This is a genomic window from Acidicapsa ligni (assembly GCF_025685655.1).
Lineage (GTDB): Bacteria > Acidobacteriota > Terriglobia > Terriglobales > Acidobacteriaceae > Acidicapsa > Acidicapsa ligni.
This window is the reverse complement of sequence record NZ_JAGSYG010000005.1, coordinates 173,014-230,684: the sequence shown is the minus strand read 5'-3', so window position 1 is coordinate 230,684 and position 57,671 is coordinate 173,014. Positions and strand designations below refer to the sequence as shown.

General features: G+C 56.6%; 43 protein-coding genes and 2 tRNA genes (1 of these 45 running past the window's edge). 15 read left to right on the top strand and 30 right to left on the bottom strand.

Features of this window, described 5'->3' with window-relative positions; genetic code table 11:
* The 3 genes in view from OHL19_RS17830 to OHL19_RS17820 are tightly spaced (at most 48 nt apart) and all read left to right on the top strand, a layout consistent with a single transcriptional unit that may run on beyond the window.
* On the top strand, positions 1–817 hold the 3' portion of the coding sequence (locus OHL19_RS17830) for an NfeD family protein (protein ID WP_263359154.1). Its footprint begins 548 nt before the window's first position; the window shows 817 of its 1,365 coding nt (coding positions 549–1,365); its start codon lies off the left edge, out of view; its stop codon occupies positions 815–817.
* Positions 818–865: 48 nt separating this feature from the next.
* Positions 866–1,684, top strand: coding sequence for a slipin family protein (locus OHL19_RS17825; protein ID WP_263359153.1), 819 nt, complete (start codon positions 866–868; stop codon positions 1,682–1,684).
* 34 nt (positions 1,685–1,718) lie between these two features.
* The gene (locus OHL19_RS17820; RefSeq protein WP_263359152.1) at positions 1,719–2,480 is read left to right on the top strand and encodes an SPOR domain-containing protein; all 762 of its coding nucleotides are present in this window, start codon (positions 1,719–1,721) and stop codon (positions 2,478–2,480) included.
* 9 nt (positions 2,481–2,489) lie between these two features.
* Here OHL19_RS17820 and OHL19_RS17815 read toward each other — a convergent pair whose 3' ends face one another.
* The 8 genes from OHL19_RS17815 to mtnP are packed head-to-tail and all read right to left on the bottom strand — an operon-like array spanning position 2,490 to position 10,830.
* A complete protein-coding gene (locus tag OHL19_RS17815; RefSeq protein ID WP_263359151.1) occupies positions 2,490–3,215 on the bottom strand; it encodes a lysophospholipid acyltransferase family protein in 726 nt (241 codons plus the stop codon).
* Positions 3,212–4,672 (bottom strand): UDP-N-acetylmuramate:L-alanyl-gamma-D-glutamyl-meso-diaminopimelate ligase, encoded by a 1,461-nt coding sequence (mpl, locus tag OHL19_RS17810; RefSeq protein ID WP_263359150.1) that lies wholly within the window; start codon positions 4,670–4,672, stop codon positions 3,212–3,214. The genes OHL19_RS17815 and mpl overlap by 4 nt, the downstream gene beginning before the upstream one ends.
* 8 nt (positions 4,673–4,680) lie before the next feature.
* Positions 4,681–5,625, bottom strand: a complete 945-nt coding sequence (locus OHL19_RS17805) for a S66 peptidase family protein (protein WP_263359149.1) — start codon at positions 5,623–5,625, stop codon at positions 4,681–4,683.
* Entirely contained in the window at positions 5,626–6,486 is an 861-nt protein-coding gene (dapF, locus tag OHL19_RS17800) for a diaminopimelate epimerase (RefSeq protein ID WP_263359148.1), read from the bottom strand.
* A 4-nt stretch (positions 6,487–6,490) separates the two neighbouring features.
* Positions 6,491–7,225 carry an MgtC/SapB family protein gene (locus OHL19_RS17795; RefSeq protein ID WP_263359147.1) on the bottom strand — a complete coding sequence of 245 codons (735 nt, stop codon included), beginning with the start codon at positions 7,223–7,225 and terminating at the stop codon, positions 6,491–6,493.
* A 34-nt stretch (positions 7,226–7,259) separates the two neighbouring features.
* Positions 7,260–8,993: a glycosyltransferase family 39 protein gene (locus OHL19_RS17790; RefSeq protein ID WP_263359146.1), complete on the bottom strand. Its 1,734-nt coding sequence runs from the start codon at positions 8,991–8,993 to the stop codon at positions 7,260–7,262.
* 36 nt (positions 8,994–9,029) lie between these two features.
* Positions 9,030–9,965 carry a PfkB family carbohydrate kinase gene (locus OHL19_RS17785; protein WP_263359145.1) on the bottom strand — a complete coding sequence of 312 codons (936 nt, stop codon included), beginning with the start codon at positions 9,963–9,965 and terminating at the stop codon, positions 9,030–9,032.
* A 1-nt stretch (position 9,966) separates the two neighbouring features.
* Positions 9,967–10,830, bottom strand: a complete 864-nt coding sequence (mtnP, locus tag OHL19_RS17780) for an S-methyl-5'-thioadenosine phosphorylase (RefSeq protein WP_263359144.1) — start codon at positions 10,828–10,830, stop codon at positions 9,967–9,969.
* Positions 10,831–11,149: 319 nt separating this feature from the next.
* On the opposite strand from mtnP, the gene OHL19_RS17775 reads away from it, so the two are divergent.
* Both OHL19_RS17775 and OHL19_RS17770 read left to right on the top strand, forming a co-directional pair.
* Positions 11,150–12,718, top strand: a complete 1,569-nt coding sequence (locus OHL19_RS17775) for an EAL domain-containing protein (RefSeq protein ID WP_263359143.1) — start codon at positions 11,150–11,152, stop codon at positions 12,716–12,718.
* Positions 12,715–14,295 carry an EAL domain-containing protein gene (locus OHL19_RS17770; RefSeq protein WP_263359141.1) on the top strand — a complete coding sequence of 527 codons (1,581 nt, stop codon included), beginning with the start codon at positions 12,715–12,717 and terminating at the stop codon, positions 14,293–14,295. The genes OHL19_RS17775 and OHL19_RS17770 overlap by 4 nt, the downstream gene beginning before the upstream one ends.
* A 28-nt stretch (positions 14,296–14,323) precedes the next feature.
* Here OHL19_RS17770 and OHL19_RS17765 read toward each other — a convergent pair whose 3' ends face one another.
* Positions 14,324–15,958, bottom strand: coding sequence for a hypothetical protein (locus OHL19_RS17765; protein ID WP_263359140.1), 1,635 nt, complete (start codon positions 15,956–15,958; stop codon positions 14,324–14,326).
* A gap of 162 nt (positions 15,959–16,120) precedes the next feature.
* Between OHL19_RS17765 and ygfZ the strand changes: the two genes are divergently transcribed.
* From ygfZ to OHL19_RS17745, 4 genes are read left to right on the top strand one after another with little or no spacing between them, the layout of a single operon-like run.
* Positions 16,121–17,266 carry a CAF17-like 4Fe-4S cluster assembly/insertion protein YgfZ gene (gene ygfZ / locus OHL19_RS17760; RefSeq protein ID WP_263359139.1) on the top strand — a complete coding sequence of 382 codons (1,146 nt, stop codon included), beginning with the start codon at positions 16,121–16,123 and terminating at the stop codon, positions 17,264–17,266.
* Between the two features lie 20 nt (positions 17,267–17,286).
* On the top strand, positions 17,287–17,946 hold the full coding sequence (locus OHL19_RS17755) for a DUF1844 domain-containing protein (RefSeq protein WP_263359137.1): 660 nt from the start codon (positions 17,287–17,289) through the stop codon (positions 17,944–17,946).
* Between the two features lie 3 nt (positions 17,947–17,949).
* Complete coding sequence (locus OHL19_RS17750) at positions 17,950–18,816, top strand: MBL fold metallo-hydrolase (RefSeq protein WP_263359135.1); 867 nt, start codon at positions 17,950–17,952, stop codon at positions 18,814–18,816.
* Entirely contained in the window at positions 18,813–19,805 is a 993-nt protein-coding gene (locus OHL19_RS17745) for a bifunctional riboflavin kinase/FAD synthetase (RefSeq protein ID WP_263359134.1), read from the top strand. Before OHL19_RS17750 ends, OHL19_RS17745 begins: the two co-directional genes overlap by 4 nt.
* Positions 19,806–20,201: 396 nt before the next feature.
* On the opposite strand, the gene OHL19_RS17740 is transcribed toward OHL19_RS17745, so the two are convergent.
* The 4 genes from OHL19_RS17740 to OHL19_RS17725 form a co-directional block, all read right to left on the bottom strand.
* On the bottom strand, positions 20,202–21,617 hold the full coding sequence (locus OHL19_RS17740; protein ID WP_263359132.1) for a DUF3863 domain-containing protein: 1,416 nt from the start codon (positions 21,615–21,617) through the stop codon (positions 20,202–20,204).
* A gap of 97 nt (positions 21,618–21,714) precedes the next feature.
* Positions 21,715–24,165, bottom strand: coding sequence for a penicillin-binding protein 1A (locus tag OHL19_RS17735; protein ID WP_263359131.1), 2,451 nt, complete (start codon positions 24,163–24,165; stop codon positions 21,715–21,717).
* A gap of 195 nt (positions 24,166–24,360) precedes the next feature.
* Entirely contained in the window at positions 24,361–25,560 is a 1,200-nt protein-coding gene (locus OHL19_RS17730) for a S41 family peptidase (protein WP_263359130.1), read from the bottom strand.
* A gap of 452 nt (positions 25,561–26,012) precedes the next feature.
* Positions 26,013–26,089 (bottom strand) — tRNA-Met (locus OHL19_RS17725).
* A 154-nt stretch (positions 26,090–26,243) separates the two neighbouring features.
* Here OHL19_RS17725 and kdsB point away from each other — a divergent pair.
* Entirely contained in the window at positions 26,244–26,981 is a 738-nt protein-coding gene (gene kdsB, locus OHL19_RS17720; RefSeq protein ID WP_263359128.1) for a 3-deoxy-manno-octulosonate cytidylyltransferase, read from the top strand.
* Between the two features lie 13 nt (positions 26,982–26,994).
* Here kdsB and OHL19_RS17715 read toward each other — a convergent pair whose 3' ends face one another.
* From OHL19_RS17715 to OHL19_RS17685, 7 genes are all read right to left on the bottom strand, one after another.
* Positions 26,995–27,705, bottom strand: a complete 711-nt coding sequence (locus OHL19_RS17715; protein ID WP_263359127.1) for an HAD-IA family hydrolase — start codon at positions 27,703–27,705, stop codon at positions 26,995–26,997.
* 56 nt (positions 27,706–27,761) lie between these two features.
* Complete coding sequence (locus tag OHL19_RS17710) at positions 27,762–30,653, bottom strand: AsmA family protein (RefSeq protein WP_263359126.1); 2,892 nt, start codon at positions 30,651–30,653, stop codon at positions 27,762–27,764.
* A 2-nt stretch (positions 30,654–30,655) separates the two neighbouring features.
* The gene (gene lepB, locus OHL19_RS17705; RefSeq protein ID WP_263359125.1) at positions 30,656–31,471 is read right to left on the bottom strand and encodes a signal peptidase I; all 816 of its coding nucleotides are present in this window, start codon (positions 31,469–31,471) and stop codon (positions 30,656–30,658) included.
* An 84-nt stretch (positions 31,472–31,555) separates the two neighbouring features.
* On the bottom strand, positions 31,556–32,461 hold the full coding sequence (gene lepB, locus OHL19_RS17700) for a signal peptidase I (RefSeq protein ID WP_263359124.1): 906 nt from the start codon (positions 32,459–32,461) through the stop codon (positions 31,556–31,558).
* Positions 32,458–33,285: a ribonuclease III gene (rnc, locus tag OHL19_RS17695; protein ID WP_263359123.1), complete on the bottom strand. Its 828-nt coding sequence runs from the start codon at positions 33,283–33,285 to the stop codon at positions 32,458–32,460. The genes lepB (OHL19_RS17700) and rnc overlap by 4 nt, the downstream gene beginning before the upstream one ends.
* Before the next feature lie 71 nt (positions 33,286–33,356).
* Positions 33,357–35,183 (bottom strand): hypothetical protein, encoded by a 1,827-nt coding sequence (locus OHL19_RS17690; protein WP_263359121.1) that lies wholly within the window; start codon positions 35,181–35,183, stop codon positions 33,357–33,359.
* A gap of 171 nt (positions 35,184–35,354) precedes the next feature.
* Positions 35,355–36,632, bottom strand: a complete 1,278-nt coding sequence (locus OHL19_RS17685) for a M24 family metallopeptidase (RefSeq protein WP_263359120.1) — start codon at positions 36,630–36,632, stop codon at positions 35,355–35,357.
* On the opposite strand from OHL19_RS17685, the gene OHL19_RS17680 reads away from it, so the two are divergent.
* Entirely contained in the window at positions 36,633–38,735 is a 2,103-nt protein-coding gene (locus tag OHL19_RS17680; RefSeq protein WP_263359119.1) for an alpha/beta hydrolase domain-containing protein, read from the top strand. It begins immediately after the preceding gene.
* A gap of 36 nt (positions 38,736–38,771) precedes the next feature.
* Here the strand turns inward: OHL19_RS17680 and OHL19_RS17675 are convergent, their stop codons facing one another.
* Together OHL19_RS17675 and OHL19_RS17670 are read right to left on the bottom strand one after the other, a co-directional pair.
* The gene (locus tag OHL19_RS17675; protein WP_263359118.1) at positions 38,772–39,494 is read right to left on the bottom strand and encodes an anti-sigma factor; all 723 of its coding nucleotides are present in this window, start codon (positions 39,492–39,494) and stop codon (positions 38,772–38,774) included.
* Positions 39,491–40,195, bottom strand: coding sequence for a sigma-70 family RNA polymerase sigma factor (locus tag OHL19_RS17670; protein ID WP_263359117.1), 705 nt, complete (start codon positions 40,193–40,195; stop codon positions 39,491–39,493). The genes OHL19_RS17675 and OHL19_RS17670 overlap by 4 nt, the downstream gene beginning before the upstream one ends.
* A 205-nt stretch (positions 40,196–40,400) precedes the next feature.
* On the opposite strand from OHL19_RS17670, the gene OHL19_RS17665 reads away from it, so the two are divergent.
* Positions 40,401–40,476 (top strand) — tRNA-Ala (locus tag OHL19_RS17665).
* Between the two features lie 47 nt (positions 40,477–40,523).
* On the opposite strand, the gene OHL19_RS17660 is transcribed toward OHL19_RS17665, so the two are convergent.
* The 3 genes from OHL19_RS17660 to OHL19_RS17650 form a co-directional block, all read right to left on the bottom strand.
* Positions 40,524–41,582, bottom strand: a complete 1,059-nt coding sequence (locus OHL19_RS17660; protein WP_263359116.1) for a tyrosine-type recombinase/integrase — start codon at positions 41,580–41,582, stop codon at positions 40,524–40,526.
* A gap of 274 nt (positions 41,583–41,856) precedes the next feature.
* Entirely contained in the window at positions 41,857–42,990 is a 1,134-nt protein-coding gene (locus tag OHL19_RS17655) for a PepSY-associated TM helix domain-containing protein (protein WP_263359115.1), read from the bottom strand.
* A 71-nt stretch (positions 42,991–43,061) separates the two neighbouring features.
* Positions 43,062–46,217: a TonB-dependent receptor gene (locus OHL19_RS17650; RefSeq protein ID WP_263359114.1), complete on the bottom strand. Its 3,156-nt coding sequence runs from the start codon at positions 46,215–46,217 to the stop codon at positions 43,062–43,064.
* 962 nt (positions 46,218–47,179) lie between these two features.
* On the opposite strand from OHL19_RS17650, the gene OHL19_RS17645 reads away from it, so the two are divergent.
* From OHL19_RS17645 to OHL19_RS17635, 3 genes are all read left to right on the top strand, one after another.
* The gene (locus OHL19_RS17645) at positions 47,180–50,260 is read left to right on the top strand and encodes a sensor histidine kinase (RefSeq protein ID WP_263359113.1); all 3,081 of its coding nucleotides are present in this window, start codon (positions 47,180–47,182) and stop codon (positions 50,258–50,260) included.
* A gap of 9 nt (positions 50,261–50,269) precedes the next feature.
* Positions 50,270–50,899, top strand: coding sequence for a response regulator (locus OHL19_RS17640; protein WP_263359112.1), 630 nt, complete (start codon positions 50,270–50,272; stop codon positions 50,897–50,899).
* A 200-nt stretch (positions 50,900–51,099) separates the two neighbouring features.
* On the top strand, positions 51,100–52,140 hold the full coding sequence (locus OHL19_RS17635) for a helix-turn-helix domain-containing protein (protein WP_263359110.1): 1,041 nt from the start codon (positions 51,100–51,102) through the stop codon (positions 52,138–52,140).
* Positions 52,141–52,180: 40 nt separating this feature from the next.
* On the opposite strand, the gene OHL19_RS17630 is transcribed toward OHL19_RS17635, so the two are convergent.
* The 5 genes from OHL19_RS17630 to OHL19_RS17610 form a co-directional block, all read right to left on the bottom strand.
* On the bottom strand, positions 52,181–53,131 hold the full coding sequence (locus OHL19_RS17630; RefSeq protein ID WP_263359109.1) for an alcohol dehydrogenase catalytic domain-containing protein: 951 nt from the start codon (positions 53,129–53,131) through the stop codon (positions 52,181–52,183).
* Positions 53,132–53,229: 98 nt separating this feature from the next.
* Positions 53,230–53,805 carry an alpha/beta hydrolase gene (locus OHL19_RS17625; RefSeq protein WP_263359108.1) on the bottom strand — a complete coding sequence of 192 codons (576 nt, stop codon included), beginning with the start codon at positions 53,803–53,805 and terminating at the stop codon, positions 53,230–53,232.
* Positions 53,806–54,003: 198 nt separating this feature from the next.
* Complete coding sequence (locus OHL19_RS17620; protein ID WP_263359107.1) at positions 54,004–55,134, bottom strand: alkene reductase; 1,131 nt, start codon at positions 55,132–55,134, stop codon at positions 54,004–54,006.
* A 54-nt stretch (positions 55,135–55,188) separates the two neighbouring features.
* A complete protein-coding gene (locus OHL19_RS17615) occupies positions 55,189–56,316 on the bottom strand; it encodes an NAD(P)-dependent alcohol dehydrogenase (protein WP_263359106.1) in 1,128 nt (375 codons plus the stop codon).
* Between the two features lie 440 nt (positions 56,317–56,756).
* Positions 56,757–57,314, bottom strand: a complete 558-nt coding sequence (locus tag OHL19_RS17610) for a TetR/AcrR family transcriptional regulator (RefSeq protein ID WP_263359105.1) — start codon at positions 57,312–57,314, stop codon at positions 56,757–56,759.
* Between the last annotated feature and the right edge of the window lie 357 nt (positions 57,315–57,671).

The window sequence follows — 57,671 nt, the reverse complement described above, 5'->3', positions numbered from 1 at the left end:
CTGGTCCGCGGATGAAGCATTGACGCTGCACCTGATCGACCTCACCGCACCGGATGAGAACCAGTTGCTCGCCGCGCTCGATGGCCGCAGCATCACACGTATCGACGGCAGCAAGCTCGCCCTGAATCTACACAACGCACATATCGTAACCCTGCCTCCAACCGTGCGGGAACAAGTGCTCGGATATCTTGTGAATCCCAATCTCGCGCTATTGTTGCTCGTAGGCGGCGCACTCTTGATTTATGTCGAGTTCAATACACCAGGAACGATTGTTCCCGGAGCCCTGGGCACAGTAATGGTCCTGCTCGCAGCCTTCGCGCTCAACCTGCTGCCCATTCGACATACCGCGATCCTGCTGCTGTTGGCCGCCGCCGTTCTATTGCTGCTGGAGATGAAGTTCACCAGCCACGGCGTCCTGGCGCTGGCCGGCATCGCATGCCTGGTCTTTGGCGCACTCACGCTGGTCGCCGCGCCGATTCCAGAGCTGGGCATACGACCCGCCGTTGCAGTTGGACTAAGCCTGGGCTTTGGCATTATCACCGTCATATTGCTGCGGCTCGCCGTACGTGCGCGTAAAAGTAAGTTCGTGATTGGCCCCGCAGCATTAGTCGGCTATCCCGCCACCACGATGGAACCGATCGGCGAACCCGGACAAGCCTCTGGACAATTGTTCGGGCACATTCTCGTTCAGGGCGAGATATGGCAGGCTACAGCAAGTGAGCCTGTGCCGCAGAACGCAAACGTACAAGTGATTGGTGTGGATGGCGATGTGCTGCAGGTACAGCCCGTCTCTCCCACTACCTTGCAGCCGCTCTAAAGCCTCGTAGGAGTACAATCCCTCCTGTGTGAGGGGTGCTCAAAAGCTATGCCATTTGCTGGATTTCCGATCCTGATCGTTGCCGTCATCGTTGTTCTTTATCTCTTGAATTCCATCAAGATTCTTCGCGACTACGAACGTGGCGTCGTCTTCAGGCTTGGCCGCGCACTGCCGGAACCAAAGGGACCGGGCGTCATTCTGGTCTTTCGTCCCCTCGACCAGATCGTGAGGATTTCGCTTCGGCAGGAAGTAATGGAAGTCCCTCCGCAGGATGTCATCACGCGCGACAACGTGACAATCAAGGTGAATGCCGTGGTAACTCTGCGCGTTCTCGATCCGACCCTCGCAGTCGTGAAAGTCGCCAATTATGCATATCAGACATCGCAGTTTGCCCAGACTACACTGCGCTCCGTGCTCGGCGAAGTAGAGCTGGACGAGTTACTCAGCCATCGCGATAAGTTGAACCTGCGCATACAGGGAATCATCGATCAGAGAACCGAGCCGTTCGGCGTAAAAGTGCTTTCAGTCGAGGTAAAACAGGTCGATCTTGCCGAGCAGATGCTACGCGCCATGGCCAAGCAGGCCGAGGCCGAACGCGAAAAACGGTCGAAGATTATTCATGCCGAGGGCGAGTTCTCCGCCGCGCAAAAGCTGGTGGAGGCCGCCGCGCTGCTCGCAACCGAGCCGCTTACGATGCAGCTTCGCTACCTGCAAACACTGACCGAGATTGGCGTTGAGAAGAATACGACGATCGTCTTCCCGCTCCCCGTGGACATCCTCTCGCTGCTGCGCAATCCCATACAGGGGGTGACGCAGACGGCACTCGAAAACGCAGCGACGCTCAAACGCACAGAAAACAAGGAATAATAGAGAGTGCAGGTGCTGAACCGGGGAAGCTGCCATGAGAACTGTATTCGAAGAAGAAGATGAAGAGATCGCGGAATCGTATCCGCCGCAGGATCGCGAGCTGACGCTCAACTCAACAACACTGCTGGCGATTTTCTTTGGACTCGTGCTGGTCTGCGGTCTCTTCTTTGGGTTGGGCTATACGCTGGGCCGGCGAGGCCCATCGGATGCAGCAGCGCTGGCGAGCACGGACACCTCGAAAGATTCGCCCCTGGCCATCCAGACTCCAGGCTCAGGTTCTAGCTCAGGTTCCGGCTCAAAACCCTCTGCCACCTCAGTCATAAACAGGAGTGACGCAGCAACTCCGCAGGCGACGCAGGCGACGGCCCCGCAGCCCTCAGAAGAACCCACCCTGACACAAGCCGCTGGAGATGCCGTGCCAAAGGTTCCGGAAACAGCCGCGGCACATGTACAGCCCGTAGCGTTGCCAACAGCCACACGGCCTGCTCCTCCTCAAGCAACCACCGTCAGACCCGCTCTGGGAGCGGATTCCTCACCCGCCCTCACAACCGCCGCGAGCACAATCACGGGCTCAAGCACAGGCACAATCATGGTCCAGATTGCCGCAGTTTCCAGTCCCAATGATGCCAACGTGCTGGTGAGTGCGCTGCGCAAGCGCGGCTACTCCGTCGTAGTTCGCCAGCAAGCCGGGGACGCACTGCAGCATGTGCAAGTAGGCCCATTTGCGAGTCGCGTAGAGGCCAACACCATGAAGCAGAAGCTGCTTGGCGACGGCTATAACGCAATCCTCAAGTAAGCCTGCTTCTTATGCCCGCATCTCTTCAGGCAAGCCACTACTGATTGCAGCCCGCACCGCTTCCATCAACACGGCGCGATCAGCGATGTTTGCTGAGGCTACATTCGCCGGATAAATCGGCGCGTGAAAAACAACATGCGCCGTGCCGCGATGAATGCGCAAACTACCCTTACTCATCATCGTTTCCGTACCCCAGATAGAGATGGGAATGCACGGCGCGCCGCTCTCCATCGCCAGGTAAAATGGGCCTTTTTTGAAAGGCAGAAGACGACCGTCGCGAGAGCGCGTTCCTTCCACAAACGTGGTGATGTGTATCCCCTTCATCAATACCTGCCTTGCAAGGCGAACGCCTTCCTGCGCACTCTCCACGGTGCGATCCCTGTCAACAGGAATGAACTCAGCCAGGCGCATCGCATAGCCCAGAATAGGGATGCTCATCAGCGAGCGCTTGAGGAATACGGAAGTACGCCCAGGAATGAGCGGCAGTAGTACCGGTGGGTCGAGATTCGATACATGATTCGACATGAAGATACACGCAGTTGCCGCAGGAATATTCTCCAGCCCCGTAATATGAATCCGAATACCCGCGATACGAAAGGCCAGCCGGACAATGAACATCGACGAGCGATAAAGCGGCATCAAGTTTCGCGTGATCAGAAACCAGGGTATGCAGACTGCAGCTACCGGCACACCCAATACAACGAAGGTTGCCAGTAGCAATAAGGAAGAAATCATCCGTGAGCCTCATCTGCAATTTGCCGGTGTGCGCGTTGGCTCAGTCGCATGGGAAGTTTTTCGTAGATACCATCGAAGCCGCCGTTGGAGAGGATCGCAACGACATCGCCCGGCTTGAGCTGACGGTCAAGTGAATCGACGATTGCTGCAACATCGGCGCATAACTCCGCAGGAGTTCCCGCTGCGTTGATAGCCGCAATTACCTGTTCCGGATGGAGCCGCTCGCCTTCAGGAATGCGCTGCTGTTGATAAACAGCGTCCATGATAACGGCGTCGGCCTGCGACAGGCTATCGACCAGTTCCTGCTGGAAAACATTGCGACGCAGAGTATTGGAGCGAGGCTCAAGCACAGCCCATAGCTTTGCATTTGGATAAGCCAGGCGCAAGGCTCGCAAGGTTTCGCGGATGGCAGTAGGGTGATGTGCGAAGTCATCAATGACAGTGATGTTGTCAACGACCGCGCGCACTTCAAGGCGGCGTTTGACACTGTGAAAGCTGGCCAGCGCCGCTTGTATCGCGCTCACCGGAACACCGTGATTGAAAGCAAGTGCCGCCGCCGCAGTAGCATTGAGCGCGTTGTGCTCCCCAGCCATCGACATCTCAAACTCAGCCCACAACTCGCCTTTGAGATGAACCTGCCAAAGGCTTTTGCGGCCCTCGTGGCGAAGGTTTTCGATACGCCAATCAGCTCGATTGCTAAAGCCATAGCGCTCGACGCGGCAGAGTGCATGCTCTACACATTCACTGACGTTGGCGTTGCCGTCATAAGCAACGATTACGCCTCTGCGCGGAACAAGATTGACGAGACGCTTGAACGCCGTTTTTACATGCGCAAGATCTTCGTAGATATCCGCATGATCAAACTCGACACTGGTAAGAATGAGCCCATCGGGAAAGTAGTGCAGAAACTTCGGCCCCTTGTCGAAGAAGGCTGTGTCGTATTCATCGCCTTCGAGTAGAAAAGTACGCGTGGCACGAAGCTGATAACTGATGCCAAAGTTTTCTGCCACTCCGCCAATGAGAAAAGATGGCTCTAACGCCGGGTTTTCCTGCGACGCCGTTTGATAGATCCACGCCAGCATACTCGTGGTCGTAGTCTTTCCATGCGTGCCTGCAACGACCAGCGACTCACGTCCCACGAGAAACTCTTCGTGAAGAATCGCAGCCATGGACGTAAAAGGAATGCGTTCGTCGAGCACTCGCTCAACCTCTGGATTGCCGCGCGAGAGCGCATTGCCGATGACCACAAGATCCGGTTTTGAATCAAGATTGGACTCAGCGTAAGGCTCCGCTACCTTTATGCCCATGGCGTGAAGTTGATCGCTCATCGGCGGGTAAGCGGCTGCATCCGAGCCAGTGATGCGGTAGCCTTTTTGCTGCAGCAATCCGGCAAGCGAAGCCATCGCCGTGCCGCAAATTCCACTTAGATGAATGTGTTTGTTTTTGATATCTGTCATCTCTTCTGTCATCGTGCAACGGCCGGTTCAAGCATGCGCAATTCAGGGTCGAGAGTCGCGCTGAATTCTGCTTGTACGCCGAAGGTCAAAGTTACATTGGCGCGGGATACATGGCCACTGCGCAGGCCAATGCCGATGGGCCCATCAAAGTCATCCAGCGCATTCAAGATGACTTCTTCGAGCAGTTCCGGGCGTGCTCCCGGAGAAGTGCAATCGAGCATTTCGCCAAAGATGATGCCCTTCACTCCATCGAGTTTTTCTGCCTGTTTGAGCTGCCACAGCATGCGGTCAATCTGGTATGGCTTCGTGCCAACATCTTCCAGAAAGAGAAGCTTGTTTTCAGTTTGCGGCTCAAAGGCTGTACCGAGAAGTGCCAGCAGAATGCTGAGGCAGCCCCCATAGAGAATGCCGCGCACAGGCTGCGCATCCACGCCCGCTTTAAGAAGCCGCAACCCTTCCGCCTTGCCGACTTTATAAGGCTCGCCTGACAGCGCCGCCAGCAAGCTCGGCAGATGCACCCCGTCTTCGCGTGCAAAGTCCGGCGAAACCATCGGGCCATGAAAGGCAGGTAGGTTGAGCGTGTCGAGAAGCGTCACCTGCAACGCGGTGAGATCACTGTAGCCAAAGAGCGGCTTGGGATGGTCGCCCAGCACATCCATGTCAAGCTCTTCAAGGAGATAGTTCGCACCATAGCCGCCACGTGTGGCAAAGAGCACGCGCACCGTGTCATCCGCAAACGCCGCGTGCAGATCGAGCAGGCGCTGCTCAGTCGTGCCTGCAAAGTAGAGCGGGCCACGCGTCAGCATGTGCGGCGCTTCCACGGGCAAAAAGCCGAGGTTGCGCAGCGCCTCAAGTCCGCGTTCGATCTTCGCGGCATCCGGCGTGGATGCGGGCGACAGCACTGCGGCTTTGACTCCGACAGCGGCTGCGCGTGGCCTGAGCAGGTCAGTCATTTACCAGGCCTCGCCGCGTGCGATGAGTGTGGCCGGGCCAGTGAGATAGAGCCTTTCGCCAGGCCCAGCCCACTCGACTGTTTGTATGCCGCCAGGTGCCGCTACATCAAGCGGCGAGCTTGCACCATAGATAGCGATCATGGCCGTAGCTGTCGCGGATGTACCGGTGCCAGAAGAAGACGTCGGCCCGACGCCGCGCTCGTAAATGCGCAGGGCAACCTGGTTCGGCGCATCGCTCCGGGTACGCAGAGTGCGGACAAACTCGACATTTGTCTGTTCAGGAAAGTCGGGATGAAAACAAATCTCCTCGCCAATCTCCTGCCATACGCGGTCGCCGATCATGAACTGCGGCGCATCCGGCGGCGAGTCTATCGAGTCGAGAAGAATGACGAAATGCGGATTGCCCATCGAGACAAAAACGCCCTCAATCACGGTACCGTCCGAGAGTTCTACCGTTGTCTCTTCAAACTCCGGTACATCCATGTCCGTAGTAACAAGAGTGGTCGGGGCATCATCCTCACTCTCGCGAAAGCCATCGATAGTGCAGATGCGAACGCCTGCATCCGTCTCAATCGAGAGCTCGTCGCCAACTTGAGAATTGAGTTCTTCCGCCATCCATGCAGCAACGCACCGCGTGCCGTTGCCGCTGATTTCCGCAATCGAGCCATCGGCATTGTAGAGGCGGATGCGCCCGGAGAAGTCGCCGGTCCACTCGAAAAATTCAATGCCATCTGCGCCGATACTGGTGTTGCGTTCGCAAAGGCGTTGAGCTAGTTCCGCTTTGTCATAGCCAGCTGCATCTTTTTCGGTGATGATGAGAAAGTCGTTGCCACATGCGTGTGTTTTGGTAAAAGGAATCAAGGGATTAGTCTTCCTCCGGGTCGCGGAAAATCTTAAGATCGTCGATTGCCGGTTCTGCCAGCAGGCTCGCCCCGAGGCGCTCATGCTGGCGTTTGGTTGCGGTGAGCGTGAAGCTGATGCGCTTCATCGTGCCGATAGCGTCGGCTTCAGGATTTCCAAGACGTTCCTGTTCTCTATCCATGGCTTCAAGGATCGACACCAGCATGGCCGTTTCATCCGTGCCACGCGCTTCGTAGAGCAGCGGATAAATTTTAAGATTGACGCGCCGCTCAAGAAAGCCGACCAGCGCCAATGCAAACAGCACAATGAGCGTCGCAATAATGGCTGGGATATAAAGCCCCGCACCACATGCCATGCCGATGGAAGCTACAACGAAGACACTGGCTGCGCTGGCAAGTCCACTAACGCGATTGCGATTATGCAGAATCAGCCCCGCTCCAAGGAAGCCGATGCCCTGCACGATATTGGAGGCTACGCGACCCTTGTCTGGGTTGCCGTCTCCCGCGAGCACAGCCGAGAGCAACGTAAAGAAGGCGCATCCCATGCAGATAAGCATGTTCGTGCGCACACCGGCAGCACGGCGCAGAGCCTCACGCTCTATGCCAACCAGGCCACCGAGCGCACAGGCCACCAGCAGGCGATAGACGGCCTCGTCGCTGACCAGTGACTGCTCCAACCAGCCGAAGTTAAAAGGCAGGCTGAAGAGTGCGCAAAGATGAATTGAAAACATGCCGTTCATCGCCGCTCCGATACATTTCCTCTGCCCGATGCTATCACCGGCTTGCCGGTGTTGTTGAGGGCTGTGTTACAGGAGTAGAAGGAAAGGTATCTGTGACGTATATGGTCGCATCCGCCTGATCCCACCCGCGAAACGGCGAGTGAAAGGTTTGATAGATACGCAGATGCTGCGGGTGCGCTTTAACAGCCTTGTCGATATCGTCCCCAGCAAACGCGAGAATGATGGACGCGTGCTCTGCAGGAGCGCCGAGCGCAGCCCAGTAGAACTGCTTGTCACTCTCATTGATCGTCTGCCGATAGGTGAGCCCCGCATGCGGTACAACACTGGCAAAAGTTGAAGTGTCCATGAGGACGACGCCATGTGGATCCAACAAGTGAAGGCTCTTCAAGGCAACCGGAAGGACAGTATTGTAGTAGCTGCGCGCGGCTGTATTCTTCTTGGCTTCGACGTAGGTAAGCGGCTGTTCATGAAGCATCTGCGCTATGTTGACGCCCAGTGCGATAAAGAGCGCGACGAAGAACGCCCTGCTCACAAATGGCTCCCACCTGGTAAGCCGACTGCGCATCAACCCGATAATTCCCTGCACTGCAAAGCCGGCGAAGAGTGCCAATGCCGGAAGCAGTTCCATGCCGTAGCGCGTGTTGTACCAGCCATGCGGCCACCAGACCGGCAAAAAAATAGGCACCGATCCGTAGCTGACCGAGTACGCATAAAAAGGCAGTGGCAGCCAGAGAAAAATTGTCCACCAAACAGCGCGTGATGAAAGTTTCAGTGGATGATTCGCGGCTTCTACATATCGCCCGGGGAGCACCCAACTAACTACCGTCCCTGCAAGCGCCGCCCAAAAGAGAACCCCACCCCAACTCTCGACAATGGCATCCATCTCCGCCGCTTTGACAAAGAAGATAGCGGAGACCCACGGATTATGCCAGCCTGGATGCGGCGCGATTGCCGAGCTTGCAGTGCGCAATTCAATAGCTTTGGCGGAGTAAGGTCCGCGCATAAATTCGAGCCAGTCCCCGAAAACTACAGCGTTGTAGAGCATCCATCCAACGGGCGCGAGCAGCAGAATCACCGATGCGAGTATGAAGCTGGTTCGCAATAAACGGCCACGATTGGCAACACATCGCGCCATCGCGATCCATGCGAGGAAAGCGAGAATCCAACCATCGTAGCGCGTATAGATCGCCGCGACTAAAACAGCGATCAGCGTCCAGAGCAGACGTTGATTGCGAGCATGCAGAGCCTCATCATCAAGACTCGTGTACCACTCAACCAGCAGGAGCACAGAGCAGATGAGTTCGCACAAAAAGAGCGGCTCAGTCATGGCCGTGGTTTGCAGATAGAGCAGGTTTGGATTGGCAGCGAAGAGCACCAGCGCCACGCAGGACGACACCGGTGAGAGCCATTTGCGAGCCAGCGTGTAGAGAGCAATACTGGCCAATAGATAGCAGGCCATGGATGGAATTGCCGGGGCAAAACCGCTACGCCACCAGCTATCGACCGCCACGAATGGCACCATCAGTAGATGCGGCAGCGGTAGCCACACCGAGCCGAGTTGCGTGATGCCCGGGCGGTGCGAGTCGAAGAGCCTGCGCGCGATATGCATATGCGCTTCGGCGTCTCCATACAGCAGAAATGCAGAGTGCGCCCAGCTCCACCACAGAGCGATCAGTGAGGCTGCCAGCGCGGAGACGAAGACTAGTTGCAGCTCTCGTCGGCGAATGCCACGCAGAGCTTGACCCGTTGTTCGTTCCGCGCTGGACATGCTGCTCACTTAGGCAATCAATCGTGCAGTCATACGTTAGTCGAGGTGCGTCAGTTCGCGGAACAGTGCAAAGCGCGATTCGATCTCTTCGCGCGAAAGCTGCTGCATGCGCTCCGTACCAAAGCGTTCGACTGCGAACGAACCCATCACGCCACCGTAGAACATTGCCCGGCGGAAAACAGATGGCGTCAGTTCCGGCTGCGATGCGATATAGCCGAAAAATCCGCCTGCAAAGCTGTCGCCTGCGCCAGTGGGATCGACAACTTCCGCAAGCGGCAATGCTGGCGCGCGGAAGGGATGATGCTTGGCGTGTTTATCTTTGGCGAAGATGCTGCTGCCAAAGAATGCCGTTGCGCCGTATTCGCCGTGCTTTACTACCAGCGCCTTAGGTCCAAGGCCGAGAACATCGTGAGCAGCCTTGACCGGATTTTTATTCTCAGCGAGCAGCTTGGTTTCAGTGTCGTTGATAAGCAGAATATCGACGCCCTTGAGCGTCTTCAGCAGGTTCTCGCGATGATCGTTGATCCAGTAATTCATGGTGTCGCCGCCCACCAGTTTGACCTGGGGCATGGCGTCGCGAACCCGTTTTTGCAGCACTGGATCGATGTTGGCGAGGAAAAGAAATTGAGAGTCCTGATAGGCCTCGGGAATCTTGGGCGCAAACGCACCAAAAACATTCAGATCCGTCTGAAGTGTCTTGGCTTCATTCAGATTGTCATGATAAGAGCCAGCCCAGAAAAAGCTCTTGCCCGAAGCATGCTCAATGCCGCGCGTGTCGATACCGCGTGCGTCAAAAACGGCCTGTTCTTTTGCGGTGAAGTCTTCGCCAACCACGGCAACCACACGCACATCCGTGAAGTAACTTGCGGCCAATGAAAAGTACGTTGCCGCACCGGCGAGCTGACGCTCGTAGCTTCCGGACGGAGTGCTTACTGAATCAAATGCAACGCTGCCTACGACAGTTATCGCCATGTTATGCCATGTACTTTCCGAAGAGTAACTTCAATCGTTCTTTTGCCTCGGCGGGGATTGCGGAGGGTTGAGTCAGGATCGCATATTTAGCCGCGGACGCACAGCCGCAAGTGCGCTCTACCGGCAAAGCGGCCACTGTCGCCCGAACAACTTTAGCAGCGTTCTCCGCATTCTGATGCAGCACCGCGACGATTTGATCCACAGTGACCGAATCGTGATTCGGATGCCAGCAATCGTAGTCGGTAACCATGGCCACGGTTGCATAGCAGATCTCCGCTTCGCGCGCGAGCTTGGCCTCCTGCAGATTGGTCATGCCCACGACATCGGCATCCCAGCTTCTATAGAGGTTCGATTCGGCCTTGGTCGAGAACTGTGGGCCTTCAATGCACACATAGGTGCCGCCGCGTTTGCCCACGACTCCAATGCTTGCGCACGCAGATGTGGCAGCCTCAGCGACAGTCGCGCAGATCGGGTCTCCAAAGGCTACATGGCCCACGACTCCATTGCCGAAGAACGTAGACGTGCGCAGAAAAGTGCGATCGATGAACTGGTCCGGAATTACAAAGTCGGTCGGCTTGTGCTCTTCCTTCAAAGAGCCCACGGCAGACACTGAGATGATCCGATCGACGCCCAGCAGTTTCATGGCGTAGATGTTCGCACGGAAGTTCAGCTCCGACGGCAGCAGCTTGTGACCGCGCCCATGCCGGGCCAGGAAGGCAACTTTGCGTCCTTCAAGGTTTCCCAGAATAAAGCTGTCCGATGGTGCGCCGTATGGAGTCTCTATTGACTCTTCGCGAATATCCTTAAGCCCGGGCATGGAATATAAACCACTGCCGCCGATGATGCCGATTTCTGCTTTTTGCAAGCGATGCTCTCCCAGATTGTCGATCAGAACTCGAACAAAATAGTGCTACCAAACCTCTAAGTATACCGGGTTACGGTTGCATGACAGATGCCTCGGACCGTTTCCCTGCTGCGATTTACTCATGAAGCGACCATGAATGCGATAGACTCTGGCAAAAGTGCGCGGAAACAAGTACAAACATTGATATAAAAATCCGCGGAAACGGTTGGACGCGTACCCGGCGCGAAGCTGGCTCAGACCGTTACAAATTGAAAAAGGTTCGGTAGCATCCTTTTTAGCTACCCACACATGGCACGCAGGTTTTGATGAAAAGAGATCTATGGTAACCGCCCGCAGTCTAGCGCGATTCAACCGCACATGGCTGTTTATTGCGGTCGTTGCGCTCGGCACCCTGGCTGGATTTCTAGTCGGCCGACAGTCGATCCTGCGCACCGTCGAGGCCCATTTAGCCAATTACGGAGAGCAGCTCGAACAACATGCCGAAGAGGTTGCCTCCGAAATATCCTCTACCCTCACCAGTGCCAATCACTCCCCTTATCCTCCCTGCTCGAATGACGAGATCACATTTTTTCGCAAGCTGACCTTTGCGGCTCAGTTCCTCAAAGACGTGGGCCGCATCCATGAGAACTCGTTCGTTTGCTCCGCAACCACAGGTAACCTTGCCACTCCACACCCCCTGCTCAAGCCGAGCATCCACGGCCCTCGCAATTCGGTGATTTTTAATAATTATCCGTTGATTGTGCCAAGCGGAGGACGTGGCGAAATCATCACGTACGGGCAAGCAAATGTCGTCGTCAGTCCCGATACTTTCGCTGAATTTTCGCAGGGCCCGATACATTACTCAATCGGCTTGATCGACCGCTCCACCCACGCCTTCATACCCACAAGGGGAGAACACTTCTCTTTTCCGCCTGAGTTGTTAAGCACTCGAAAAGTGCTCTCCGTGGATGGCACACTCTATCTCGCTCGGTGCACAAATCGTTATCAGATCTGCGCAGTCACTTACATTCGCGAAGCGGACGTATGGCAGAACAATCGCATACTGCTCGTGATTTACATCGTTACCGGATTAATCGCCGGTACATCCTGTGGAGTTGTAATTCTATTTGCCGGCCGCAGAAGACGTAGCCACACCAGTCAACTCAAGCGAGCCATCCTCAAGGGAAATCTCTCCGTCGTTTACCAGCCCATCGTCGAGTTGCACACCCATCGGATCGTCGGCGCCGAGGCCCTCGCGCGGTGGACGGATGAGGACGGCGACAGCGTGCGTCCCGAGATTATTATTGCCCTGGCCGAAGAAGAAGGTTTCGTAAGCGAGATCACGCGATTCGTAGTCAACCGTGCATTGCAGGAGTTGCGCCCACTGCTTGAAAGCAATCCCGCATTCCGTTTGCACATCAACCTCGCACCATCCGATCTGGCCGATCCAAGATTGTTGATCCTGCTCGATGAGATGCTTCAGGACACGTCGATCTCTCCATCCAACATTACTTTTGAGCTCACAGAGCGTGCGACCTCGGATCGTGAAGTAGCCGTAGCGTCGATACGGCGTCTGCGCGAACGGGGCCATGCTATCTTTATCGACGACTTCGGTACCGGCTATTCAAATCTTGCGTATCTCAGCGAGCTGAATGTCGATGGAATCAAGGTCAATCGGTCTTTTATCGCAACCATCGGAACAGACTCGGTAACAGCATCGATCGTTCCCCAGATCCTTGCCTTGGCAAAAGCACTGAACCTGAGCGTCGTCGTACAGGGAATTGAAAGAGAAGGCCAGGTTACCTATTTCGCCGGCGGAGATCCTCATATCCTCGGGCAGGGTTGGTTCCTCGGACTACCTGTACCCGCTCGTAGTCTTCGTTATCTGTGTACGGAGAGGTCTGAATGAAGCGCAAGTCGCAGCAGCACATGCTTGTCAGCATTCTCCATACAGTAGGAGTTACACTCCTGTGCGCCGCGATTGGCCTGGTGATTGGCAGTGTGGTTGCGTTCAAGGTCACTGAAGTCAGGCTTGCCCGTTACGCCACGCATCTCATCGCCCATGCCGAAGCATTTATGAACGAGATCAATACCACTCTCGATTCAGTCAATGCATCGCCTTACCCCTTTTGCTCGGATGAAGATATCTCCCGCCTTCGCACTCTGGTCTTCAATGGACACCTGGTAAAAGATATTGGCAGAGTTCGAGATGGATATATTTACTGCACCTCGATGAGGGGCCGGATCAGTCCGCCAATTAAAAAATCAAAGCCCGCTATCGTTACACCGAGCGGACGCAGTATCTGGCTGAATACGCCCATCCTTGGCACATCCGGCATGACTGCGGACATCACCGAATCGGGTGAAGCGGATTTCGTAGCATCCCGCGAGGCCTTTGAACACTTGCAGGAACCGCCCATGATTTACACGACAACATTAACCAACCGCGCGACAAACCAGGTGCTGCGTACAGCCGGTGCTCCGCTGAAAATAAGCGATGCAGAGATTCTTGAAGAAAAAGAAGTATTGAAAGGAAACACCTTTTACGTCGCACGCTGTTCAAGACAACTCGCACCCTGCATGGTGACTGGAATTACCCTGCAGGATGCATGGTCTTTAAATAGCTCAACGATTAAAGGATTTGTGTTTATCGGCGCTCTGGCTGGCCTCGCGGTCAGTTTTACGTTGCTGTTGCAACCGAGCAAACGCAGCCTGTCTACACAGTTGCAGCGAGCTCTTCGGCTCAATTTGTTAAGCGTCGTTTATCAGCCGATTGTGGATGTGAGGACAGGGCAAGTGCTGGGCGCCGAGGCACTCGCGCGCTGGACGAATGAAGACGGGCAATACGTGCGCCCGGATGTTTTTATTGCCGCTGCGGAAGAGCTAGGCTTCATCGAAAAATTGACGCGCGTAATTCTGCGCCTCGTAGTTTCGGAGTTGGGCGAACTACTGCGCTCCGATCCCGACTTTCATATCAATGTCAATATCGCCGCAGCCGATCTCGCCGATCCACATTTCGTTCCAATGTTAGAGAAGCTGCTGCGTAAACATAAAATCCCTGCGCGCAGTATCAGTCTCGAACTGACCGAGCGCTCTACCGCCAATCGCAAGCTGGCCATCTCCTCCATCAGCAAGCTGCGCGAGTTGGGACATGAATTTTATATCGACGACTTTGGCACCGGATACTCAAGCCTCGCTTACCTGAACGAGCTCGCCGTGGATGCAATCAAGATCGACCGTGTATTTACGGATGCCATTGGCACCGACTCGCTCACAGCGGCAATTGTGCCGCAGATACTCGCGATGGCAGAGACGTTGCATCTCAAAGTAGTAGTCGAAGGCGTCGAGCGCGCAGAGCAGTCGAATTACTTCGCTGCTCTCGATCAGAAAATCCTTGCCCAGGGCTGGCATTTTGGTGAGCCTGTCCCGGCAAACGATCTCCTGACACTACTGGCAAGCAAGGCCGCAGACAAGCAGACAGTCTAGTCCGTTGCACGATTAGCCCTCTGTACTCCTAGCGAGGTATAGCAGCTTTCATCATTCCGCAGGAGTGCAAAAAGCTTACCCAGCTCGTTGAGAGTCCTGATTTTGGTATTGAGAATTGCGCCGTTCGTATCTCGCCCGTGCCCTGCCCATCGATGAGCAATCCTGCTAATTTGCGCGCCGTTCCAAGATCGAAGCTTTCCGAGACAAAGACATACTTGCCGCGCACCGTGATAACCACTGGCCCCTCATCGGTCGAGTAGATAACCTCATCGCCATCCTCGGATGCAGGAGCCTTGTCCGTAGTATCCAATTTCACGCCGGAGTACTTGCGCCCTAGTTCTTCCGCATACATGCGCGCGAAAGCCTGCGCCGATGCCGGGCTTTTCCACGCCGAGAGATAGAACAGCGCAATCGACTTCGTGGACGCCTGCTCCGCAGCGGTCTTCGCGCTTTTCGCCTGCCCTGCCCAATAGATACCGCCATCCCATGCTGGCGTAAGCTCGCGTGCAGCCGCTTCACCGCCAAAGATCTGCGCCAGAATGCGCAGGTCCAACTGGCCCACCTGGCCAACATCGTAAGGCTTGTATCGACCATCCAGCAGCGGATGAATATCCGGCAGAATGAGGACAGAAGGCTGCTTCGCCTGCTCGTAATTGCGCGGATTCATGATCTCCCAGCTCGACGATGGCGGGCGATCCAACACTCCCGCAAAAGCCGCCTTGCGCCCCTTGTCCATCCACACATCCTGCTCGAAACCAAGTCCATCTTTGTACGGAAATAGCAGCGACTCACTCAGCAGCAAAGGTGCTCGAGCCAGCACCGGCGAATCATCCGAGCCATCAGACTGATCCTGTAACTCCTGAATGACTTCTGGATTCTTGATTATGCTGCGGCCGCTGGGCTTGAGCGAGTAATCGAAGAAGACAGCCATCGCCTGGCCTTCGAGCACAGCAGTGCGAGCCGTATCCATCTCATCTTTTTCAAGATGATCGTTGTCCTCGGCTGCATTGTGAGAGAGATCGGAAGGCGTCTGATCGCCCCACTTCTCGATGTCCGTATGCTGATCCTGCAACGCGTGGGTCAGTTCGTGAACAAGCACCGGTTTCTGCGTCTCCGGATCGATCCAGTCGAGCAGATAGACAGTCTTCGTTTTGGAGTCGTAGTAGCCCGCGATCTGTTCCTTGAGCAGGGACAGCATGAATGGCTTGAGATCAAAATCACGATCGAGCAGGCCGAACTTTTTCAGCACGATTTCGCCACGCTGCATCCGCTTGGCATCTTCATCGTCGTCCATTTTATCGAGCAGATATTTTTCAACTGCAACGCGCGTCGTGAGCGTGCGTTTCACCTGGCTGCGTATAGGCAGACCCGTCTCTTCTGAAGCAAATTTGGTCAGTTCGTCCACACTGCTGAAAAGCTCTTTAGCCTGCTCCGGCGTAATATGCGTCTCCGCCGGAGGCTTAGCCGCAGGAGCTTGCCCAGAGGATTGGGATGACGCGGATGGAGATGACTTGGATGAGGAGGACTGGGCAGTCTGAGACGGCCTCGCCGCCTGCTGCGCCCAAAGGCAAGTTGAAGAAAGCACCAGCGCAGCGAAAATCGGAAGTACAGGAACCATCCGGCCCATGCGACCGGAGTATTTCAGTGAATGCAACTGCGTCATTCTCTCTCCAAAGTAAACTTCCCTGTCCGCCGCGCCTGCCTGCTTTGCCACGGATAGCGGCACTCGCCGCCTTAACTCGAAATATACCCCAAGGCTATAATCAAGGTTGGCGGTATGCTCTCCAAAACACTGGAATTCATGCCCGCCGCTGGTGAGCGACCAATGACTGAACCCGTTCTGGCGACTGCAATCCCGGCCACTCCGCTGGCCGAATACCTGGCCACAGCCGGAACCGCTTTCGCCGAATCTTCGACTTTGCTCCCCTACCTGGGAACGCTTACGCCTGGCTTGTTGGACGCGCCAGAGGCGGAAACAAGAGCGCTGCTGACCGGAGCAGCCGTACACGACCTCGGCTGGCTGCGGCGAATTGCGATTCGCGGCGAAGATCGCTTCCGCTGGCTCAGTGGCATGGTCACCAACGCGGTCGAAACACTGCCCGACAACACGGGCGCCTACAACCTTGTTTTGAATGCCCAGGGGCGTATCCAGGGCGATCTGTATGTCTGGCGGGATGGCGATGCCGTGGAGCTGGAAGTCACAGCAGAACAGTCCGAAGCGCTGCTCGCCCATCTCGACAAATTCATCATCATGGATGACGTCGAACTGGTTCCCCTCGAAGACGAATCGGCCTTGCAGCTAACCGGCCCCCTGGCCGAAAAAGTATTCGCCCAGCTAGGAATCACCAGGCTAGGAATCGCCGCGCTGCCAGCGTCTCTTTCGAGCTCAACCGGCGAAATCGCCGGCATCCCCGTCCGCATCTTTCGCGGTTACGGAACGGCAGTTCCGCATTATGCCATTTGGGTTGCCACCGCCCAGCTCCCGGCTGTCTGGAACGCGATCGTAGCCGCTGGAGCCAGCCCCGTCGGAGCAGCTTCACTCGAAAAACTGCGCATAATCGAGGGCATTCCAGCCTACGGAATCGACATTCAGAGCCGCGATCTTGCGCAGGAAACATCCCAGGAACGCGCGCTCAACTTCACCAAGGGCTGCTACCTCGGCCAGGAGATCGTCGAACGCATCCGATCCCGCGGCCAGGTACATCGGCATTTACGCTCCCTTGAATTAACACCGGAGATCCCTGGAAATCTTCCCGCGCCCGGGACCGAACTACGAATCGCCGGCAATGCTGCCGATATCAAACCCATAGGAACGATCACCAGCGTCGCCTCCGTGCAACTTGAGGCCGGATTGCGGGTCTTTGCAATCGGGATGATTCGTGCCGAAGCTGAGGTGGGCAGAAAACCGCTGGTTTATCCGGGCGGAAGCGCCAGAATTTTGAATACAACTCCGCAATGGAACGCAGTCTAAGAGCTGCAGGAAAGAAGATCATGAGCGATACACCGAAGTTCACCGTTGTCGACCGCCGCAAATTCCGTGGCGATGAAGAAGCATCCGAGCCTGTTAATTCCGAAGAAACCACCCCCGTCGCCGCTGTTCCGGAACCCGCAACCAAACCAGCCGCCTCCAACGGCCCGCGCCTGACGCTGGTTGAGCCCCTTCCCCAGCAGACCCCGATCGCCGTGGCAGACGAAGCCATTGAAGAGATCGACAATACCGACAATGTCGAGGATGTCGACGCCGATCTTCCCCCCGTACCAACGGCAGAGGAGTCGCGCTTTCAGAAAGTAGCTTACGACCAGGCCGCAGAGCGCTTGAACGATCTCGTACGCGCGCAGAATCCCGGCGCTCCCGCTCCTGAAAACATCGGTTTCGAACACCTCGTCCAGCAGCTCTACCTCTCGGCCATGATGCAGATGGGCGCAGGAACCCCGGAAGGACAGCGGCCTCGCATCGACATTCTCGGCGCTCGGCAGACGATTGATCTGCTCGACGTCGTGCTCGACAAAACAGCAGGCAATCTCTCCGCCCAGGAACAGCGCACCCTCGACACCGTGCTTTTTGAATTGCGCATGACCTTCCTGGAGCTGACGCGGATGATCTCGGCACAGCCGCCCATGCCCCCACCACCCGGTGGAGCAAAACGCTAGTCAATGCACGGAACGCTCACATTTCTGGGTACCGGCACTTCCATGGGAGTGCCGTCGCTGGGCTGCGGGTGCGACGTCTGCACCTCCACCGACCCGCACGACAAACGGTTGCGGCCCTCCATCCTGTTGCGATGGGCCTGCGCCGACAATGCGAGTGCGCCAAAGAAGCCGCGCGTCGGTAAAGGTCTGCTTCCCTTCCCGCCCGCCCACCAATCCCCCTGCGAACGCGTGGTGCTCATCGACACTGGGCCGGACTTTCGCACACAGGCCCTGAACGCCGGAATCAAGCGCGTGGATGCCGTTTTCTATACGCATTCGCACGCCGACCACATTCTCGGCATGGACGATCTGCGGCCCCTGAGCTTCGCCACCTATCGCGAATCGGGGCCGATTCCGCTTTACGTAACTCCCGAGACGCAACGGGTTTTGGAACATATCTACGACTACACCTTCTCTCCCGACTCGAAATACGCTAACAAGGCGCGAGTGGAGTTGAAAAATGTATCGGACGGCGCACAGGTACATGAGGTTCGATTTATTCCAGTTCCGGTCCTGCATGGCGAACTGCCCATCACAGGGTATCGCTTCGGCAATGTTGCCTACCTGACCGACGTGAGCACAATTCCGGAGGCCAGCTTTGCCCTGCTGCAAGGGTTGGATGTCCTGGTCGTCTCCGCGCTCCGACACGCACCCCACCCCAGCCACGCCACCGTAGATCAGGCAGTACGCTGGGCAAAGCGGATCGGCGCGCAGCAGACCTGGTTAACCCACATTTCACACGACCTGGGGCATGAAGAGACCAATGCTCGACTACCCAAAGGAATCGCAATGGCTTATGACGGGCTGACTCTACCGGTGGTGCTGGCGTGACAGATTTCAAAGTGACAGATTTGAGCGTGACAGATTTAAACAATCTGATAGTTTTTCGCTCCGTGGCCGAGATTCCAGCCGGGTTTGGACCCTCCGTAGCCGTGATCGGCAACTTCGATGGCGTCCACCTCGGGCATCAGCAGATCCTGGCAGCGATTACCGCAGAGGCTCGGCAGACTGGCGCAAAAGCCATCGCAATCACCTTTGATCCCCATCCGGAACAGTTCTTGCGGCCCGAGCAGGCTCCCGGCCTGCTCACCCTGATTCCTGAGCGCCTGCGTCTGCTGGCTCAGACCGGGGTGGACGCAGTATTGGTCCTGCCCTTCGACGATTCGCTGGCCTGCCTCAGCGCGCAAGCCTGCGTGAAAGAGATCCTCGTCGACAAGCTGGGCATCGTCTCGATACACGAGGGGGCAAATTTTCGCTTTGGACATCGCGCAGAAGCCGGGGTCGCCGAGCTGGCCGAGTTCGGTCGGCAGTTTGGATTCAAAGTCACAGTTCATGCAGCCGTAGAGATTCACGGGCTGGAGGTTTCCAGTTCCGCGATTCGGCAGGCTCTGATTGCCGGAGATATGAAGCGCGCCCGCTGGATGCTGGGCCGGCCATTTGCAGTGCGATCCACTCCAGCAAAAGGACGTGGCATCGGTACAAAACTACTCGTGCCCACCGTGAACCTGGCCGCCTATTCCGGCCTGCTGCCTGCATTTGGGGTCTATATCACGCAGCTCACAGTCGGGACACGCTGTTTCCAGGCAGTTTCAAACATCGGAAATCGACCTACCTTTGGAGAGCCCTCATTTGCCGTCGAATCCTACATTCTGGACTTTGAACCGATCGACTTGAGCGACGACACACCACTCCAACTGGAGTTCTTACTCCGCCTGCGACCAGAAATAACATGGCCCTCCCCCGAAGCCCTGAAAGCGCAAATCATGAAAGACGTCAGCAGAGCCAAACGATATTTCCATCTATCAAAAACCCAACACTAAAAACCACCCAAACAATCTGCAGAAAAATACCCCCAACCCCCGCATACTAAAAACAAAGCCCTAAACCCTTGCTGTTGCCGTTGCAGTTCTGTCTGTCATTCCCGAAGGGAATCTGCTTCTTCCTTTGCAGTTGCCTTTGCCGTTGCCCTTGCAGTCGTTTTGGCCCTTGCAGTTCTGCCCGTCATTCCCGAAGGGAATCTGCTTCTTCCTTTGCAGTTGCCTTTGCCGTTGCCCTTGCAGTCGTTTTGGCCCTTGCAGTTCTGCCCGTCATTCCCGAAGGGAATCTGCTTCTGCCCTTGCCCCCGCCGTTACCGTCCCATCCATCATCCCCAAAAATCCCCCTATCTCTCCGACCCCAACCCACCCCAGCAAAAATCTACATAGCCCCCCCCACCCTCAAGCCTTCAACCCAGGCAAAGACTCATAAATAAACTCCCGATCCGCAGTCGCCAATTCACTAAGCGGCCTCGGATGATCCTGGGGACGAAGATCTTTCTGATTGATCCGGTTCATCAAACTCCAGTCCTTGGCCGGATGCTGCGGATCAGGATCGGCAGGTTCGTGGGCAGGCAGATCGTAGCGCGTAAAGTCGATGACCTGCCGAGGCGTATCGAACTGCCAGTCCCGCTGAAGCGCCAGGCGGAAGTTCTTATTCATGAACCACTCAATCTCAAGATTGTTGTAGGAGTCACCCAGTCCCGACCCGCGTTCGAGAAAGCTGTAGTGCCAGTCCTGATTCGTTTTGAACTGGTTACGCCAGATAGCTCCGTATTCTCCAAAGGTCACGAAATGCGTGTCCGGCCAGCGCTTCTTCGTATCCGTGACCCACATATCCAGGGCCGAACACACCAGCTCCTTGCCGAACTCATGCACCATTTGCGCTTCCCAGATATTCGTCACCCAGCCGAAGTTGTTTCTCTTGAAGCCCTCGTCAAAGTGGATCGACTCGGTGTGCATGACCTCTCGATGGCCAAGATCCAACCCCCAGCCAACGTAGGTTTCGATCGGGCCCACGCCGCGTCGGCTGTTGTAGCCGGTAATCTCGTGGCCTAGCGCCCCACTTCGCCGGGCACAGATGAAGTCCATGGTCCAGCCATCCAGGTTGACGCAGTCGATAAAGTCCGCTGCCCCTTGCGCGGGCTTGCAGAAGTGCTCCGTCGAGGGATAGAACGGATACGAAGGCGATCCATCCGCACCGCCTCCGTCGATAGCCTGCTGACTCCAGATCACCGCATGAGCCGCGTGGATATGCTCTTTTTCAGCCAGATATTGCAGGCTGTCTGCCGAGAGAAAACCGCCCATGATTGCCTGGGGACGATATCCATCTCCGACAAAGTCGGTAATGATCTGGATGGCCTCGGACATCTCGCGGTTCACGCGTGCGCGAGGCAAATACATGGCCGGGAAATACCCCGGGAAGTAGGACACTTCGTCCCCGTATTTCTTCTGGCACTCGACGACATAATCGCGAATCTGGCGATAGTTGTCGCGCTTGTCTTCGAGCGCATTGAGAGTAAATCCCCAGGTCAGGCGGCCATCCGGATTGGAGCGGGAAAATGCCTCGCGCATAGACCGCACGCCGTCAAGCGTGTGCCAGGTCGATTCATCCCGCGGATGCAGCTTTACATCCCGTGAGACCTCCCACGGAGTAGTGCGAATCATGATGCAAAGAGTCACAAATCGATTGCCGAAAAGAGACACTGGCTGCGGTGCCGGCGCAAGAAATCGGCCCAGCATATTCAGGTGCGGCGAGCCGGCAGCCAGGCGCGCTCCGGTAAACGCAGACGCGGCAAGGAGTGTTCGTCGATTCATGAGTGGCTTTCTCCTGTTGAGTGAGGGGAGTGTTCTTAGCACTACGGCAAGGCCAGTATTGCGAAGTCTAGTACTACGAAAGTTAGTATTGCGAAAGTTAGTATTGCGGCAGAGCTGGCTTAGGCTGTGGCTTCGCAGGGTTTGCCGTAGCCGGTTGCGGGACTGAAACCGGTGGTTTTGCCAGCGGTCTGGCAGGCTGCGACGAAATGGTGCCAGGAACGAGAGGATGCAGTGGCTTCTGACCCGCTAACGGCGCAGTTACCGCGGTTGGATGAAGTGTTTGCGGCTTGGCGGCTGTGCCCGGCAATGTCTTCACGGATGGATTCAGCAATGGTTTTGCAGCCGGTTTGACGGATTCGGGCACGGCAGCAGGCCTGGCTGCTGCAGCCACGTAGCCGGGGAAATGTTCGTCGTCCTTGCCTTTGATCGCGGCTTGCATGAAGGTCATCCAGATAGGCAGCGCGGCCTTGGCGCCCGTTTCTTTCTCTCCAAGTGACTGGCGACTGTCAAAGCCTACCCATACTCCGCAGGTAACCGACGGCGAAAATCCCATAAACCATGCGTCGGTGTAGTCGCTGGTGGTGCCGGTTTTGCCGCCTAACGGATGGTTGAGTTTGGATGCGGCTGCGCCGGTTCCCATGCGTGTGACTGCCTGTAGCAACTGCATCATGGTTCGTGCGGTCTGCTGGCTGGTGACTTCGCTTACGGCAGGCGGCTGCTCCCACAGGGTGATGCCGTCGGCATTGGAGACTTTGCGCAGCAGGCGCGGAGTGACGCGGATACCGTCGTTGGGGAAGACCGCGTACGCCGCGACCTGCTCCTGCAGCGTGATTTCAACTGCGCCGAGAGCGACGGGCAGGTAAGCGGGGATATTGCTGGTGACGCCGAAGCGGTGGGCGGTTTCGATAACTTTGCGAATGCCAACGCGAGCGGCGAGTTTGAGAGCGGGGATGTTGCGCGACTCCGCAAAGGCATTCAGAACGGTCATGGCGCCTTTGTAGTCGTTCTCGTAATTGTGCGGAGTGTAGCTGCCAAAACTGACCGGGCCATCGACGACGATGTCCTCAGGTTTGACTCCGGCCTCGACAGCGGTGGTATAGACGTAGGGCTTGAAACTGGAGCCGGTCTGACGTTCGGACTGAGTGGCTCGATTGAACTGGGAGAGAGCGTAGTCGCGCCCACCAACCATGGCCAGGACATCGCCGGAGGTATTGTCGATGGCCATGAGAGAGCCCTGCGCGCCTGAATCCTGCTCAAGGACGGCTTTGTGCGCCGTGCCTTCCATTCCTGAGCCGAGTTGCACGTAGATGACGTCCCCAGGTTTGACCAGATCGTCGCCGTGAGCCTGGCCGGTCCACTTCCAATCTTCCGGAGTCATGACGATCGGAAGATTTCCGATCCGGGCGCGAATTTCGAGCGGCAGAGCAGAGGTCACGAGAGCATGGGTGTAATCGCCCGCCTGGATACGCATGGCCCAATCGGGATGCTTGTAATCTTCAAGCGCGGTGCCCTGGGCGAGGACATTCTGCGATGCGCCCTTCCAGCCGCGGCGATGTTCGTAGGTGGCCACACCGTCGGCGACAGCGTGGTTCGCAACGGTTTGCAGATCGAGATCGAGGGTGGTCTGGACGCGCAGTCCTGCTTCGTGGACTTCGTCGGTGCCGAACTGCTTTTCGAGTTCGCGGCGGACTTCTTCGACGAACCAGGGAGCGACGGACATCTCCGGCTGCTGGACGTGCAGACCCAGCGGAAGTTCACGAGCGGCCTCGGCCTGCTGTTTGGTGATGGCTTTGTCGTTCTCCATTTCAGTGAGGACGAGGTTTCTGCGGCGCAGGGCCTTCTCTGGATTAAACAGAGGCGAATAGGCGACGGGACCTTTGGGCAATCCAGCAAGGAGGGCCGCTTCGGGCAAGTTCAACTGGCTGGCGTGTTTGGAGAAGTAGAACTCGGAAGCAGCCTCGAAGCCGTACATGCCGTGGCCGAGGTAGATCTGGTTGCCGTAGAGAGTAAAGATCTGCTCCTTGGTGAAGGAGCGCTCAATCTGGATGGAAAGATAGGCTTCCTGAACCTTACGGGCGGTGGTGCGCTCGGAGGAAAGGAAGAGATTGCGGGCAAGCTGCATGGTCAGGGTCGATGCTCCCTGGGCACGGCCGTGACTGGTGATATCGTGCCAGAGAGCTCCGGCCACGCGAAAGACATTGATGCCCCAGTGCGACTCGAAGTTCTTGTCTTCAATAGAGATAACGGCCTGGCGAAGGACGGGAGAGAAGTCGTCGTAGTTGACGATGACTCTCTGTTCGAGCGCGAAGGAGCCGAATGGACGGCCTTTTTGATCGAGGAGCTCCGTGGTGGTCGAGGGCCGGTAGCGCTCCAGATCATGAATCTGGGGTAGATCGACGGAGTAGACCAGCATGAGTCCAGCGAGGGAGCCGGTGATTGCAGCCAGGGAAAAAAGGATGGCAAGGGTATATCGCCCGACCAGCTTACGCGTGTGCCGCAGGGGGGCGTTCGATAAATACTTTTCCGATGGCGATTTGTCGGAGGACAACCGTGGAGGACGGAATCCGCGTCGCACCGGAGGCTGGGGAGGTGTGAAAGCCAAATTCTAATGCCTCAGCCCGAGCGTAACATGGGCCGGGCAGCTTTTGGTTTGGCTTTTGGGTGGCGTATCTATGCTGGCAAGAGCGATTTCGTTGCCGAAAACACGCCACCTATCGGGAGACTTTGATCAGAAAGCTTTAGCTCAGGAGGCTTTGGCCTTGAGCATGTCCAGAGCTTTGTTCAGAGGAGCATCGGTTTTGGATGGAGCTGTATCGTCTTCGTCCGCTTCGGCTTCCTGTTCGGGAGTGGGGCCTACGAGCGTACCGGGGGTCACGGCTTCTTCCATGATTTTTTTCCCGCCGGGGGTGGAGTAGGTGGCGACTGTCAGCAGCAGGGCGGCGCCATCGGGAAGCTCAATCGTTTTCTGAACAGAGCCTTCGCCGAAGGTGCGTTCGCCGACCGTATCAGCGCGCTTGTTGTCGGCCAGGGCGGCGGCGGCCAGTTCGGCAGCGCCGGCTGTTCCACGATTGATAAGTACGGCGAGCGGGGCATCGGTGACGAAGTGCGAAGCGTCTGCGGTGAAGGTCTGGGTGGGATATTTCTGGCCGCCGAGGCTGGCGAGTGTTCCCTGCTTGAGGAAGAGGTTGGCCAGGCGGAGTCCCTGGTCTTCGCTGCCTTCGCTCACGTCGCGCAGATCCAGCAGCACTTTCTTATTGCCGTTCTTGGACATCGTCTTCAGAGCGGCGGCGATTGCGTCTACGCGGCTGGCAGTGAGCACGATTGGCTTCAGATACAGGATTGTGGAGTTGTCATACTGCTGCTCTGCCAGGGCGGGAACCGACTCGGGTCCACGCGTCAGTGTGACCTTGTCCGGATCCGATTTGCGGGGGCGAATCACGGATACGGTGATCTCGCTGCCGGGCTTGCCCTCAAGCATGAGGCGGATCATAGCCAGGGAGATTTCGCGGGTGGACTGGTCGCCGATGGATTCGATCACGTCGCCATCGGTGAAGTGTTCCTTATCTGCGGAGGAACCGGGCAGTACGCTGACAACGACGGCATAGCCGTAGCGCTTGGAGACTTCGAGGCCGACCTGGGCATCGCCGCCTGAAGGACGGTCTTTGTAGATTTTGTACTCGGCTGGAGTGAGATAGCTGGAATCCGCGTCCAGGGTCTCAAGCAGTCCATGCAGGGCGCCGGTGGTTACGTCGCCTACATTGGGATCGGTGACATAGTCGGTCTGAATCTTTTTTAGAACTTCGGAGTAGACGTTCATCTGCTTGTAGGCGCCGTCCTCATAGGAGCCGGCACGTACGGCACGCAGTCCAAACTCGCCTGCGATGAGGGCCACAAGTATGCCCAGTGAAAGCACGAAAACAGAACGCTGGAAGAAACGATTCATTACCACCCCGAACTAGAATTCCGGGCCTGATCCTTTGACCTGGATTCCAGGCGCGAAAATTCACTTCTCTAATAGACGAATGATACCGCAAAGCGTGTGAGTGAGGCTCTATGCGGGGGAATTCTTGTTTTTGTGTTGGGTTTTGGCCGATCGAACTGCCGACCTATGGATTCATAACCCATAGGTCAATCACCTGGTTCACCAGTAACGCGTGTTTTCAAAATGGATTCCCTTTAGAGTCAGATAGTTGCCAATGAACTCATGCAGGCAATCAGGCGTTTTGAGGGTCTGATGGTGAAGGAAAGGAGCTAACTTTCGAATTATAGACCTACGGTTTCCTAATCCGTCGTTCCAACGTTTGGTAATTCGTAACGCGTATTTCACAATTTGATTCTCTTTAGAATCAGCAGGATACCAATTAATCGAGGGGTAATAGGACGTATTGAGGGTCTTGGTGGCGGAGGGCAGGATCGAACTGCCGACCTATGGGTTATGAATCCATCGCTCTAACCATCTGAGCTACTCCGCCGGAGTGGTATCTAGGTATAGGACGCAGAGGTGCGCCTCTACGATGATACGGGTGGGCGGAATGCAGGTCAAACTTGCTCGTTTTTGGGGGTGCCAGTTTTGATGGGTGCGGCCTGCGTAAAACTCCGCCGACGCGCCATTTACACTTGTGGCCTATGGGTGAAAACAGGATTGTTGGGGTAATTCCGGCGCGGTTGGGTTCTACGCGTTTGTCGCGTAAGGTGCTAAGGTCGATTGCCGGTAAGCCGATGGTGGAATGGGTTTGGCGTGCGGCGGCCGATAGCGGGCTGATGGACGAAGTGGTGGTAGCCACAGATTCCGATGAGGTGGCTGAGGCCTGTCGCGAGCGGGAGATTCCGGTGGCGATGACTTCGCCGGAGTGCGCCAGCGGAAGCGATCGGGTCTACGAGGTTTCGCGACAGATTGAGGCGGAGATCTACGTCAACATCCAGGGCGATGAGCCGTTGCTCACACCGGAGCATTTTGCACCTTTACTGGGGCTGTTTTCGCGGCCAGAGGTGCAGGTGAGCACAATCTGCGTTCCCTGCCCGGTGGAGGACATTGCCAATCCCAATGCTGTGAAGGTGGTAAGCGCGGCGGATGAACGAGCACTGTATTTCTCTCGCTCGACGATTCCTTTCGACCGGGATCGGACCGGTTTTACCGGTTATCGCAAGCACCTGGGGCTGTATGCCTATCGGAAGGCGGCCCTGGAGCAGTTCGCAGCGCTGGCGCCTTCTCCGCTGGAGCAGATTGAGCGGCTGGAGCAACTGCGGCTGCTGGAAAACGGCATCAGCATTTACGTTGCCGAGGCTGCTGGAGACACAATTGGCGTGGATGTCGAAGAGGATTTGCAGCGGGTTGAGGTTATCCTGCTGGGACGATCACGCTAAGCAAATTGTGTCGCTAGACGGCTAGAGGCGTGAAGTGAAGCGCCAGTCCTTCGTCGCCGGGCAGGACTTCTACTCGGATCGCGGTGAGATCGTTGACGAGAAAATGGGCTGCACTGAGTTCGGCAATCGAGTGCGAGAAGGTTGTGCCAATCACGGTGCAACCGGCGGCTCGGCCAGCTTTGGTACCGGAAGCGGAATCTTCAAAGACAACGCAGTCGGAGGCGGGTAGCCCGAGAATTTCGGCTCCGCGCAGGTAAGGCTCCGGATGGGGCTTGCCTACAGTGACGGAATCGGCGGTGATGATTCGCTCGGGTACGGTGAGCCCACCCTCCTCCATGCGAATTCTGGCCAGACGCTCAGTTGCCGAGGTGACTACGGTCCAGCGCGCCAAGGGCAATGCCGCGAGCAGGTCCACGACTCCGGGAAGGACGGCAAGACCTTCTTTATCAGCTACTTCGATATCTTCTATGTATTTCAGCTCGGCCTCATCATCAAGATCGGGGCGGAGCTTGCGAATGGTCTCGATGGCGCGGCATCCGTGCGCGGTATGGATGGCGAGCTCTGGAGATATGTTGCGGGAGATGGCCCAGATGGTCCAGCTACGCTCGACTGAGCCAATCGACGAGATCAGGATTCCGTCCATATCGAAGAGCACACCTTTGCAACGGACTGTTACGGGAGTGGTGGCTGCTGGGGCAGAAGTGGCCGGAGAAGATTTCGTCATGGATTGATTGTAATGGGAGAGATTTCTGCGGATCCTGACAGGAATCTTAATTGCCTTCAGCGTGCGTGTTTCTTTGCGGGGGCTGAGGATGGGGTCACGGTCAGTTTGACGGGGCCAGTGATTGAACCGACGACGGGGCCGGTGATTGGGAACGATCCTGTCACGGTGCTGCTGCGATGGGCGGACAGCAATTCGTTCTTTTCAAGCTGCGCTTTGCCGTCTGCGATCTTGAGCTCGCCGGTCCAATCATCGAAGTGCAGAGGCTGGGCTGCCGGCCCTGGGGTGAGTGTGCCTGACTTCCACTGGAACTGTGCAGTGCCCTTTGCGGAGGCGGAAATATCCTTGTCGGTGAGTCCCGAGAACTCGAGTTTGGAGCTGCCTTCGATCGCTCCGCCTGCCCAGTGGTTGGCGAAGAATGCGCCGAGCGCTGCCGGGTTCACCCTGGCGAAGTTGCCTTCGAGCGTGTATTGAGGCTTGTTATCGGATAGCTGGAAATGGGCTGTGCCGCTGCCGGAGCCGCCGAGGATTTCCGCCTCCCAATGTGAGACGTCGATATCGTCGTCGTTCACCTGCAACTGGAGGATGGGCTTATGTACGGCAAGCGCGCCGAGCAGGAGGCTGTCCGCCTGAATACTGACGGAAAGGGAGGGCCAGGCCGACTTCTGGTCCGAATGCATGCGGTCGATGAGCGGGGAAAGAAGTGATTTTTCCGCGGGCGTACCGAGCAGGGCTTTTTGAATGGTGAACGCGTCCAGCGCTCCAAAATGCAGTTGAAGCTGAGGTTTGCAGTCGCCTGTGGTGCAGTTCGTGGGCAGACGCAGGGCCAGAGAGCCTTGAAGCGATAAGGCTGGGTTTGCTCCGGCTTGATTTGCTCCGGCTGAATTTGCGCCAGATAGATTCGCCCTGTAGGTGAAATCCGATGTCACCCCGATATTGCCGGGGGAAAGTGCGATTGCTGCTTGCGGTAGTTCCACCGGGCGCGCCAGATAGGCTGCTCGCCATTGGGTATGGTGCAGCAGGATGGAACCTGAAAGCTGGTCGGAATTGTTTGCTGCGACCGGAGCGATTGGGTTTGGCGCGGGCGATGTGTGTACGGGGACGAGTGTTTGCTTTGCTGCGGGTGCAGACTCGTGATTGGAGTCAAGAGTGGAATCGGGATTGAAGACCGGTTTGAGTGGTATCCACGGGCCGCTGACGGCTAGATCCAGATCTGCGGTGCCGCTTCCGAAGCCATCCACTACGTCGGAATGGGGCAGGCCAAAGGCGTAGGAAAGATCGCGCAGTTGCGTGGGCGTGGCTGATCCGCCGATTGCGATTGCATATCCGCTGGTGGTTACGCCGAGACGAATCCTGATGGCGTCTGCGGAGGCACCAGCCTTGCCGGAGTGGGCGGCCAGGGAAACGGATACTTCGCCACTGATCGCTGTCTTTGAGCCGCCGAGATCGGATATCCCTGTAGGAACCAGCGTCATTTTGGGCAGGATGAGCGGTTCTTTCAGTTTTCCGCCCTGGAGACGCGCACCGTCCAAAGTGAGAGAGCCTTGCAGGGCTGTTAGCGCGGGGGTGGCGGGGCGAGCCTGTTTTCGCCTTGAGATGGTATGGGATGCTCGGGTGGCTGCGGCTGGAGTTTCGGAGACCGGTTTGTAGGTAAGCTCTCCGTTCAGGAAGCCGTCGGCTTCTATTTCTGGGGCAAAACCACGCCGGACGGTGCGTAGCAGATCGAGCGCGGCCTGTAACGGGATCTGCTTTACTTCGAGGCTGGCTTCGGGTTGACTTCCTGCGTCTAGCTGATTCGTAAGCTGGCCATCGGGCTTGCTACCGGACGCATTGCCGGGCGTATTGCCGGGCAGGTCGGCTGCGAGGCGCAGGTGGCCGTCGCCGATGGCCGTGTCGCAGCCCAGCTTGTGGATGGCGTTCTGCGAATGCTCGTAAAGGAGATGGCAGTTGGCGTCGAGATCGATGGGGGTTGCCGGGGTGAACTCTTCACGGCCTACCGAAGTCGCTTGCAGACGCGCTGTAATTTGCGCGGCTTCCGTGGTTCCCTGCACATTGATGTCCGCGGTTACTGCGCCACGCCAGCCCGCGTCCGAACCGGAGAGAAGCCGCGAGAGTTGGCCGAGTTGGCCGTCGCGCCACTCCATCTGGAGCTTGAGGGGCATTTCTCGCAACTCGGCGGCCGAGTGCAGGCTGCCTTCCAGCCGCACTTCGCCGGTATCGGCCAGGCTCATTTCAATGTCTGTGCGGACGGGCTGACCGCGCAGGCGAATGCGCCACTCGCCGGGATCGTCCAACCAGAGGGAGAGATCGGCATCGATTACGGAGAAGGGAGATTTCTCGGCACCGTTCTTGAGGTTGATGCGAGAATTTGTGGCTTCGAGATATGGGAATGGGTGACGCTTTACGTCGGAGGGGGACGGAGCTCGGAACGCGCCTGCGGAGCCGGGTTGAGAGGCGCCCATCATCAGCGATTCCAGGTTCCATGTTCCCCGGGGAGAGCGGACAAGGTTCAAACTGGCTTCATCCACCGTGATGCGGCTGATCTCGATCTTCCCTTTCCACAGAGAAAGGATGCGCACGGTGGCTACGACGGTGTGCGCGGAGAGAATGGGCTCGTTGCCGAAAGACGGATCTTCGCTGACGGAGAGATCATGCAGAACGAAGCCGGGTAGCGGGAGAAGACGGAGTTCAACGCCGGAAAGGTGAACGGGGCGGCCAAGCGAGCTGGCCATGATCGCGGTGATCTGGCGCTGATAGCGACTGATGTTCACCATCGGCGGCAGAACAATTGCGGCTGAGATCACGACGACAAGAAGAGATGCAATGAGTATCCGACGACGCCAACGGCCGGGGCGGCGAGGATTCGGCTGGTCCGGAGCGGACGCGGACTGCTCCTGTGTGTGGGGAGATGCGGCCGGGATCGCAGCCGGTCTTGTGCTGGCTTCGTCCATTCCTATTTAACCGGGTGGAGGGTTCGCTTCCAGCGGGTGTCCGAGAAAAAGTGAGTTACCACGTGGCCCATCCAGGCGATGCGATCGGCGCCACTAGTCTTGTCGATCTGATCGTTGGGCGTTGCGAAGGACCAGTAGTTGAAGAGCGGCCTGCCGACGATGTTCTGACGGGGCACAAATCCCCAGAAACGGGAGTCGAGGCTATCATGCCGGTGATCGCCCATCATGAAGTACATGCCGGCGGGCACGACCATGTCATTTCCCTGGATGTGATTGGGGAGATCGACGGCCCACTCGGCGGTGATGTCCCCGGCCTGGGAGGTCGAGACGGAGGGGAAATCGTCGATGTAGGGCGAGTAGAAGTCCTGTGGCCCGAGTTCGGCGTAAGGCTCATTTTGAGCTACGCCATTGAGGATGACGACTCCGTTGCGCAGGTGAATGTGGTCACCGGGAAGGCCGATGAGGCGCTTGACCAGGAACATATCCGGATTGCCGGGCTTAAGGAAAACAACAATATCGCCGCGCCTGGGTTCGCGGTAGTGGACCAGCGGCATCCAGCTTGTGCCAGGGGCGATCGTGATGCGATCGACGAGGAGATGATCGCCGACAAGCAGCGTCTTCTCCATAGAACCGGAGGGAATGACGAAGTTTTGCGCGAGGAAGGTGAGGATGAACAGGCCAACCACCAGGACGGAGCAGATACTGGCGAGAGCCTCAAAGGGCGTTTCCTGAATCTCGGTCGCAGCCTGATCGGCGTGTGCGTCCGTAGTGGAAACGGGTGCTGGGGTGTCAATTACCAGTTTGTCTGCCTTTGCCATCTGCCTGAAATCCTCAACGCCTGCCTGGGAACATACAAGCGGCTGCAATTCAATACGGTGAAACCGGGGCAATAGTTCTAGTTCTCAATGCACTACATGAAAGATGCGCTTCCAGCGAGCAAAGCCTTTCAGATGTGCAGAAACATCGTTGTCGTGTCCGAGTCTATCATCCGAGGCCTGCAGAGTATCGGTGCGCGAGGGCCGGTTGAGAGAGAAGTAGATGACCAACGGACTGGCGGCAATCTCGCTGCGGTTGACGAATCCCCAGTAGCGCGAATCGAGGCTGTGATTGCGATTGTCACCGAGCATGAAGTATTTTCCGGCTGGGATAACCAGTTCCCCATGCTGGGTGTCCTGCTGAAGCTGCTTCCACCAGCCTGGGTCCACGCGCGGATCGGTGTAGTTCTGGGTGGGGAAATGGTCCAGGTAGGCGTTAGGTGCAGCGGGCTCGAAGGTGGCGTAGGGCTCATCCAGTAGCCGCCCGTTGACGAAGACTTGCCCGTTGGCGATGTGGAGATGGTCGCCGGGGATGCCTATCACGCGCTTTACCAGGTACTCCCTCGAATTGATGGGGGAGTGAAAGGTCACGACTTCGCCGCGCTGCACGTCGGCGTAGGGCAGGATGTGATGCCAGATTCCAATGGGGGCCAGCACGGAGCGGTTCATCAGCAAAAAATCGCCGACAAGCAGGGTGTGTTCCATGCTTTCGGAGGGAATGACTACTGGCTGGGTGAGAAACGTGACGACGAAGAGGGCCACGACAATCGTTCGAATGAACGAGGAGAGCGCTTCGGACGGGCCATGCTCGTTCGGCTGGCGTGGCCCCGGCACGGAGCTGGCGCTGCTTTTGTTTTCGTTCTGCCGATTCAATTCGCCCAGATTGAGTGGGTCGGCTGGAGTGGCGCTGGAACTGTCCGCGGGCACAGGGACAATTGTGGGGATGGGCCCGTCTTCTTCGGCTTTGGGGGAAAACGTTGGAGTGGCGCTCATTTTTGGGCCAACTCCTTTTCGGAAGCGCGTGCGGGCTGAACGGATTCAATCGCGGCCAGGGCGGCAATCTCGATCAGGGCGCGACGGGCGGCCTCCTGCTCGGCTTTTTTCTTGGTACTGCCGATTCCACTGGCCAGAGCGTCGCCCAGTTCCCCGTCCGCGGATCGCAGACGTAGCTCAACCTGGAAGCGTTTGCGATGATCCGGACCGCTTTCGCCCTCGACCATGTAGACGGGCACACCGAGATGGGTAGCTTGCAGGTGCTCCTGCAGGGCCGATTTGTGGTCGCCGAGGGCTGCGCCGGAGTTGAGTTCGCGAGCGAGATCTTCTGCTGCCTCGCCGAGAATATGCCGCCGGGCGAACTGCCGCACCGACTCCAGTCCGGCGTCGAGGTAGAGGGCGGCGATGACTGCTTCCATGGCGTTGGCGAGGATTGCGGCCTTCTTACGGCCACCGGAGCGCTCTTCGCCTTTGCCGAGACGGAGGTGATCTCCGAGAGAAATAGCCTGGGCAACCTCTGCCATGTGGCGGCGACTGACGAGTTGAGCGCGCAGACGGGTGAGCTGCCCCTCCTGCCAGTTGGAGTTGTTGGCGTAAAGCGCTTCCGCAACCACCATGCCGAGTACCGCATCGCCGAGAAACTCCAGGCGCTCATTGTCCGCGCGTTCGCCTTCGTCGGCGTTACCGGCAGTCTCCATCGCCAGTTCATAGGCCTGCGAACGATGGGTGAGGGCGTGAACGAGCAGATCGGGGCGCGCAAAGGCATGACCCAGCGCTGTTTCCAGCGTGGCCAGATTCGCGGGTTGGGTGATGGTTACCTTCATGCGCTCTACTTATGGTAGACGCAAAACGGAGAAGTATCGACCCATCCGTGTTTCACGAGCAGGTGGACAGGCTACTTCGGTGCCGGAGATAAGGGCTTTTCCACTGGCTTTTCGTTGCCTGAGGAAGCGTCCGCCGGGGCCGCCTTGCTATCGGAACCATCTCCTGCTGCGTCTCCCGAATCATCTGCATCGCATGTGTGACCCCGGACGGCGTAGGCTGCCTTGACGCCGCGTTCGGCTGCCAGACGCGTGTCCTGCTGACCGTCACGCACCTCGAGAGCCTCTTTATACTCAGCCAGGGCTTCGTCGCGCTTGCAATCCAGATCGAGCATGCGGCCAAGATAAATGTGGGACCAGGCGAGGATGCGCGTCTCCTTGGCTGTCGATGCGGCTTTTTCGAAGTCGGTCATGGCGTCTTCAGGATGACCGGTCATGATCGCGGTACGCGCCAGGATGAAGTTTGCACGGCCAGTGTCTACGGTTTGATCCTTGGTGGCGACTACCAGCGATTGCCTGGCGAGTGCTGAAGCGGTGGCGAAATCGCCAGCGTCGAGCCGTGCTTCCGCGAGATCCAACCCGGTGAGTTTGCGGGGCGCAGTGCGTTGCAGAACGTCGTCGTCGGCAGTCTTGTCAAAATTGACATCCCGCGCACGATGGACCTCGTGATCCACGTCCATGCTGTAAACGATCTCGCCGATGGTGTCTTTCATACCGGCGGGATCTTTCTCAAAATGAATGAGTTGTTCGTAGAAATACTGGGTCAGAACATAGCCCTGCACCATGTCGTGGCGAACCTGGGCATCCCGTACGCGCTCCATTTTCTGGGCTACAACGCTGCGATCGTGCTCAATGCGTTCAAAGTCGGCGCGCGTGGCATCGGGCGGCACCACGTAGGGGGCTATGCCGGTATCCATCGTGCGAGCCTCAATAGCTTTGATGAGGCACTCGATGGTGAGCTGGTCGATATCCGTCCTCATCTGGTAGTTGAGGGGAGCTTCGCGAACTTCCTTGAGGATGGGCAGGAAGCGGTCCATGGCTGTTGCGCGCTGGTAGAGCAGTGGTTCGATCAGGTAGTGCAGATAGGTGTGGCGAACATCCTGCATACGGATTGCGCCATTCACCGGTGAGACGACGACGACGAAGTCCGGGCCGTAGATGCGGGCGTTGACGGTATGCGGAGAAAGCATCGGTTCCACTACAACCAGAAAGCGCCTGCCATCGTAGGTCGAGGTAGGCATCTTGAGGTAGATGTTGGTGGAAAGAATCATCTGCGTGAGCGCGTCATGCAGGCGGTTAACCGTTTCGTCGTACCCACGGCGGCTGGTGACCCAGATTCCGTGCAGGTCGATTGCGGCTGCGAAATCGCGAAGCAGGGGGAGAATCTCGACGACCTGCGTGGAATCCGGCGGCATATCGGGAAGCTCGGCGGAGGTTTCGAGAGCCGGTGGCGGGCTGAGATAGAGCGCCAGCGAGATGTACTGCGAGATGTCTTTGACTGTGCCGGTCATGCGGTGCTGCGCGATGAAAAGGCAAACCTTATCGCGCTTGGAACGGGCATCTTCACTGCCGGCGAGGGCCTGGTTGATTTCATCGCGGACTTTTTGCCGGATGGGGTCGCTTTCGGTAAGTCCCTCATCGTACCCGCAGGCATTGAGGGCCGCAGTCATGGTGAAGAGCGTCTCGGAGCTGATGAGCGAGATGGCGGGGCCATTTGGATCAACCAGCGAGGGCGCTTTTTCTTCCCTGTAGGCCTGACCCGGCGCGCCCTTGCCCCCTTTGGATGTGCTGCTCGACGAAGAGCTGGAGTCCTGTGCGGGTAATACGGGGGCAACCGCCAGCAGCACGAGAGCGGCGGCGAACGAAGAGAAACGGAAAAAGAATCGCGACGACATCATCATGGAGTCTAGTGCATTTCACCGGCATTGTAGAGTTTGGCGGTCAGAAGATGAGACGGTGAGCGATCGACAAAGGTAAGCCTGCCGGATCGAGGAAAGAGTTGAGGCGATAGCATCTTTGGAATCAACGCCCAATCGGCTATCCCTTCGCGAACGGAGCATCTGGCGAACGGGTCATCTCGCGAACGGCTTTTCCAGCGAATAACTTTGCGGGGTGAATAGCTGCGCGCCGTCGGCGGTGATCTGCATATCGTCTTCGAGGCGGATACCGAACTCGTTGCGGAGGTAAATTCCGGGTTCGTCGGAAAAGGTCATGCCTGCCTCCAGCAACTGCGTGTTGCCTTTTACGAGGTAGGGCCACTCGTGGCCATCCATACCGATGCCGTGACCGAGACGATGGCTGAAATGCGCGTATCCGGGTCCGAACCCTGCATCGTCGATGACCTTGCGCGCGGCTGCGTCTACTGATCCACATGGAACGCCGGGTTTTGCCGCTGCCAGCGCGGCGGCCTGCGCACGATGAACGATTTCAAACACCTGATTCATGCGGGATGTCGGCTTGCCGATGACGAAGCTGCGGCTGATGTCCGATTCGTAGCCTTCTACGACGCAGCCGTCATCGATGAGCACCAGACTGCCTTCCCGGATGGTCTGCGGCTCGATAGAGCCATGCGGCAGCGCGGAGTACTCGTCCACCTGGCAGCTTGCATCGCCGGGAAATCCAACAAGGTCGTAGGCCGCGCCGATCCATTCGCTGACCTGGCGGTTGGTGACGCCGGGATGAATCGACTTCCAGGCTGCTTCGTAGACCGAGAGTGTTACGTCGTTGGCAAGTTGCATCAGCTTGAGTTCGGCGGCGCTTTTCACGGCGCGGCATCCAGCGGTAATGGGCGTGGCGCTGACGGTTTCAAAGGCGGGAAGCGCTTTGTGAATGCCGTCGGAGAAGACGAAGGTTACGCGTTCTTCGATGCCTAATTTGCCGGATGACAGGCCGAGATCTTGCAAGCCTTTCGCGATCAGGGCGTAGGGGTCTTCATCTTCCTGCCAGGTGTAGATGTGGGAATCCTTTCCCGCCGGAGTTTTGCGCATTTGTTCGCGGGCACGCTCTTCTTCAAAGGCGGGGCAGACATAGAATGGCGCACCTTTCTGCGGCAGGATGCAGACGAAGAGACGCTCACTGTTCCACCAGCGAATGCCGGTGAAGTAGACCAGAGAGGTGCCGCCGATGAGCGCAATGGCATCGATCTGCTGTTTGCGCATGAGCTGCTGCGCGCGCTCGAAGCGATGTTCCCGTTCTGCTGACGAGATGGGCTGGGCTTCGGATTTGCGGCTCTTCAGCGCTGCCAGTGCGGGCGGCAGAGTTGAGACTTCGGCCCGCGCGGCTCTCGGCAAAAGGACGGGCAGCGAGGCTACGACTGTAGAGGTTGCAAAGAAGCGGCGACGGGTGAACATATGTTTTTCTACTGTAACCTGCGACGCGTTCCGTATACTTCGGGCACGATGACGACTCTGCGCAGGCTTACCTTCCTCTGCTTACTGTTGGGACTTCTCTCCTCGATTGCCCAGGCTCGCGTGGTCAGTGTAGAGATTCTTTCCCGGACTATGCTGAACGGTAATTCCGGTCCTGTGGGTGCAGGAGCTTACGAGAAGATCGTGGCCCGCGTTCACTTCGCGGTACTGCCGGCGAGCACTCCGAATCGCGGCATTGTCGATCTGGATAAAGCGCCGCGGAATGACGGCGGCGAGGTGGAATTTTCGTCCGATCTCTTTTTACTGCGACCGGCAGGCAAAGGCAACGGTGCAATGCTGCTGGAGATACCGAATCGCGGCGGCAAAGGCATTCTTTCGCTGGTGGATGGAGGCAAAGCGAACCCTGCCAATGATGAAGAGCTTGGCGATGGATGGCTGCTCAAGCAGGGCTATACGGTGGCTGCGCTCGGATGGCAGTGGGATGTAGCGGACGGATTGCAGCTCCACGCACCGATAGCTTACGAAAAGGGTGGGAAGTCTATTTTTGGACTGCTGCGGGATGACTTTACTCCTACGCAGAAAGCAACGGATTGGCCGCTGGGGCATGTCATGGGTGCTCGACTCGGAGGGACTGAATATCCCGTGGCCAGGCCCGCTGACGACAGCAATGTGCTGACCGTTCGCGATACTCCGCATGGGCCGCGTACGGTCATTCCGCGTACGCAGTGGAGCTTTCAGCATTCGGTCAATGGACAGAATGGACGACTTGAGGCGAGCGACCGATTTGTACATTTCGATGGCGGCTTTCAGGCGGGAAAGATTTATGAACTGGTGTATGTCGTGAAAGATCCGGTGGTGGCTGGGCTGGGCTTTGCGGCAGTGCGAGATTTTGTTGCGTGGATGAAGCATTCGCCGGATGCTATCGAGCCGATAAAGTACGTGTACGCGGAGGGGATTTCGCAGTGCGGACGCTTTCTGCGCGATTTTCTGTACGAGGGATTTAACGCTGACGAATCCGGCCAGATGGCTCTGGATGGGGTGCTGGCGCATGTCGGTGGCGGTGGGCGTGGGAGTTTCAACTATCGCTTTGCCCAGCCTTCGCGTGATGCGCAGCCGATGTCTTCGATCGATTGGCCGACGGATATCTTCCCTTTCACCGATCTGCCGGAGAACGATCCGGATCATCCAACACAAGCAAAGCTGGGCCTGCTGGACGCTGCTACTGCAGAACATGTCGTGCCGAAGATTTTCTTTTCGCACACTTCGTATGAGTATTGGGGGCGGGCTGCTTCGCTGATTCATACGACGGCGGACGGGAAAGCGGATGTTGCAATAAGCCCGAATGTGCGCATCTACTTTTACTCGGGGTTGCAACACTTTTCGGTGCCGTTTCCGCCACAGATTCCGAAGGAACCAAACGGAGCTCCCTCGGCACAGCAGATGCCTACGCCGCTGCCGATTCGGTGGTTCTGGCGGGCGATGATCGCCAATATGGATGCATGGGTGAGGTCGGGAACGATGCCTCCAGAGAGCCGTTATCCGAAGATTGCGGATGGGACTCTGGTGCCGATCGCAAAGCTGGCTTTTCCTGCGATTCCGGGCGTCCGTGTTCCGGATAGCAACAGCCAGGGATGGGATCTCGATTTCGGGCCGGCATGGCGGCAGGGGATTCTCAGCAAGCAGCCCCCCAGGGTGGTCGCTGCCTATGCTGCACTGGTGCCGCGGGTAGATGCGGATGGCAACGATCTTGGCGGCATCCGGCTGCCGGAGATTGTCGCTCCGTTGGCGACCTATACCGGATGGAACCTGCGCTCAGCGGCCACTGGAGCACCTGGCGCGCGCACAGCTTTTCTGGGATCGTTTCTTCCGTTACCCCGGAATGCAAACGAGGCGGCAAGGCAACAGGATTCGCGCAAACCGATTGAGGATCGCTACAAGAGTTATGACGAGTACCGGGGCAGATTTAAAACATCCCTGGCGGAGTTAGTTCGCGAGCGATACATCCTGGCAGAAGATAGCGACAGGTTGCTTGAGCGTTCCCGCGAGGAATGGAATTGGAGTATGCGGCAATCGCCCGTTAACTGATTCCCGTTAACTAATTCCGGGAAAGAAGCTGTCGATCTAGCCGTGAACCGAGACTCCGGAAAAGGAGAGCACGGCTAGTCCGCGTACCGGCTGCCCAAAGAATCGGGCCGGCTCAAAAACGCTGAACAGCAACATGTCTTCCACCTGCGAACGGGTCTGTGGATCATTCGGACCGGTGACAATGCGGTAGTCATATACGCGGCCGGAGCCATTGACATAGGCTTCAACGACGACGGGGCCGTTTACTGTGCCGATCTGATCTACATCCGCAGATGGCCCGGAGCTGTACAGCAGGCGCGGAGCGGTAGCCATGCCCAGGGGTTCATCCTGCGCCGCCGCGTGCTCCGGATGAGCAAACATGCCCACCAGCACGGTCACCATTCCCAGCAACAAAACGGCACTCGCGAAACCTGCAGAGAGTTGCAGCAGAAAAGGTCCAACAGTATTCCGCCACGCCAGATCCCAGCGCGCAATGGTATTTGCCAACGTGTTGCGGTGGCGCCGGGCACGCTCCTGGGAGATGGCTACCCGAATTCGCAGCGGCATGTTGCCTGGCTCTTTATCTTTGCCAGAGACCGGTCCCAATGACGAAAGAGCATGCACAATTCCCTGCTCCGCGCTGAACCGGGCATCACACTCACTGCAGCTTTTGAGATGGGTGGAAATGATCTGCATTTCGAGGCCGGTGAGTCTGCCGTCGAGATAATCCGCAAACATTGCCCTTACGTGCGAGCAGCCAGGCGTTGCATAGGGACTCATCGCGCTTCCTCCTCGTACAGTGTCAGGGCAACACTGGCAGCAGTCGTACGTTGAGAGTTATCGACCAGCATCAGTTGGCGCAGGCAGGCGCGTCCTCGTACCAGGCGAGACTTGACGGTACCCAGGTTGACGCCAAGCATGGCCGCAACTTCTTCGTAGACAAAACCCTCAATATCTCTCAGGATCAGCGTAGTTCGGAATGGCTCGGGCACCTGCCGCAGAGCAGCTTCCACTCGCTCTTTTACCTGGGAGTGCGAGGCCATTTCATACGGAGATTCGCCTGGATCAACCAGCATTTCTTTCAACCGGGTCGGCTCGCCGTCTTCGCAATCGATGGTTTCCATTTCGATTGTGACTTCCTGCTGCTTATGCCGACTCCACCAGCGACGCTGATTCAGCCCCTCATGCAGCGCGATCCGGTAGATCCAGGTGCGCAATGCCGACTCGCCGTGAAAGCTGCCTATTCCCCGGAAAATCTTGACGAAGACATCCTGAGTGAGATCGGCAGCATCGGCGGGGTCGCGAACTGTACGAACGAGCAAACTGTAGATGGGTTGATGGTAACGGGTGATGAGCCACGAGAAGGCTTCCTCTGACCCCGCCTGTAATTCGGCGATCAGAGCTGCTTCCTCCGTGTGGAGTGTTAACGCACTGGCGAGATTTCCCAAGGTGATGTCCGCCTGCAAGTCCGTGCCCTCCACATTATCTCAACAGACGGTCACTTGGCATCTCTGTGCCGATCCGTCAAAAATTCCCGTTCCGTGCAGTCTGCCTGCATCTACTTCTTTAGACACCGGACCCCCACTGAAATGTTCCCGGTTTTGGTCTTTTTCAAGCCCAATCGACCAAAGTTTGACGAATCGCTCCGTAGCAGCGAGAATAGAAAAGTTGTCCCACCGCACTTGTGGGCCTGTGGCGCAGCTGGGAGCGCGCTTCCATGGCATGGAAGAGGTCATCGGTTCGATCCCGATCAGGTCCACCAAACAACCCCTTCAATACTAGGTACTTACCGGCATTAACTGGCCGCCTTCAACTGCGTCGAGGGTGCTGAAATTTCTTAATCTCCAGCGACAGCATCAATTCAATGATTTTCAGGCTCGCTTCGCGCTTTTGTTGGTCAACCGCGCGGGTGTAAACATCAAGCGTTGCGCGGCAACTGGAATGCCGAATCAATTCCTGAGCAACCTTGATGTCCACACCAAGAAACCTCAGATTCGTCGCCAGAGAATGACGGCAACTGTGCCAGCCAATCTGCTTTCCGACGACTCCGATCTTTGCAAGGGCAGGTCGGATGCTCTTCTCGAGGATGCTGTCAGGACTGAGGGGCCTGCTTCCTTTAAGCTGAACAGAAGGGAAAAGGAAGTCCAACTCGGTCGGATAAGGTGATTGCTCACGCCATTCCAACAGCGCGTTGAGTACAAGAGGATGAAGTGGGACAGGCCGGCAAGACGACTCAGTCTTCGTCTTTCCAATCCGGTTCCGTACACAAGACCTTAGAACATTGACCTCCATCGTACGGACGTTGATGTCGGACCACGTAAGAGTGATCATCTCCGATCTGCGAAGTCCGGTGCTGCCAATAAGCAAAACCATAGCCCGGTCGCGCACAGAGAGTAGTTGTACTAATTGTTGAAATTCATCTGGAGTGAGAACGTCTTTGTCTCGGAGGCGTTTTTGTGATGTTTTCACTCGGCTGATTGGATTGAAGGTAAACCATTCATGGCGGATTGCATGGTTGTAGAGCACAGACAGAAGGCCTCTCAGTTTCGCCTTTGAGGCTGGCGCCAATGGAAGAGAATATAACCATTCCTCGACTTCTACGGTTCGAACGGCGCTAAGCCTAAGATGACCCCAGCGTGGCCCGATGTAACGCTTGAATAGAAGGCGATGAGTGTCGATTGTCCCAAAAGCCTTTTTCTCTAGAGTAAGTTCACGCACTCTATAGTGCGCATCGAGATCACATATTGTCTGAGGATTTCCAACGTCAACATTGATCAAACCACGAAGCGCTACTACAGCTTTTTCAGCCTCTCGTCGACTTCGAATCTTACCTGTGCTTCCAATGATCTGCTTCTTGTAAAGCCGCAACGTTCTGGCGGGGGTTCAGTGGTCATCCCCCTCGTCTCTGGAGGTCGTGACGAACAGGAAATGGCCACTACCTACGGGAGCGAACCTTCTGCTTTAGAGTCTGCGAGTTGCGGTTTTCGCCTGCCGGCCCAGAAGCCCTCCTGAGGTCCAATCAGGCATTTCGCTTTCAAATTTCAGAGAGGATGCTTCCCAGAAAGCATGTCAGCGTAGAGATGCCTTCTTACGAATCTCCCAACAGGCGCTGAGAGCCAAGTCAACAAAGCTTCAGTAACAGTCAGTCCAGTACAACCTTATTTTCCGTCCGAGACGTCTGGGCTTTGAGGCGCGTCCACCTCTTGCCGAGAGATCTGTTCCAATACATGAGCACTCCGCTGATCGATAGAAGAGGCAGCGCGCAGCCGAGAGCAGCCCAAAGGATTTTGATCGCAAGCCCCCAGTCATATCCGAAATGTAACGGGCTCAGCCAGAAGACAAATCTTCCACCCCAGGTATCGTTGATCCCTCGATGCCAAAGAGCCAGCTGCCTCCCCGCGGCTGGATCGAAATAGACGTAATCCATCTGAGTGAAATTGCGTGTTTCGGCGCGCGCCATCAAAAGAGTCAACGCGCTTTTGTCACTACCTGGGAAGAATGCGCCGGCGAACTTAGCGTTGGGTGAGGACTGTTGGGCGCTTAGAATCATCCCGTGCAGATCCGCCCAGGGCTGATTGCCTCTTGGGGGAACGATGAACTTCGGCGGATTCGCAGAGGCCACGGAAGAGAACCGGTTCACGAAGGACTCGATGGGTTTCGGCCAGACAAAGTAAACGCCCGTGAAAGCCCACATCGAAAGAATCAACAACGTCCAGAATCCCACGGCGCCATGGAGATCGAAGTTGATCCGTCTCCAGCTTCTGCTGAGGTCAACCTTGAGCCCGCGAGTCCAGTGTTTGAGACCGGCCCACCAGATGACGACCCCAGTAGCGCATAAAAGCAAAAGGAAGGCCGCGCCGATTCCATTCAGAATCTCGCCAACCCTGCCCCCCAGCAGCCGAAAGTGCAGATCGATGATCCAGATCAACCAGGACCGATCCGGATTGATATCCCCGGCGATCCGCCCGGTATTCGCATCGATGAACACATATCGGAACCTCTCGCCCTTATGGACAAAGACCTCGAAGTTGTTGCCTTCCCGGTCAGGCAGATAGGCCGCAGTGATCTGTTGTCCTGGATACGTCTTCATCACGGTCTCGACGACCTCTGGGAGATCGACCGCAGGTTGCCCCGCCAATGGCTCTGATGCGCGCCATAAACCCGGGTAGGCTGCATGTTCGAGTTCGCTCTCGAAGACGAGGATCGAACCTGTGACTCCGATGACCAGTATGTAGAGGCACAAGGCGATGCCCACCCAGAGATGAATCTGGAACATCGCTATTCGCCACCATAGCCGCTGCGGTCTATCGAGAAATCCCATTCGTGGTGTGCCAGCTTTCTTTCTCGTTAGAAGTGCAGTTTTAGCGAAACCTGCATGGAACGAGCCCCGCCGACCTGATAGATGCTGCTCAGACCGCCAAGTTGAGTGTCTTCCGTGGTGTAAGCCTGCCCAAAGAGCGATCCGTTGGCAAGCGAGGTGTAGATGGAGCCGAAACTGGGATGGTTGAAGAGGTTATAGGCCTCGGCTCGAAACTGTAGTCCGACCCGTTCCGTAAAGGGGAAGTCACGTCGTAAGGTCATGTCGGCTTGTACCGCGTCATAGCCCCGTGCTGAATTCCTTCCTGCATTGCCCTCGATCACATTGCCGTTGGCATCGTCCTTCTCGACGAAAGCCGTGGGGTTGATCTGTCGTCCGGTTGCGATCTGCGGGTTGCGAATATACAGCGGTTGGTCAGTGACGCGATCCGGATGGAAGTTCAATCCGGTGCCGGAGTCGCTGTCGATAGTCGTACTGGAGATGATATCGACAGGCAAGGCCGAGCGCGCCGAGATGCGAGCATCGAGGGCCCAGTGTCCCAGTACGTAGGAAGTCCAAGCGTTCTGATAGTGGCCTGGGATCTCATAAGAGAGAGCCGCCTGGAAGTTGTTGCGGATGTCGAAATCCGACGGTCCGCGTTCAAGTTCGTAAATGGTGAAGTTGCTGCTGGAGTTATCCAGTGAGTGCGACCATGTGTAGGAAAGTAGCGCCTGAAAACCGTGGGCCAAGGTCCTTTGAAAACGAGCCTGAAGTGACTCGTAGTCCGAGCTAGCGCGATTCGTCGTAAGGTAAAGCCCATTGCCGGAGACGAAGTTCGGATTGCCGAGCAGGTCAGGGCTATAGAAGTTCTGTGTCAGCAGACGTCGCGACGCCGAGGCCACATAGTTGATGTTCAGTGTCTGCTGTTCGCCGAGTTGTTGTTCTACAGCTACGTTCCACTGCACCGTGTAAGGAGTTTTCAGATGTGGATCGAACCCCCAGACTGCAACGTTGTAGGGAGGAGCCGCGCTTGGCGTTGGGACAGTTGCGATCTGTTGTGTCGTGAGCGGAAAGGCATCGCCGTTGAATGATTTGAAACCTGTCGTGCCGACGCCATAGTATCCGTCCGCGGCAAGCTCGGTGCCGGTGTCGTAGTAGAGGCCCGCGCCAGCGCGCAGAATAGTATCGGCTCCCGGAGCGTGATGAACCTGATAGGCTACGCCCAGGCGAGGCGCGAAGTTGGTGTGGACCGTCTGCCAAAGCGGCGTTCCCTTCGGGGCGAGTGTAACTGTCGACAGGTCGGTAATCTGGTTGACGGTATAAGGCGTATTGCCATTTGCATCATGAGGCGCAGGGTTCAGTTCCCATCGCAGGCCATAGGACAGGCTTAGCCGATCATTCACCTTCCACTCGTCCTGCACAAAGAGCGAAGTGTTCGGGTAAACCGCCTTCATGTTGATCGTCTGATTGTAGAAATTGATGCCGCCGGCCTGGTTGGAGAGAACCGATGCCTCATCGTAGTAGAACCCGACCTCCCACTGTGACGGGAGCTCTTCGGAAGACACCAGCCGTCTGTAGTCCACGCCGTACTTCAAAGTGTGTCGACCGAGCGTCTGAGTGAAAGTATCGACGAAGTTGACCTGTCTCTGGCGATTCGACTGCGGCTCTAACAGGTAATACGGATAGAGATCGTAAAAGAGGAAGAACGTGAGCCAGCTTCCGGACTGGAGACCGGGAACTCCGCCTTCATTGAGAGGTGTCGCTCCACCGAAGTTGTCCAGGGTGCGAGCGGACTTATAGTCGTTCCCTGTCACATTGAATCGAAGTTCATTGTTCATCTTTGGCCCGAAGACATTTGTCGCTCCCAAAGTGACGGTCTTCACATTCCGGATCGTCGCGTTGACCTGCGCCAGGTCGCTCGATTGACGTGCAGTACTGTCAGACGGGGAGTCGCTGTAGCGGCCGAAGATCTTGAAGTTGTCCCCAAAGCTGTGATCGATGCGGATGCTGCTGGTGTCGAGCGAACTCGGTGCGCTGTAGCCGGCGTTGTAGTAGGACAGACCATTGCCGTTGTCTGGCTCGCTGGATACAGGAAATGCAGCGAGGAATGGCTTTAGTGCTGCCGGCGCGGCTTGCCGCAGCGCGGTACTGGGCACTTCATACAACTGCGACGGAGTTGGGTTGATTAGACGCAATCCCTCATAAGAGAAGAAAAAAAAAGTCTTATCTCTTCCGTTGTAAAGATGAGGGATATCGAGAAAGCCACCGATTGTGCCGCCGAAGTCATTTTGTCGCAGAGCTTGCTTCGCAATGGGTGGCGTATTTGTGTATCCGTTGAACCAACTGTTGGCATCGAGCGCATCGTTGCGGAGATAGTCGAATAGCGTGCCATGGTACTGGTTGGTTCCCGAACGGGTGTAGAGGGCAAACTGTCCTCCAGCCGTTCGCCCATACTCCGCGGAATAGGTCGAAGTGATAGCGCGGAACTCCTGCAGCGCATCGATCGAAACCAGGCTTTGCGTCGTGCCCAACGCAGTTTCACCCGGGGTTGCTCCCGTGAATCCAGCACCGGTAAAGCCCGAGGGAGAGACGCTCGCGCCGGTATTGGCGCTCACTCCATCGACCGTGAAGTAATTGGCCTCGGTGCGTTGCCCATTCACGCTAAGTTCGCCGCTCTGGCCAACTCCCTGCGACGGGACGATGGAGACTCCCGGCGCGAGCGTCATCAGAGACTGAAAACTACGCCCATTCAAGGGAAGGTTTTCGACGAACTGACGGTCCACGACCGTGCTCACGCTGGCGTCGGTCGTGTTGATGTTGATCCCACTGCCATCGACTGTTACCGATTGGCTAATCGCGCCGGGATGTAGCACAAAGTCCAGCGAGACCTTGCCCGCCACATTCAGCTTCACATTTTCGAGGACTTGCGTCTCGAAGTTCGGCACCTGCACAGTGATCCGGAAGGTGCCGGCCGGGAGAGGCGGTGCTGTATAGCGTCCATCTTCGTTCGATTTTGTATCCCACTTCAACTGGGTCGCAGTGTCGACGATCTCGATCGAGGCATTCGCAATAACCGCCTTGGATGGATCGATGACGGTTCCGGTGATCTGCGCGTTTTGTGCCCAGGTTGCCACCGGCAGAAGAAGGAGCAGAAACAGGAGAGAACTGTGGAAGAGATTCAATCTGAGCGAAGGTCGGCCGGCCATGAAATACCTTTCTTGATAGGAGGCCGACGAACGCCTGTATCCTTAGGGAGTCGTCAGCCTGCGGGTTGTCGATCTCCGGACCCTCGCGGCGCTTCGCCAAAAAGACTGCCGTGAGGGTCCTTCACTGGATTGCAAGAAATCGAGACTCCTCTAAAATACGACACTTTTAGTCCTATATCAATCATGGCAGTGAATTCCAGCCGTTTGCTATGTCGAGTCCCACCTCGAAGCGACGGAGTTTCAATCCACAACCTTTGGTCTCAGGCGGCAATCGCATGCGCTGGTTATTCCCAGGAATTTGCAAATCGGGAGTTCAAAAGATGCCACGCGGTTGCGCCAGTACGCTACCTTAGCTTCAGACAGCGCCGCCATGGAATAGCGCGCAACGAGGACAGGAGACGGGTCTCTTCGAAGCTATGCGGTAGCCTCTTTTCATCTCTGGAACGTCTTCCAATTCATCAAAAACAGTTTCACCGCCTGATAACGCGCCGTCCAAATAATCGAGCATCGAGGGAATAGGCACCAGGTCCCAGAACCGCGACTGAAGCTGTCGCGAGAATGAGAAATGATTGATGTGCAATCGCGATCCACGAGAGACCGGAGAAGCAGGACAGCTCTATCACACAGCCCAGAGCACATGTGAAAGGGGTGAGTGCGCCCAGACAAAGGCAGAACGCCACCACTGAACAGGCGACAGGTATCCATGAAGAGCTATTGGTGCTGCTTGCCATAACAACCAGCAGGAGCATGATGGAGGCCCCAACTCGAAGGCACAGCAGTGCAAGACCAGCCGCGCCGGCGGGGAAGATTGAAAAAAGTCTTTGCACCTACAAACTCTACCGCCAATTCGCGGTGATGGAAAAGCTCGTAAGAGATGACGTTGGTTAGCCCTTTCGAGGGGGGTGAGTAGCTCGTGAGCAGCGTAAAATCTTTGCATTCGCGTTTTGAGATTGGCCGGACCCATGATCAGCTCCCGCTTAGTCAGTAGCTGGCAGACGATGACGCTTGCCGTCGCTATGGCGGTTCCGTGTCTTCTCAACGGACATGCCGTAGCACAAGACGATGCAGCCAGAAGCACTTCATTCGGCGATCAGTACCATACGTCATGGACACTTCGAGAGGGCGTACCAGCCGGGCTCGCTCACGTCACACAGACTTCCGATGGTTTCCTTTGGTTGGCTTCGGAGACGGGGCTATATCGATTCGACGGTGTGGAATTTGTAAAGTATCACCCTCCTCCTGGACAGAGCTTACTTAATGATGGAGCGATCACCGCCTTGGCACCGACGTCAGATGGCGGCTTGTGGATCGCCTTCCGATTTGGGGGAACGAGCTTTATCAAGGCCGGTGCTATTGCGAACTATCCCCCGGAACAGGATTTTGCTCAACCCATCTACTCCCTGGTGCAGGATCAGAACGGCAATGTTTGGGGAGCGAGTTCGATCGGATTGACGCGCTTCGATGGCACCCGGTGGGGACGAGTGGACCAGAGTTGGGGCTTCCTGTTCGAGCGAGCGCTCCACTTGCGTATTGATCCTGAAGGAACGCTATGGGTCGATGACGGCAAGCATTACTACGTTCTAGTGAGAGGGTCTAAGCAGTTTCGAGCCACTGACATACGTACAGGCAAAGTGGACTTCGCGAGTGACGGTAGGGGGTGGGCTGCCATCGACGGTGTGGGCCTTATTCAGCTGCGCCGTTCTGATCGAGACGGTTGGACTGAAGGGCCACTCGTGATCCGAGAGAATATCGCAACTCTTACCCACACGTCGGACGGCGCTCTCTGGTTCGGGGCCCATGACGGCATATGGAGCCTAAGCGGACCAATTGCTCGTGCGATACCGCCGCTACAGACCGCCGCAGCCCATAGATTCCGCGAAGTAGACGGACTATCGGATGACTACGTCTACGAACTCATGCAGGATCGAGAAGGAAGCGTCTGGGCCATCACCCCCAGAGGACTCGATCAGTTCAGAATATCCATCTTCTCGACGACATATTCACCGCCTGACATGATGCGACTTTCTGCCGTAAATGAGGGAGACGGCATTCTGGTGGGTTCTGGATTCATTGCGAAGTCAGCACTTCTTCGCATCGGCAAACATGGCTCCGAGTCGATACGCACCCCGTTCAAAGCGATCCATGCAATGTTTCGTGATCGTGAAGGAACAGTGTGGGTTAATGGGGACGGCAAGCTCTGGAGCTTCACCGGAAACAAGTTCACTGCGATTCCTCCACCCCAGGAATATTCTTCAGGCAATTTGGGCGTACAGTCGATGACTATGGATGAATCTGGCGCTCTCTGGCTCTCCATAACCACCCGAGGGTCGAACGGCATTTATCGAAATGATCACGGGAACTGGATTCCGGTTCGAGACATCAGCGGCCACCCGAATCAAGCCGCAGTGAGCATGATGACCGACAGTATGGGTCAAATCTGGATGGGGTTCGCGCAGGATCGGCTTGCCATCGTCGCTGGAGATACAACACACCGCTACGACCGAGATAGCGGTCTCGATGTTGGCGCGGTCACGGCGATGACGGAGCACGGAGATCATGTTTGGCTCGGCGGCACAGAGGGTCTTGATTATTTCTCTAAGGGTAGGTTTCAGCAGATCTTTTCCGATGCAGGTACTCGCTTGTATGGAGTTACAGGGGTCGTCGAAACACGAAACGGAGATATCTGGCTCAATTATGCGGACGGAATAGCAAAGATCGACGCCGCGGACTTGCGCACCGCACTCGCTTCAGAGAACCATCGCGCCAAAATCAGACTTTTCAATCAACTGGATGGCTATCCAGGAACGCCGATCATGCGAACGCAATCCTCCACTGTGGCTCAGACAGCCGATGGCCGTATCTATTTTCTGGCACGCGCGGGAGTGGTTTGGATCGATCCTGACCATATTGAGAAGAACACCGTACCGCCCAATACCTTCGTCACGTCAGTGATCGTCGATCAACAAGTTTACGAGAATCCCGCTTCGCTCAGTTTTCCCGGAGGAGCTGAGAATCTCCAGATCAACTACACAGCGACGAGCTTGCTTATTCCCGGGAAGGTGCGATTTCGTTATAAGCTCGAAGGTTTTGACAAGGACTGGCAAGATGTGGGGACAAGACGTCAGGCGTTCTATACACGGTTGCCGCCCGGCCGCTATACATTTCTCGTCACAGCGAGCAATAACGACGGTGTCTGGAGCACGTCGAACGCCCGCTGCGAGTTCACACTGCCACCCACGTTCCTGCAGAGCTTATGGTTCAAACTCATCTGCATCGCAATATTCCTTCTGGTCGTGACTGCGCTCTATCTCCTCCGCGTTAAGCAGCTCACAGCACAGGTTCGGAGCACACTGTTCACGCGTCTGGCGGAGCGCGAACGAATCGCTCGGGACCTCCACGATACTTTCTTCCAGGGCATTCAGGGGCTGTTCCTCCGGTTCAACACTGGGACAGCCCAGCTTCCGCCGAATGAACCCGCTCGACAGATCTTCATTGAAGCATTAGAGCTGTCAGACCGCGTGATGCTCGAAGGACGGGAACTTGTCCTCGATCTGCGTGCTGATGAGACCGCAGAGTCGGATCTGCCGGAGGCATTCGCCCGTGCGGTTGACGAGTTCGCGAGTCCCAGCAAGCCGGAGTTCAAGGTCGTTGTCGTGGGCCAGGCACGCCAATTGCATCCTGGGTGCGCAACGGAGTTGTTCCGGATCGGGAAAGAGGCCATCTACAATGCCTTTCGACATGCAAAAGCTACAGCTGTTGAGGTCGAAGTTGTGTACGAGAAGGATGTTCTGCAGCTTCACATTCGAGACAACGGTCAGGGGATCGATGAACAAGTTATTCGCGACGGCAGGAGGCCGGGCCACCTTGGCCTCCCTGGAATGAGCGAACGGGCTCAGCGGATCGGCGCGAAGTTTGGTATCTGGAGCAAGAGAGGCAATGGGACCGAGATCGAGATTACGGTCCCGTCCGGCGTTGCCTACGCGCTATCGAGAGAGACAACGAGACCCGGCTGGTGGTCGAGATGGATACAAAAGAACAGTTAGAGAGGCTCTATGGCTGATACGCAGATGATTCGGGTGCTTGTGGTCGACGATCATCCCTTGATGCGATCCGGAATCGTTGGTGAGATAAACGCCCAGGCCGATATGAAGATTGTCGGCGAAGCAGGCGATGGTCATGAAGCGATCTCAGCCTTCCGCGCTCATCGTCCGGATGTAACCCTCATGGACATCAGGATGCCCAACCTAGGCGGAATAGAAGCCATCGTGGCGATCCGCAGAGACTTCCCTAACGCTCGACTTGTCATCCTGACCACCTCAGCAGGAGACATTCAGGCGGTTCGCGCCTTCCAGGCCGGCGCCGTTGGCTATCTGCTGAAGAACCTGCTCCGGACAGAGCTAATCGATACCGTCCGGCTTGTGCATGCTGGTCGACGGCGTATTCCCCCCGATATAGCCCTGCAGATCGCTGAACATGCGGCTGACGATGCAGTCTCACCGAGAGAGCTGGATGTGCTTCGCGGTGTATCCAAGGGGAAAGCGAACAAAATCATAGCCGCCGACCTGAATATCTCGGAGCACACCGTGAAGAACCATATCAAGAGCATCCTGTCCAAGCTCGGCGCAAGTGATCGGACTGACGCCGTTGTCATCGCCATCCGGCGTGGCTACATCGAGATGTAATCGTGACTGTCGGCAATTCCAATCTCTTGCAAAACCTGTGCGGATGCTGGCTATCCGGCAGTGGCCAGATAGGGCTATTTCAGATCACTGATATCGAGCCTTCCATCCGGATCAGGGCAAAGGTAGTTTTGTCGCAGTGATCTGCATGCGCAGCAGACAACTGTGAACCGGGCTCCGCAAAGATCTGGAGGGCGACAGGGATGCAACTTCCAATAACCTACGGCAACGAACTGGCAAAGCGGTTCGATCTGAAAGAAGCCCCGTATTCGCTGATGAATCCGGACACCCGATCGCAGATTGCGCTTACCCGCATCACTCTGAAAACAGGGCTTAAACGCCCCAGTGAAAAGGTGACGCCCGAAAAAGCCTTCACCATCGCTCTTCATCTTTTTCAGCCAGAGTGCAAAGGTTGGGGGACATGGGTGGACGGAAAATTCCGGCGAGTCGATTTCTGGCCTGCCGGTGGCATCGGAATATACGATCTGGAAGCAGATCCAATTGCACTTCGAAACAGTCCCTTCGACTCCATCCATTACCACCTACCCCGTACCACTCTCAATGCGTATACGGAAGGCAGAGAACTTACCAGGGTTGATTCCCTCCGGTGCTCACAAGGTACTGAAGACCTAGTCCTGCATCACCTTACCCAGATGGTGCTGCCTTCTGTTGGCAATCCCTCCCAGTTTTGCCAGTTGTTCTGGGATCACTTCGTTCTGATGTTCTGCGCACACGTCGTCCACACCTACAGCACGGTCAAGGCAGAACGCAGGCTTTGGCAGGGAGGACTTGCGCCGTGGCAGAAGCGCCGCGTTAAGGAGATACTCCGTGAACGTCTGGATGGCAACCTAAAGCTGACCTGCCTCGCTGGGGAGTGCGGCTTGTCAACGAGCCACTTCGCGCGCTCGTTTAAAAAGACATTCGGCACGTCGGTTCATCGCTACCTGATTCAGCAAAGGATTGAAAGAGCAAAGTCCCTCCTGCTGCTCACGAAAGATACCCTGACCGATGTCGCGCTCCAGAGCGGCTTTTGCGACCACGCTGCCTTTAGCCGGACCTTCGGATCGATAGTCGGCATTACTCCTCATCGATGGCGAAATGAACATACTCAGGGAAAGATCAAGAAAGTTTTCCCAATCCTTGACGCAAAGCAACATTCCATGGAACTTTCGATCAGAGATGCTCGGACAACCGCACTCCCGTTCGAAGGGCCGCCCGTGGAACAATCCGAACAGGTAGTCTGAGGAGAATAATCCTGACGTCCTGATCAACCAACTTTTGCCGTCACGCTATCGCAAGTACAATCCGAAAGCGTGCCTTTCCTTCCATCATGCGAGCGTACGCTTCCGGTGCCTGTTGGAGCGGAACCGTCTCGATCATCGCTCGAATGTTTTGCAGCACGCTGAAGTCCAGTGTGTCTTGATTGTCGATCGCCGTGCCTACGAGACTGCCGTGAATCGAGCGCCCACCGAAGACAAGCGGCAGAGTACCGACGGGGATCGGATCTCCGGCTACTCCGACCACAATGAGCTTTCCACGGACAGATAGGCCACCGATGAGTGACCCCATAGCGCTGCCACTGGGAGCGGTCGCGAGAATGGCGTCCGCTCCGCCCAGCTTGAGCAAGGCCGCAGCTCCATCCTCGATTCCTGTGTCGATATAGATATGCGCGCCCAACTTCTTTGCCAACGGCTCTTTGTCGGCACCGCGCGCCAAAGCAACCACATGAAATCCCATACGACGGGCAAACTGGATGCCAAGGTGACCGAGCCCGCCTATTCCCATCACAGCGACCGTATCTCCGGCACGCAAATCCGCATTCCGTAGAGCATTGAAGGTGGTGACTCCCGCACAGACGAGTGGAGCTGCTTCTACAGCACTGAGTTCATCAGGAACAAAGACCAGCGCTCGCGCCTCGGCGATCATGATCTCGGCGTAACCGCCATCTGTTGTGATGCCAGGAATGATCGGATGCAGACAGTTGACGAAGTCTCCCCGACGACATGGCTCGCAGGTTCCATCCTGCCCTCCAAAGAAGCCGATACCCACTCGTTGCCCGATCTCGCAGTTGGTGACGCCAACCCCGATCTCGTCAACTCGTCCGATCACTTCATGACCGGGCACCCGCGGAAACGTAAGTCCAGGAAACTGACCTGACACCGTCGCCGCATCCGAGTGGCACACTCCGCACGCTTCGACACGAATGCGAACCTGTCCCTTAGCTGGATTGGGCATGGGACGCTCCACAAGTGTGAATACGCCCGGAGAGGAGATTTCTACAGCCTTGTAGCTATTTACCATTTTCGCCACCATGCCCGAACCCGGTTTGAGATTTACTTTGCGAGAGTCTGAGCAGCGCTGATGATGATCTCTGCTACTTCTCCTGGGTGAGAGACGATCGACGCATGGCTGGCCGGAATCGAACTTAGTGTCGCCCCCATGCGCTTCGCCATGAACTCCTGCGCAGGTGGTGGAATCATCTGGTCGTCCGCAGATCTCAAATACCAGGAAGGGATCTCCTTCCACGCGGGAGCTCCAGCCTTGTCGGTGAAGCTGACCAGACTCAGCGGCTTTTGAACCGCAGCCATGACTGCAGCCTCCGTCCTGTCGGCGTCAGCGGCAAACGCCTGATGGAACCCGCTTCTATTGATCCACAGGAAACCGCTGTCATCGGGACGCACCTGTGTGGCGCCGGCTGGAGCTGGTCCCTGCTTGCTCAGGCTGTCGAGGCTCTCACCCTCGTCCACGCCGAACGCAGCAATGTACACAAGCGCCTTGACGTCAGGTACGTCTTTCGCCGCGCCGGAGATCACCGCTCCTCCATAGGAGTGGCCCACCAATACTGTAGGACCATCCTGCTTCGCCAGAAGACGTCTAGTGACCGCGATATCGTCTGCGAGAGAGGTCAATGGTATCTGCCGCGGCCGAAACGTGATAGCCCTTAGCTTCCAGCAACGAGATCACTTTGCTCCAGCATGATCCGCCTGCCCATGCACCGTGTACGAGTACTACATTAACCTTCGGGTCCATCGCTTCTCCTTAGTCGATTATTGGGAAGTTAGGCCGCGACCGGAGGACATCCGGTCGCAGCAACATCGTCAAGAAAATCAGGCAGTGACCTCTTCATAGCTGGGATAGTCTGTATAGCCGAGCTCGTCGAAGGTGTAGAAGGTGTCGCGATCGTAATCAGTCAGCTCGAGTCCCTCCTGAATACGCCGGGGCAGATCGGGATTCGAGACGAAGTGACGCCCAAAAGCTACCGCGTCGGCATCCCCCTTCTCCACAACCGACTCAGCCGTGTCCGGCTCGAAGCCACCCGCCGCGATGATCTTGCCTTTGAATACCTTGCGCAGGCTCTCGGCGGCCACAGGTGCCTGGCCCTCGTGAATAACGACATTTCCTTTCACGCGCGGCTCGATGATGTGGAGATAGGCAAGCCCGAACTGATTCAGTTGTTCGGCGACATAGGTGAACAGAGCCTCTGGATTGCTGTCCGACATACCGTTCCAGGATCCGTTCGGCCCAATGCGTACAGCAACGCGGTCGCCACCCCAAACCGATACCATCGCACCCACAACTTCGAGCAGCAAACTGGACCGGTTCTGGATAGAGCCGCCATACTCATCGGTCCGCTTATTGCTGCCGTCCTGAAGGAACTGGTCGATGAGATAGCCATTTGCCGCGTGCAACTCAACACCGTCAAATCCCGCTGCCTTGGCGCGCTCGGCGGCCTTGCGATAGTCCTCTACAATGCCTGCGATCTCCGATGTCAACAGAGCACGATGTGGCGATGGTTGAACCCATCCATCCGTAGTGGAGGTGAGGTGCGTAGAACTCTCCCAATAGGACGGATCGACGGACGCTGAAACTGGGGCCTCGCCTCCGGTCAATGAAACATGGGATGACCGGCCCGTATGCCAAAGCTGCGCGAAGATGTGTCCACCCTTGGCATGAACCGCATCAACGATCTTCTTCCAGCCTTCGACCTGCTGGTCGGAGTAGAGTCCCGGTGCCCCCAGCCAACCTCGGCTTGTAATCGAAATATTGGTAGCCTCTCCGATGATGAAGCCGCCATCAGAGGCGCGTTGGCCATAGTACTTTGCCATCAGGTCTCCTGGCACAGAGTTGGGCTGGATGGATCGAGAACGTGTGAGGGGGGCCATCACGACCCTGTGTTTCAATAGCATGGGTCCGAACTGGACCGGTGTAAAAAGCTTCAGTTTCTTCGGTGCGCTCATCTCATACCTCGTGGATATTTCGGTGTCTATTGTTGCGTTTATGGAAGCCTCAGATCAGGCAGATACCATCGTGTCTGTCTCCCTAAGAGCGGAGGACTTTGTTTCACGCGGTTCCTGAATGCTCTGCATGTCGATCACGAATCGATACTTGATGTCGCTGCGGACCATACGTTCAAAGGCCTTCTCGATCTGCTGCACTGGCGTTGTCTCGATCTGCGCAACCACTCCATGCTCTGCGCAGAAATCAAGCAGCTCCTGCGTCTCCGCGATGCCGCCGACAAGCGAGCCGGCGAGACTCCGCCGTAGTCCGATCAGACCGGCCACTGAAGGTGATGGGTGAGAATCGGCAGGAATGCCAACGAGCGCCATCGTGCCGTCAAGCTGCAGAAGGCTTAGAAACGGATCGAGGTCATGCTTGACCGCGACGGAGTTGACGATGAGATCGAAGCTCGCGGTATGGGCCGCCATCTCTGAAGGATTCCGCGAAACCACGACCTCATCCGCGCCGAGGTCGAGTGCGTCCTGTCGCTTGTTTTCCGAGGTCGTGAAGGCCACGACGTGAGCGCCCAGAGCATGCGCGAGCTTGATCCCCATATGGCCCAATCCGCCGATGCCGACGATTCCCACTTTTTTGCCGGGACCCGCCTGCCAGTGGCGCAATGGCGACCACATCGTAATGCCAGCGCACAGGAGGGGCGCTACGGCTGCCAGATCCTTCTCGGCATGCTTGACCGCTAGAACAAACTCCTCACGTACAACGATCGAATTGGAGTAACCGCCATACGTGTTCTCCCCTGTAATCCGATCCGGCGCGTTGTAGGTCCAGGTAGCGCCCCTCTGGCAGTGCTGTTCCAGTCCTCGCATGCAGGCGCTGCATTCTTTGCAACTATCCACCATAGTCCCGACAGCTACCAGATCGCCAGCTTTGAACCTCGAAACCCCTCCACCGACTGATTGAACTTTACCGACGATCTCATGCCCCGGCACGCAAGGATAGATGGTTCCCTCCGCGTAGACCGTCCCGTCCCATTCGCCGTGGATGGTGTGCATGTCCGAGTGGCAGATCCCGCAGTACAGGATCTCGATCGACACGTCGTTTTCACGCAGATCCCGACGCGCGAATGTGAAGGGGGCAAGTGGGCTGTCCTTGGACAATGCTGCATAACCTTTGGCTAGGCTCATAGATCTACTCCTAAAAAGTGTGGTCATCTCATGATCGAGGCACAATGCTGCCGTAGCCATCGCGTCTAAACATAGCTTTCATAGTTCACACAGACTCAGATGCTCGTAAAGAACCATTTGGTTCAAAATGACTATCTACCACCAAACCAACTCGGAGAGAACGATGACTCTTCCCCCGTAGAAACAGACCTGATCGCAGTGTTCCGCGAAGGGTCCGCATAGAGAAAGCAGGCTGACTGCTGACTTCTTGACCCGAGCATAGAAGTCACTGGCAGACGAGTCTTGGCAATTTTGACTTTTTTTGCAGCTCTATGCCGCTCGAGTCAGAGTCGCGATCGCCGTCGCAATTCCTTGAGAAAACGTCAGAAACTCTGAGCTGAAGAATGACCCCACGAAGGGCTTATGGCGCGCGTAGCGCCGCACAGAATCCGGTGGACAGGCTACTTCGATTGGGTGAGAAAACGCATAAAGCCTGCGACCTTCCGGGAGACGATTGCGTTGTTGGGATGCAAATTCTGCTCAATGCAGAGTCCGGAAAAAAACGTCAGAATCGTCTCCGCCAGAACATCTGCATGAGCAGATGGTAGCTCCGCTTTGATATTCCGCACCAGAAGCCTTTTCAGCGTGAGGTTTTTCCGCGAGATCATCTGTTGCCCTTCGGCAGGAAGCATCGCAACATCCCGCATCGAATTCACGGAGAAGCACCCTTTTTTGCCCGTGTAGCATGTCTGACCGATCTCGAGATAACGGCGGATATTATCCCAGCCCAGAGGTTGAGCTGAAAGAATTTCCTCACCACCCCGAGTCTGGAGATAGTGCTCAAGACTCGCAAGGAAGATGTCCTCTTTGTTTGCGAACTCAGAGTAGAGACCGGACTTATTTACTCCAGTCGCGCGTTCGAGATCCTGGACCGTAGTCTCCGCGAATCCTTTCTCCCAAAAGACAGAGATCGATTTCAACAGAACGTCTTCGCGGCTGAATCCCTTTGGTCGTCCCATGGTCAATTTAGATGTTAATCGAGGCAACACGATTCACCGCACGCGCAAAGCCTCTACCTGGATAGCGCCGCGGTACGTTCCCACATCCGGCTCAAGACGATTGGGCAAATTTCACAAAAGAGGGCAAATCTGCAAAGCCAGAGATGAGCAAGAAGCCTATGCTGACCTCAAGTTTCCTGCCGCCCGGAATGCAACCGTCCGTCTTTGATTCCGGAGTCACTCAAGAGGGCCGCAAATGGACAACGAGTACTCACCTCATCTTCTCATCGGTCCGGAAAGAGATATGGAGGAGATGAGAGTCCGCTTCGAAGGACTGCAGAAGCTCGTCTGTGAACTTCTGATCAAGAATCAACGCCT

Excerpts from the sequence above, each read along its gene's own strand:
- OHL19_RS17825 (WP_263359153.1), top strand. The coding sequence starts at position 866 with ATGCCATTTGCTGGATTTCCGATCCTGATCGTTGCCGTCATCGTTGTT.
- OHL19_RS17820 (WP_263359152.1), top strand. The coding sequence starts at position 1,719 with ATGAGAACTGTATTCGAAGAAGAAGATGAAGAGATCGCGGAATCGTAT.
- OHL19_RS17815 (WP_263359151.1), bottom strand. The coding sequence starts at position 3,215 with ATGATTTCTTCCTTATTGCTACTGGCAACCTTCGTTGTATTGGGTGTG.
- mpl (WP_263359150.1), bottom strand. The coding sequence starts at position 4,672 with ATGACAGATATCAAAAACAAACACATTCATCTAAGTGGAATTTGCGGC.
- OHL19_RS17805 (WP_263359149.1), bottom strand. The coding sequence starts at position 5,625 with ATGACTGACCTGCTCAGGCCACGCGCAGCCGCTGTCGGAGTCAAAGCC.
- OHL19_RS17795 (WP_263359147.1), bottom strand. The coding sequence starts at position 7,225 with ATGAACGGCATGTTTTCAATTCATCTTTGCGCACTCTTCAGCCTGCCT.
- OHL19_RS17790 (WP_263359146.1), bottom strand. The coding sequence starts at position 8,993 with ATGTCCAGCGCGGAACGAACAACGGGTCAAGCTCTGCGTGGCATTCGC.
- OHL19_RS17785 (WP_263359145.1), bottom strand. The coding sequence starts at position 9,965 with ATGGCGATAACTGTCGTAGGCAGCGTTGCATTTGATTCAGTAAGCACT.
- OHL19_RS17775 (WP_263359143.1), top strand. The coding sequence starts at position 11,150 with ATGGTAACCGCCCGCAGTCTAGCGCGATTCAACCGCACATGGCTGTTT.
- OHL19_RS17770 (WP_263359141.1), top strand. The coding sequence starts at position 12,715 with ATGAAGCGCAAGTCGCAGCAGCACATGCTTGTCAGCATTCTCCATACA.
- OHL19_RS17765 (WP_263359140.1), bottom strand. The coding sequence starts at position 15,958 with ATGACGCAGTTGCATTCACTGAAATACTCCGGTCGCATGGGCCGGATG.
- ygfZ (WP_263359139.1), top strand. The coding sequence starts at position 16,121 with ATGACTGAACCCGTTCTGGCGACTGCAATCCCGGCCACTCCGCTGGCC.
- OHL19_RS17755 (WP_263359137.1), top strand. The coding sequence starts at position 17,287 with ATGAGCGATACACCGAAGTTCACCGTTGTCGACCGCCGCAAATTCCGT.
- OHL19_RS17750 (WP_263359135.1), top strand. The coding sequence starts at position 17,950 with ATGCACGGAACGCTCACATTTCTGGGTACCGGCACTTCCATGGGAGTG.
- OHL19_RS17740 (WP_263359132.1), bottom strand. The coding sequence starts at position 21,617 with ATGAATCGACGAACACTCCTTGCCGCGTCTGCGTTTACCGGAGCGCGC.
- OHL19_RS17730 (WP_263359130.1), bottom strand. The coding sequence starts at position 25,560 with ATGAATCGTTTCTTCCAGCGTTCTGTTTTCGTGCTTTCACTGGGCATA.
- kdsB (WP_263359128.1), top strand. The coding sequence starts at position 26,244 with ATGGGTGAAAACAGGATTGTTGGGGTAATTCCGGCGCGGTTGGGTTCT.
- OHL19_RS17715 (WP_263359127.1), bottom strand. The coding sequence starts at position 27,705 with ATGACGAAATCTTCTCCGGCCACTTCTGCCCCAGCAGCCACCACTCCC.
- OHL19_RS17710 (WP_263359126.1), bottom strand. The coding sequence starts at position 30,653 with ATGGACGAAGCCAGCACAAGACCGGCTGCGATCCCGGCCGCATCTCCC.
- lepB (WP_263359125.1), bottom strand. The coding sequence starts at position 31,471 with ATGGCAAAGGCAGACAAACTGGTAATTGACACCCCAGCACCCGTTTCC.
- lepB (WP_263359124.1), bottom strand. The coding sequence starts at position 32,461 with ATGAGCGCCACTCCAACGTTTTCCCCCAAAGCCGAAGAAGACGGGCCC.
- rnc (WP_263359123.1), bottom strand. The coding sequence starts at position 33,285 with ATGAAGGTAACCATCACCCAACCCGCGAATCTGGCCACGCTGGAAACA.
- OHL19_RS17690 (WP_263359121.1), bottom strand. The coding sequence starts at position 35,183 with ATGATGATGTCGTCGCGATTCTTTTTCCGTTTCTCTTCGTTCGCCGCC.
- OHL19_RS17685 (WP_263359120.1), bottom strand. The coding sequence starts at position 36,632 with ATGTTCACCCGTCGCCGCTTCTTTGCAACCTCTACAGTCGTAGCCTCG.
- OHL19_RS17680 (WP_263359119.1), top strand. The coding sequence starts at position 36,633 with ATGTTTTTCTACTGTAACCTGCGACGCGTTCCGTATACTTCGGGCACG.
- OHL19_RS17675 (WP_263359118.1), bottom strand. The coding sequence starts at position 39,494 with ATGAGTCCCTATGCAACGCCTGGCTGCTCGCACGTAAGGGCAATGTTT.
- OHL19_RS17655 (WP_263359115.1), bottom strand. The coding sequence starts at position 42,990 with ATGTTCCAGATTCATCTCTGGGTGGGCATCGCCTTGTGCCTCTACATA.
- OHL19_RS17650 (WP_263359114.1), bottom strand. The coding sequence starts at position 46,217 with ATGGCCGGCCGACCTTCGCTCAGATTGAATCTCTTCCACAGTTCTCTC.
- OHL19_RS17645 (WP_263359113.1), top strand. The coding sequence starts at position 47,180 with ATGATCAGCTCCCGCTTAGTCAGTAGCTGGCAGACGATGACGCTTGCC.
- OHL19_RS17640 (WP_263359112.1), top strand. The coding sequence starts at position 50,270 with ATGGCTGATACGCAGATGATTCGGGTGCTTGTGGTCGACGATCATCCC.
- OHL19_RS17635 (WP_263359110.1), top strand. The coding sequence starts at position 51,100 with ATGCAACTTCCAATAACCTACGGCAACGAACTGGCAAAGCGGTTCGAT.
- OHL19_RS17630 (WP_263359109.1), bottom strand. The coding sequence starts at position 53,131 with ATGCCCAATCCAGCTAAGGGACAGGTTCGCATTCGTGTCGAAGCGTGC.
- OHL19_RS17620 (WP_263359107.1), bottom strand. The coding sequence starts at position 55,134 with ATGAGCGCACCGAAGAAACTGAAGCTTTTTACACCGGTCCAGTTCGGA.
- OHL19_RS17615 (WP_263359106.1), bottom strand. The coding sequence starts at position 56,316 with ATGAGCCTAGCCAAAGGTTATGCAGCATTGTCCAAGGACAGCCCACTT.
- OHL19_RS17610 (WP_263359105.1), bottom strand. The coding sequence starts at position 57,314 with ATGGGACGACCAAAGGGATTCAGCCGCGAAGACGTTCTGTTGAAATCG.